At 72.4% G+C, this 56399-nt stretch carries 53 protein-coding genes (2 of these 53 cut by a window edge); 20 read left to right on the forward strand and 33 right to left on the reverse strand.

The genetic code is table 11. From position 1 onward, the window contains the following. The 10 genes from ACQEU8_RS24725 to ACQEU8_RS24770 form a co-directional block, all read right to left on the reverse strand. A protein-coding gene (locus tag ACQEU8_RS24725; RefSeq protein ID WP_433104674.1) for an alpha-mannosidase crosses the window boundary here: on the reverse strand, nt 1–1262 show its 5' portion. The gene continues 1516 nt to the left of window position 1, outside the view; 1262 of the gene's 2778 nt are visible here — the first part of the coding sequence; it begins with the start codon at nt 1260–1262; its stop codon lies beyond the left edge, outside the window. Continuing rightward, the gene (locus ACQEU8_RS24730; RefSeq protein WP_433104676.1) at nt 1259–2440 is read right to left on the reverse strand and encodes a Gfo/Idh/MocA family protein; all 1182 of its coding nucleotides are present in this window, start codon (nt 2438–2440) and stop codon (nt 1259–1261) included. The genes ACQEU8_RS24725 and ACQEU8_RS24730 overlap by 4 nt, the downstream gene beginning before the upstream one ends. 3 nt (nt 2441–2443) lie before the next feature. Further along, complete coding sequence (locus ACQEU8_RS24735) at nt 2444–3352, reverse strand: TIM barrel protein (RefSeq protein ID WP_433104678.1); 909 nt, start codon at nt 3350–3352, stop codon at nt 2444–2446. Between the two features lie 76 nt (nt 3353–3428). Beyond that, nucleotides 3429–4646: a CehA/McbA family metallohydrolase gene (locus ACQEU8_RS24740; RefSeq protein ID WP_433104680.1), complete on the reverse strand. Its 1218-nt coding sequence runs from the start codon at nt 4644–4646 to the stop codon at nt 3429–3431. Next, on the reverse strand, nt 4643–5791 hold the full coding sequence (locus ACQEU8_RS24745; protein WP_433104682.1) for an ABC transporter ATP-binding protein: 1149 nt from the start codon (nt 5789–5791) through the stop codon (nt 4643–4645). The genes ACQEU8_RS24740 and ACQEU8_RS24745 overlap by 4 nt, the downstream gene beginning before the upstream one ends. Then, entirely contained in the window at nt 5791–6627 is an 837-nt protein-coding gene (locus tag ACQEU8_RS24750; RefSeq protein ID WP_433104684.1) for a carbohydrate ABC transporter permease, read from the reverse strand. The genes ACQEU8_RS24745 and ACQEU8_RS24750 overlap by 1 nt, the downstream gene beginning before the upstream one ends. Continuing rightward, complete coding sequence (locus ACQEU8_RS24755) at nt 6624–7658, reverse strand: carbohydrate ABC transporter permease (protein ID WP_433104686.1); 1035 nt, start codon at nt 7656–7658, stop codon at nt 6624–6626. Before ACQEU8_RS24755 ends, ACQEU8_RS24750 begins: the two co-directional genes overlap by 4 nt. Further along, on the reverse strand, nt 7633–9036 hold the full coding sequence (locus ACQEU8_RS24760; protein ID WP_433104688.1) for an extracellular solute-binding protein: 1404 nt from the start codon (nt 9034–9036) through the stop codon (nt 7633–7635). The genes ACQEU8_RS24755 and ACQEU8_RS24760 overlap by 26 nt, the downstream gene beginning before the upstream one ends. A 127-nt stretch (nt 9037–9163) precedes the next feature. Further along, entirely contained in the window at nt 9164–9334 is a 171-nt protein-coding gene (locus ACQEU8_RS24765) for a hypothetical protein (protein WP_433104690.1), read from the reverse strand. 15 nt (nt 9335–9349) lie between these two features. After that, nucleotides 9350–9706, reverse strand: a complete 357-nt coding sequence (locus ACQEU8_RS24770) for a PRC-barrel domain-containing protein (RefSeq protein WP_433104692.1) — start codon at nt 9704–9706, stop codon at nt 9350–9352. 479 nt (nt 9707–10185) lie between these two features. Between ACQEU8_RS24770 and ACQEU8_RS24775 the strand changes: the two genes are divergently transcribed. From ACQEU8_RS24775 to ACQEU8_RS24800, 6 genes are all read left to right on the forward strand, one after another. Next, complete coding sequence (locus tag ACQEU8_RS24775) at nt 10186–11547, forward strand: ABC transporter substrate-binding protein (protein ID WP_433104694.1); 1362 nt, start codon at nt 10186–10188, stop codon at nt 11545–11547. Continuing rightward, nucleotides 11544–12473, forward strand: coding sequence for a carbohydrate ABC transporter permease (locus ACQEU8_RS24780; RefSeq protein WP_433104696.1), 930 nt, complete (start codon nt 11544–11546; stop codon nt 12471–12473). Before ACQEU8_RS24775 ends, ACQEU8_RS24780 begins: the two co-directional genes overlap by 4 nt. Next, nucleotides 12470–13297: a carbohydrate ABC transporter permease gene (locus tag ACQEU8_RS24785; protein WP_433104698.1), complete on the forward strand. Its 828-nt coding sequence runs from the start codon at nt 12470–12472 to the stop codon at nt 13295–13297. The genes ACQEU8_RS24780 and ACQEU8_RS24785 overlap by 4 nt, the downstream gene beginning before the upstream one ends. Before the next feature lie 175 nt (nt 13298–13472). Next, nucleotides 13473–13898, forward strand: a complete 426-nt coding sequence (locus tag ACQEU8_RS24790; RefSeq protein WP_433104700.1) for a hypothetical protein — start codon at nt 13473–13475, stop codon at nt 13896–13898. Between the two features lie 185 nt (nt 13899–14083). Then, nucleotides 14084–14704 carry a carbonic anhydrase gene (locus ACQEU8_RS24795; protein ID WP_433104702.1) on the forward strand — a complete coding sequence of 207 codons (621 nt, stop codon included), beginning with the start codon at nt 14084–14086 and terminating at the stop codon, nt 14702–14704. 11 nt (nt 14705–14715) lie between these two features. Continuing rightward, complete coding sequence (locus tag ACQEU8_RS24800) at nt 14716–16245, forward strand: SulP family inorganic anion transporter (protein ID WP_433104704.1); 1530 nt, start codon at nt 14716–14718, stop codon at nt 16243–16245. Nucleotides 16246–16457: 212 nt separating this feature from the next. Here the strand turns inward: ACQEU8_RS24800 and ACQEU8_RS24805 are convergent, their stop codons facing one another. The 8 genes from ACQEU8_RS24805 to ACQEU8_RS24840 form a co-directional block, all read right to left on the reverse strand. Next, nucleotides 16458–17492 carry a methyltransferase gene (locus tag ACQEU8_RS24805; protein ID WP_433104706.1) on the reverse strand — a complete coding sequence of 345 codons (1035 nt, stop codon included), beginning with the start codon at nt 17490–17492 and terminating at the stop codon, nt 16458–16460. 357 nt (nt 17493–17849) lie between these two features. Beyond that, on the reverse strand, nt 17850–18971 hold the full coding sequence (locus tag ACQEU8_RS24810; protein ID WP_433104708.1) for a lantibiotic dehydratase C-terminal domain-containing protein: 1122 nt from the start codon (nt 18969–18971) through the stop codon (nt 17850–17852). Next, nucleotides 18968–21730, reverse strand: a complete 2763-nt coding sequence (locus ACQEU8_RS24815; RefSeq protein ID WP_433104710.1) for a lantibiotic dehydratase — start codon at nt 21728–21730, stop codon at nt 18968–18970. The genes ACQEU8_RS24810 and ACQEU8_RS24815 overlap by 4 nt, the downstream gene beginning before the upstream one ends. Beyond that, on the reverse strand, nt 21727–23454 hold the full coding sequence (locus tag ACQEU8_RS24820) for a SagB family peptide dehydrogenase (RefSeq protein ID WP_433104712.1): 1728 nt from the start codon (nt 23452–23454) through the stop codon (nt 21727–21729). The genes ACQEU8_RS24815 and ACQEU8_RS24820 overlap by 4 nt, the downstream gene beginning before the upstream one ends. A 9-nt stretch (nt 23455–23463) precedes the next feature. Next, nucleotides 23464–25461 carry a TOMM precursor leader peptide-binding protein gene (locus tag ACQEU8_RS24825; RefSeq protein WP_433104714.1) on the reverse strand — a complete coding sequence of 666 codons (1998 nt, stop codon included), beginning with the start codon at nt 25459–25461 and terminating at the stop codon, nt 23464–23466. Then, nucleotides 25458–27791 (reverse strand): TOMM precursor leader peptide-binding protein, encoded by a 2334-nt coding sequence (locus tag ACQEU8_RS24830; RefSeq protein ID WP_433104716.1) that lies wholly within the window; start codon nt 27789–27791, stop codon nt 25458–25460. Before ACQEU8_RS24830 ends, ACQEU8_RS24825 begins: the two co-directional genes overlap by 4 nt. 163 nt (nt 27792–27954) lie before the next feature. Next, on the reverse strand, nt 27955–29244 hold the full coding sequence (locus tag ACQEU8_RS24835; RefSeq protein WP_433104718.1) for a sensor histidine kinase: 1290 nt from the start codon (nt 29242–29244) through the stop codon (nt 27955–27957). Next, on the reverse strand, nt 29225–29878 hold the full coding sequence (locus tag ACQEU8_RS24840) for a response regulator transcription factor (RefSeq protein WP_433104720.1): 654 nt from the start codon (nt 29876–29878) through the stop codon (nt 29225–29227). Before ACQEU8_RS24840 ends, ACQEU8_RS24835 begins: the two co-directional genes overlap by 20 nt. Nucleotides 29879–29964: 86 nt before the next feature. On the opposite strand from ACQEU8_RS24840, the gene ACQEU8_RS24845 reads away from it, so the two are divergent. From ACQEU8_RS24845 to ACQEU8_RS24860, 4 genes are all read left to right on the forward strand, one after another. Then, the gene (locus tag ACQEU8_RS24845) at nt 29965–30543 is read left to right on the forward strand and encodes a hypothetical protein (protein WP_433104722.1); all 579 of its coding nucleotides are present in this window, start codon (nt 29965–29967) and stop codon (nt 30541–30543) included. Then, nucleotides 30540–32012: a peptidoglycan-binding protein gene (locus tag ACQEU8_RS24850; protein WP_433104724.1), complete on the forward strand. Its 1473-nt coding sequence runs from the start codon at nt 30540–30542 to the stop codon at nt 32010–32012. The genes ACQEU8_RS24845 and ACQEU8_RS24850 overlap by 4 nt, the downstream gene beginning before the upstream one ends. A gap of 68 nt (nt 32013–32080) precedes the next feature. After that, nucleotides 32081–32761, forward strand: coding sequence for an ABC transporter ATP-binding protein (locus ACQEU8_RS24855; protein WP_433108691.1), 681 nt, complete (start codon nt 32081–32083; stop codon nt 32759–32761). Then, complete coding sequence (locus ACQEU8_RS24860) at nt 32758–33972, forward strand: ABC transporter permease (protein ID WP_433104726.1); 1215 nt, start codon at nt 32758–32760, stop codon at nt 33970–33972. Before ACQEU8_RS24855 ends, ACQEU8_RS24860 begins: the two co-directional genes overlap by 4 nt. Before the next feature lie 66 nt (nt 33973–34038). On the opposite strand, the gene ACQEU8_RS24865 is transcribed toward ACQEU8_RS24860, so the two are convergent. Then, on the reverse strand, nt 34039–36687 hold the full coding sequence (locus ACQEU8_RS24865; protein WP_433104728.1) for a PA14 domain-containing protein: 2649 nt from the start codon (nt 36685–36687) through the stop codon (nt 34039–34041). Nucleotides 36688–36931: 244 nt separating this feature from the next. Between ACQEU8_RS24865 and ACQEU8_RS24870 the strand changes: the two genes are divergently transcribed. Further along, the gene (locus ACQEU8_RS24870) at nt 36932–37957 is read left to right on the forward strand and encodes a LacI family DNA-binding transcriptional regulator (protein ID WP_433104731.1); all 1026 of its coding nucleotides are present in this window, start codon (nt 36932–36934) and stop codon (nt 37955–37957) included. 118 nt (nt 37958–38075) lie between these two features. Here ACQEU8_RS24870 and ACQEU8_RS24875 read toward each other — a convergent pair whose 3' ends face one another. Further along, on the reverse strand, nt 38076–39188 hold the full coding sequence (locus tag ACQEU8_RS24875; RefSeq protein WP_433104733.1) for a M23 family metallopeptidase: 1113 nt from the start codon (nt 39186–39188) through the stop codon (nt 38076–38078). A gap of 490 nt (nt 39189–39678) precedes the next feature. Between ACQEU8_RS24875 and ACQEU8_RS24880 the strand changes: the two genes are divergently transcribed. The 3 genes from ACQEU8_RS24880 to ACQEU8_RS24890 are packed head-to-tail and all read left to right on the forward strand — an operon-like array spanning nt 39679 to nt 42778. Further along, nucleotides 39679–40977, forward strand: coding sequence for an ABC transporter substrate-binding protein (locus ACQEU8_RS24880; protein ID WP_433104735.1), 1299 nt, complete (start codon nt 39679–39681; stop codon nt 40975–40977). Next, nucleotides 40977–41933 (forward strand): carbohydrate ABC transporter permease, encoded by a 957-nt coding sequence (locus ACQEU8_RS24885; protein ID WP_433104737.1) that lies wholly within the window; start codon nt 40977–40979, stop codon nt 41931–41933. The genes ACQEU8_RS24880 and ACQEU8_RS24885 overlap by 1 nt, the downstream gene beginning before the upstream one ends. Before the next feature lie 11 nt (nt 41934–41944). Continuing rightward, a complete protein-coding gene (locus ACQEU8_RS24890) occupies nt 41945–42778 on the forward strand; it encodes a carbohydrate ABC transporter permease (protein ID WP_433104739.1) in 834 nt (277 codons plus the stop codon). Nucleotides 42779–42782: 4 nt separating this feature from the next. Here ACQEU8_RS24890 and ACQEU8_RS24895 read toward each other — a convergent pair whose 3' ends face one another. The 11 genes from ACQEU8_RS24895 to ACQEU8_RS24945 all read right to left on the reverse strand — a co-directional run bounded on the left by ACQEU8_RS24895 (nt 42783) and on the right by ACQEU8_RS24945 (nt 48482). Beyond that, a complete protein-coding gene (locus ACQEU8_RS24895; RefSeq protein WP_433104741.1) occupies nt 42783–43157 on the reverse strand; it encodes a DUF6479 family protein in 375 nt (124 codons plus the stop codon). A 108-nt stretch (nt 43158–43265) separates the two neighbouring features. After that, complete coding sequence (locus ACQEU8_RS24900) at nt 43266–43988, reverse strand: MgtC/SapB family protein (RefSeq protein ID WP_433104743.1); 723 nt, start codon at nt 43986–43988, stop codon at nt 43266–43268. Between the two features lie 28 nt (nt 43989–44016). After that, the gene (locus tag ACQEU8_RS24905) at nt 44017–44322 is read right to left on the reverse strand and encodes a gas vesicle protein K (protein ID WP_433104745.1); all 306 of its coding nucleotides are present in this window, start codon (nt 44320–44322) and stop codon (nt 44017–44019) included. Next, nucleotides 44319–44579 carry a gas vesicle protein gene (locus tag ACQEU8_RS24910; RefSeq protein WP_433104747.1) on the reverse strand — a complete coding sequence of 87 codons (261 nt, stop codon included), beginning with the start codon at nt 44577–44579 and terminating at the stop codon, nt 44319–44321. Before ACQEU8_RS24910 ends, ACQEU8_RS24905 begins: the two co-directional genes overlap by 4 nt. Next, a complete protein-coding gene (locus ACQEU8_RS24915; protein ID WP_433104749.1) occupies nt 44560–45393 on the reverse strand; it encodes a GvpL/GvpF family gas vesicle protein in 834 nt (277 codons plus the stop codon). The genes ACQEU8_RS24910 and ACQEU8_RS24915 overlap by 20 nt, the downstream gene beginning before the upstream one ends. Further along, nucleotides 45347–45724 (reverse strand): gas vesicle protein, encoded by a 378-nt coding sequence (locus ACQEU8_RS24920; protein ID WP_433104751.1) that lies wholly within the window; start codon nt 45722–45724, stop codon nt 45347–45349. Before ACQEU8_RS24920 ends, ACQEU8_RS24915 begins: the two co-directional genes overlap by 47 nt. Beyond that, the gene (locus ACQEU8_RS24925; protein WP_433104753.1) at nt 45721–46098 is read right to left on the reverse strand and encodes a hypothetical protein; all 378 of its coding nucleotides are present in this window, start codon (nt 46096–46098) and stop codon (nt 45721–45723) included. Before ACQEU8_RS24925 ends, ACQEU8_RS24920 begins: the two co-directional genes overlap by 4 nt. Further along, nucleotides 46095–46331, reverse strand: coding sequence for a gas vesicle protein GvpG (locus ACQEU8_RS24930; RefSeq protein ID WP_433104755.1), 237 nt, complete (start codon nt 46329–46331; stop codon nt 46095–46097). Before ACQEU8_RS24930 ends, ACQEU8_RS24925 begins: the two co-directional genes overlap by 4 nt. A 55-nt stretch (nt 46332–46386) precedes the next feature. Further along, entirely contained in the window at nt 46387–47160 is a 774-nt protein-coding gene (locus tag ACQEU8_RS24935) for a GvpL/GvpF family gas vesicle protein (RefSeq protein WP_433104757.1), read from the reverse strand. Then, nucleotides 47157–47567 (reverse strand): gas vesicle structural protein GvpA, encoded by a 411-nt coding sequence (locus tag ACQEU8_RS24940; protein WP_433104759.1) that lies wholly within the window; start codon nt 47565–47567, stop codon nt 47157–47159. The genes ACQEU8_RS24935 and ACQEU8_RS24940 overlap by 4 nt, the downstream gene beginning before the upstream one ends. A 462-nt stretch (nt 47568–48029) precedes the next feature. Then, complete coding sequence (locus tag ACQEU8_RS24945; RefSeq protein ID WP_433104761.1) at nt 48030–48482, reverse strand: hemerythrin domain-containing protein; 453 nt, start codon at nt 48480–48482, stop codon at nt 48030–48032. Between the two features lie 140 nt (nt 48483–48622). Between ACQEU8_RS24945 and ACQEU8_RS24950 the strand changes: the two genes are divergently transcribed. Both ACQEU8_RS24950 and gvpO read left to right on the forward strand, forming a co-directional pair. Further along, a complete protein-coding gene (locus tag ACQEU8_RS24950; protein WP_433104763.1) occupies nt 48623–48793 on the forward strand; it encodes a hypothetical protein in 171 nt (56 codons plus the stop codon). Between the two features lie 118 nt (nt 48794–48911). Then, the gene (gene gvpO / locus ACQEU8_RS24955) at nt 48912–49205 is read left to right on the forward strand and encodes a gas vesicle protein GvpO (RefSeq protein WP_433104765.1); all 294 of its coding nucleotides are present in this window, start codon (nt 48912–48914) and stop codon (nt 49203–49205) included. A gap of 32 nt (nt 49206–49237) precedes the next feature. On the opposite strand, the gene ACQEU8_RS24960 is transcribed toward gvpO, so the two are convergent. Beyond that, entirely contained in the window at nt 49238–51073 is a 1836-nt protein-coding gene (locus tag ACQEU8_RS24960; protein ID WP_433104767.1) for a PP2C family protein-serine/threonine phosphatase, read from the reverse strand. Between the two features lie 104 nt (nt 51074–51177). Between ACQEU8_RS24960 and ACQEU8_RS24965 the strand changes: the two genes are divergently transcribed. Continuing rightward, nucleotides 51178–51555, forward strand: a complete 378-nt coding sequence (locus ACQEU8_RS24965; protein WP_433104769.1) for an RNA-binding S4 domain-containing protein — start codon at nt 51178–51180, stop codon at nt 51553–51555. Between the two features lie 103 nt (nt 51556–51658). Here ACQEU8_RS24965 and ACQEU8_RS24970 read toward each other — a convergent pair whose 3' ends face one another. Then, nucleotides 51659–52363 (reverse strand): response regulator, encoded by a 705-nt coding sequence (locus ACQEU8_RS24970; protein ID WP_433104771.1) that lies wholly within the window; start codon nt 52361–52363, stop codon nt 51659–51661. A gap of 375 nt (nt 52364–52738) precedes the next feature. On the opposite strand from ACQEU8_RS24970, the gene ACQEU8_RS24975 reads away from it, so the two are divergent. From ACQEU8_RS24975 to ACQEU8_RS24985, 3 genes are all read left to right on the forward strand, one after another. Further along, entirely contained in the window at nt 52739–54571 is a 1833-nt protein-coding gene (locus ACQEU8_RS24975; RefSeq protein ID WP_433104773.1) for a GAF domain-containing protein, read from the forward strand. A 79-nt stretch (nt 54572–54650) separates the two neighbouring features. Next, a complete protein-coding gene (locus tag ACQEU8_RS24980; protein ID WP_433104775.1) occupies nt 54651–55436 on the forward strand; it encodes an HAD family hydrolase in 786 nt (261 codons plus the stop codon). Then, nucleotides 55433–56399, forward strand: the 5' end (the start) of a protein-coding gene (locus ACQEU8_RS24985) for a glycoside hydrolase family 65 protein (protein WP_433104777.1). Its footprint extends 1385 nt past the window's final position; the window shows 967 of its 2352 coding nt (coding positions 1–967); it begins with the start codon at nt 55433–55435; its stop codon lies beyond the right edge, outside the window. The genes ACQEU8_RS24980 and ACQEU8_RS24985 overlap by 4 nt, the downstream gene beginning before the upstream one ends.

Here is a 56399-nt window from a genome sequence, read left to right on the forward strand (position 1 = left end):
AGGTGCACCGGCCCTTCGCCCGCGACATCCAGCTCCACCAGGTCGGTGCGCGCCGCTGGCGTCGGGTTGAGCAGCAGATACGCATCGTGCGGAACATGCGCGGCGAGCTGTTTGCCGACCATGTCCCGTACGGCGAGGCCGAGTTGTTCGGCCTCGGCGATCCGCGCGGCGACCTGCTGCGCCGTCTCGTCGCAGCCGCAGCCGGTGACCGAGTCGTGGCAGGAGACCTCGATCAGCCGGTGCCAGGCCATGTCCAGGAAGCGCTGGGCCGAGCCGTCGAACCAGAGCGCCGCCAGCGGTTCGGCGTACCGCTCCACGGCGCGTTCGGCGCGGGCCATGGCCTGCTTGAGCGGGGCACGCACCGAGAAGACGCCGGGCAGGATGTTGGCCCGCGCGTGGCTGCGCAGCTCACCGTGTACGGGGCGCAGCCCCGCGACGTCGGTGGGCTGCGCGGCGAAGTACTCGGCCATGGTCGCCAGCCGCAGCCGCACCCCGCCCGCCCCGGCGTGCCGATCGTTGTGGCGCTCCAGCAGATCGGCCAGATCGGCGGCGGGTGACGTGTGGTCGGAGCCGTACATCGCCAGCATCGGGGAGCCGTCCCGGCGCCAGGGGCGCAGCTTGGCCGCGACGGCGCGGGCCCGCTCGGCGATCTGTACGGGGTCGTCGGCGTCGAACAGCCCGGCGGCGCTGCCGTATCCGCCCGCGGCCAGGTACTCGGTGCGGATCGCGGTGCCGTCGGGCGCGGTCCAGGCGAAGGCGTGACTGTCCACGGCGGCCGGCACCCCGCGCCATACGCAGGCGTGTTCGAGACCGGCGCCGCGCAGGATCTGCGGCATCTGCGCGCAGTGCCCGAACATGTCGGGCAGATAGCCGACGGGCAGCGAACCACCCATCTCCTGGCTGCGGCGCAGGCCCAGCTCCAGGTTGCGGACGATGTTCTCGCCGGAGCACAGGAACTCGTCCAGCAGGATCTGCCACGGGCCCACGGCGAGCCGCCCTGCCTTCACCAGCGCGGTCAGCCGCTCCCGCTGCTCGGGCCTGACCTCCAGATAGTCGTCCACCGCGACGGCCTGCCCGTCGAGGGTGAAGCGCTGCCGCGGGTCGTTCTCCATCCGCTCCAGCACCTCGTCCAGCAGCCCGATCAGCTGGAGGCGGAACTGCTGGAAGGGCAGATACCACTCGCGGTCCCAGTGGGTGTGCGGCACGATGACGAGCTCGTCCACGTGCTGCCCGGGGGTGTCCGTGCCGGTCACGGCGCTCATACGGATGCTGCCTCTCCGTCGCAGGGGAGCTGGTGGCGGGCCGCGTACGCCGCGACGGCGCGCTGTGCGGTGATCAGGTCCTCGATGGCGCCGTCGACCCCCGTGCGGGGCGGGGTGCCGGCGGTGACCATGGCGTGGAAGGCGACCAGCTCCTCCTCGAACGCCTCGGTCACCGACCGGTATTCGGCGCGCCGCTCGGCGTGCGGGCCCTGGCCTGGGCCGCTCGACGTCTCGGTGAGCACCGTGGGTGCGTTCATCAAGTACGGGGAGGGGAAGGCCAGCTCCAGGGTGCCGCCCTCGTGGTGGACGGCGAACGTCTCGCGGTAGGCGGCGTGCTGCGGCAGGAAGTGCCAGCGGATCGCGTACCGCGCCCCGCCCGGCAACTGCCCGGACAGCTCGACCGAGCCGGGTCCCTTCGCTGAGGCGCCCCACATGGCGGCCAGCTCGACGCTCTCCGGGGCGCCGACGGCCGTCCGCAGCAGCGACAGGTCGTGGCTGATGGAGCCGGTGACGATGTGGTAGAGGGAGCGCATCGCCTCGGTGGCGCCGCTGCCGAGCGCCGCGTCGGTCAGTGCCTCGTCGTGGGCCTTGAGCGCGGCCAGCGCCCCGGCGTCCAGATCGTCGTAGGGCGCGGGCAGTTGGGCGAAGGCCAGCTGGTCGGGCCCCGTGGGGTGCAGTACGCACACCTCGGCGGACCGGATACGGGAGGGCCCGCCCGCCTCGGTGAGCAGGGTCGCCAGCCGGCGCGTCGCCGGGTCGTACTGCTTCATATAGCCGACCATCAGCCGCGGCCCGCGCTGCTGCGCGCGCTCGGCCTCCGCGATCCGGGCGGCCTCGGCCCGGGTGAAGGCGAGCGGCTTCTCGCACAGCACGGCGTACCCGGCGCGCAGCGTGGCCTCGGCGGCCGGGCCGTGCGAGCCGGACGTCAGCAGCAGTACGGCGTCGAACCCGCCCTGTGCCAGCAGCGCGTCCGTGCTGGTGTGCCGGTGCTGCGGCGGCACACCGTAGCGGTCGCCCAGCTCCGCGAGGGCGCCCGGGGACAGATCGCACAGCGCGGTGATCTCGAACAGTTCGCGGCGCCGCTCCAGCAGCGGCAGATGTGCGGTACGGGCAATGGCCCCGAGCCCGGCGACGGCGACCCGCAGCCGGGCCTCCGGGCGTGTGGGGTTGGCGGTCATGGTCTACAGCCCTTTCTCACGGAGCAGTTCGCGGTTCGCTCGCTGATCGGCGGTGATGCGGTCCAGGTCCGGCGCGGAGGGTGCGGGCGGGGCGTCCTGCTCGACGACGAGCCAGCCGGTGTACTCCACATCGCGGAGAGCCCCCAGCACTGCCGCGAAGTCGATGTCGCCCTCCCCCAGCGCGCGGAAGCCGCCCCCGGCGACCACGTCCCACAGGTCCCCGCCGGCGCGGCGCACCCGCGCATGCGCCGCGCGGTCCGCGTCCTTGAGGTGCACCTGGCGGATGCGGGGCCCGAACTCCGCCACAGCGGCCACCGGGTCACCCCCTGCCAGCCACCAGTGCCCCGTGTCCAGACAGAGGGAGATGTCGGTGAGGGACAGCAGCCGACGGGTCTCCTCCGGGGTTTCGACCGCGGTCCCCAGATGGTGGTGGAAGACAGGCTCCAGCCCGCGCTCCCGGCACCGGTCCGCGGCCCGCTGCACATCGGCGGCGAACGCTTCCCAGTCCCTGTCGGCGAGTTGGCGGCCCGTGTCCACCGGAACGCCCGGCGCCGCGAAGCGCTCCGGGTCCGCGGGGCAGGCGAGGGTGGGGCGTGGGGCGAAGCGCTCGGCGTCCACGGGGACGGAGGTGAAGACATCCAGCGTGTGGTCCAGGGAGCGCAGGTCGGCGGCGAACGCCTCGGGGTCCCCGCCGTAGCGCAGGTCGGCCCAGCCTCCCGCGAGACCGAGCCCGTGCCGGGCCAGTCGCCGGATGAGGGCTTCGCCCTCGCCGAGATAGCCGAGGGGCCCGCTGTCGGTTCCCTGGTAGCCCTGCTCCTGGAAGGTGCCGAGCAGTTCGTCCGGCGGGAGCGACGCTTCCTCGGGGCTGTATATCCCGTACGAGACGGGGGCGTTGGCTATGCGGACGTGCATGCGTTCCTTTCGGTGCGCGGGTGACCGCGGCACGCGGCTGCCGCTTCTCCTGGGGTCGTCGTCGCCACGGCGCGGGTCAGGCGCACAACGCGACCACCTCACAGGTATGGGTCTCCAACCGGTGCATGCCCTCCCGCGCCGGGAGGCGCACGGCGTCGCCCCGCACGACCGTGCGGGCGCCACTGGGCCGCACCAGCACGGTGCCGTCCGCGTCGAGGGCGAGCAGTTCATCGCCGTACCGCAGCAGCACCGGCGCGTCGGGCGCGGCCGACACGGCGGTACGGCCCGCGGCCAGACCGCCCAGGACGTCGCCGTCCGCGCACAGCACCCAGGTGGTGGGCGCGCCGGGTGGTCGGCCCTGCTCGGGCCGGTGGAAGTCGCTGCCGCCCACCGGGATCACATCGTCCCGCCAGGCCAGCGCCCAGGCGAGCGGCGCCCCGTGCCGCCGGTCCTGCCAGGTGTGGTGCCACAGTTCGGCGTGCCGGGGCCGCCGCTCGGCGAAGGGGAGTTGCCAGGCACAGTCGCCGGCCAGCGGGTGGTTGACGGACAGGACACCACCCGCGGCGTCGGCCTGTGCCAGCCATTCCCCGGCCGGGCGCCGGAAGTCGATCCACCCGGTGTCGCCGAAGACGTTGGCGTGGCCGAGGTCGGTGGTGACCTCCTGCCCTGGCAGCAGCCGGATGCCCTGGCGGCTGCCGGCGGCCGCCAGCCGTGGGTGGTGGCTGACGGTGTTGTGGTCGGTGACGGCGAGGAAGTCCAGGCCCTCGGCGGCCGCGGCACGGGCCAGTTCGTCGACGGTCAGTGCGCCGTCGCTGTGCACCGTGTGGGCGTGCAGATCGCCGGCCAGCCACTGCGCTCCGTCCAGCGCCGGCACTGTGCGCCGGGGGCGGCGGTCCGCCTGGGCGAGCGGCCGTGGCGCGGCACTCGACGGCGCGGCGGGCACCTGGCCGTCGAACCGTGCCCGCAGTTCGTACGGCAGCCCCTGTGGCGGGATCCGGTGCAGCCGGACCAGTACCTGCCAGCTGCCGGGGGTGACCGGGCCCGGCAGATAGCCGGGGGTGGCCCAGTCCTCCGTCACGGTGACGGTGTCGCGCGCCCCGCCGGACCAGCCGCGGAACTCCCCGTACGGGCCGAGGAGTCCGAGGTCGAGCACTCCTGCACCGCGCGGGTAGCTGAGGGTGACGGTGAGGGCGCCGGTGCCGCCGGGTACGTCGACGGGGAGCGCCCGCAGCACCTCCTGGGCGCGGTGCTCCATCGTCCACGTACCGCGGTGGGTCTGTTCGCGGGCCGTCACGAGGGCACCGTCTCCGCCGCGTCCGCCGCTCCGTCCGCCGCTCCACCCGCCTCGTCCGCTTCGGCAGGCGCCGCGATGAGGTTGCCGTCGCGGTACAGCAGCGCCCGGTCGTTCCGCGGCAGTGCCCATCCGCGTCCGCCGGGCTGCGGCTCGTGGTCCTCCGGGACGACGATCTGCACGCTCACGTCGCCCTCGCACTCCAGGGTGACCAACTGGGCGCTGCCCAGGTTCTCCACGACCGAGACGGTGCCCGCGACGGCGCCTTCCACGGCCGTGTCGGACCATCTCAGATACTCGGGGCGGATGCCGTAGACGACCTTCTCCCCCGCTGCGGCCAGGGAGGCGGCGGCATCGGGTACCGGCAGCTCGGCGCCGGCCACGCGTACCGCGCCGCCGTCCGAAGTGATCTCGCCGTCCACCAGGTTCATCGGCGTCGATCCGATGAACGAGGCGACGAAGGTGCTGGCGGGGCGGCGGAAGACCTCGGTGGGGGTGCCGACCTGCCGCAGTTCGCCGCCCTCCATGACGGCGAGGCGGTCGGCCATGGCCAGCGCCTCGGCCTGGTCGTGGGTGACGAAGACGGTGGTGACGCCCAGTTCCCGCTGGAGCTTCTTGAGAAAGGTACGGGCCTCCAGCCGCATCCGCGCGTCCAGGTTGGACAGCGGCTCGTCGAAGAGGAAGACCCTCGGGTGGCAGGCCATGGCGCGGGCCAGCGCGGCACGCTGCTGCTGGCCACCGGAGAGCTGGCCCGGCCTGCGCTCCGCCAGGTGCCCGAGGCCGAGTTCCTCGGCGGTCTCCCGGGCCTTGGCGGCGCGTTCCGCCCTGCTCAGCTTCTTGATCTTCAGGGGGTAGGCGATGTTCTCCTCGACCGTCATATGCGGGAAGAGGGCGTAGTCCTGGAAGACCATGGCGATGTCGCGCTCGCCGGGCTGGAGGGCCGTCACATCGCGGTCGCCGATGTGTACGGTGCCGCAGCTGGCGGTCTCCAGGCCCGCGATGGTGCGCAGCAGGGTGGACTTGCCGCAGCCGGAGGGGCCGAGGAGGGCGAAGAACTCGCCGTCGCGGACGGTCAGGTCCAGATCGTGCAGGGCCCGCACACCGCCGGGGTAGACCTTGGCGAGTCGGTTCAGGGTGATGTCTGCCATCAGGCCTTGATCCCTCCGTGGAAGCGGAAGCCGTAGCGGCGGCTGACGAAGAGGAACATCAGCACGACCGGCAAGGAGTAGAGCAGCGAGAAGGTGGAGATGAGCGCCAGGTCGGGCTGGCCGCCCTCGGTGTAGAAGGTGTACATCACCACTGCGGCGGGCGACTTGTCGGGCGAGCGCAGAAGCAGGAACGGAATGAGGAAGTTGCCCCACACCTGGGCGACGGTCCACACGCCGACCGTCGCGAGTCCGGGCCGTACGACGGGGACGACGACGTCCTTCATGACGCGCAGCGGTGAGGCTCCGAAGACCCGCGCCGACTCCTCGTAGGAGCGCGGCGTGGTGTCCATGAAGTCCTTGAGGATGAAGATCGCGGCGGGCAGTAGTCCGCCGGTGAGCACGAGGATGACGCCCAAGTAGGAGTCGACCAGGTTGAGTTCCGCCGCCAGCAGGAAGATCGGCACCATCGCGGCCGTGCCCGTGACGATGGAGGACAGCAGCAGCAGCGCGTACAGCAGCCCGTCCCGGCCCCGGATGCGGACCCGGCTGAGCGCGTAGGCGGCGAGCGCGGAGAGGCCGACGACGAGCACGGCGCTGCCGACGGCCAGGATCAGCGAACTGGCCAGTGAGTTGACGGCGTTGGGGTTGTTCCACAGCCGTTCGAAGTTGGCGAGGGTGAAGTCGGGCAGCGAGGCGGTGATACCCGGATGGCTGTCGAAGGGTGCGCTGGCCAGCCACAGCATGGGCAGCGCGAAGAACGCCAGGGCGAGCGCGACCAGGACGTAGACGCCGACGCCGCGCAGCAGCGCCGGAACAGGGTGCGTATCCCTCTTCACGCCGTCTCCTCCCGCTTGTTCTTCCGTACCGTCCGGAACGTGCCCTTCCGGCCTTTCCTGTTCTTCTGGCCGAGCAGCCGCAGATAGATCACCGCCACCACGAGGTTGATCAGCAGCATCAGGAAGGAGATCGCGGCGCCGTAGCCCAATTCGCCGCTGCCGAGGGCCGTCTTGTAGATGTGGACGGGCAGCGTCTCGGTCTGCCCGTTCGGGCCGCCGGCGGTGATGAGGAACGGTGTGAAGTCGTTGAACGTCCACAGGCTGATCAGCAGCAGGTTCGTCAGGATGTGGCCCCGGATGCGCGGGAAGACCACATCCCGCAGCTGCTGCCAGCCGTTCGCCCCGGCCAGCCGCGCGGTCTCCAGATGGGAGGCGGGCACGTTCCCGAGGGCCGCGCTGTAGAGCATCATCGAGAAGGCACTGCCGCGCCAGATGTTGTAGACGACGATCGACAGCATCGGATGGTCCAGCAGCCAGGCCGCGCCGGGCGTGCGGAGCAGTTCGTTGAGGGTGCCGCCGTCCCGGTCCAGGAAGGCGATCCACAGGAAGGCGACGACCGAGCTGGGCAGGATCCAGGCGAGCATGACCAGCGCTTCGAGTGTGGTCTTCAGCCAGCCCGAGCGCTCCCGCATCCACCAGGCGAGCGCGAAGCCGAGCCCGGCCTGGCCGATGACGGCGGAGCCGAGGACGAAGACGAGAGTGAGCCGCAGCGAGCGCAGGAATCCCTCGTCGCCGAGCGCCTTGGTGATGTTGTCGAACCCGACGAAGCTGGGGTCGATGGCGGGAATGCCGGTCAGCCGGTAGTCGGTGGCGCCCAGATAGAGCGTCCAGACGGCGGGCAGGACGAGGAAGAGGGCGATCAGCACCAGCGCGGGCGCCACGAACGCTGCGGCCCTGCGCCGGCCGAGCCCGGCCGCGTCGTCACGTCCCGCTGCCGCGCCCGCCGCCGCTCCGCCCTGTCCCCGGTCCCCGTCCTGCCCCCGGGGACCCGCAGGCGAGGGGGTCTCAGCCGATGATGTGGTCGCTGCCACCGAGCACCTCCTCCAACTCCTTGCGGTATGCCTGCGCGGCTCTTCGGGGGCTCCGGCCCGCCACCACCTGGGCCGTCGCCTCCTGGAGGGCGATGGAGACGGCGGTGTAGGCGGCGAGCGGGGGCCGGAAGGTGGTGACGGGCAGCGCCTTGTCGGCGCAGAAGCGCAGCATGGGGTCCTTGTCCAGGACCGCGTCGTTGACGTCGTCCCGCTCGGTGATCATCGCGGCGTCGCCGAGCCGGGCCTTCAGCGCGGCCGCCGAGTGCAGCGCGGTCAGCAGTTCGAACGCCTGCTGCGGGTGGCGGGTGTGCGGGTTGAGCACATGGACCGCGCCGCCGGAGAGGCTGACGTGGTCCAGGCCGCCGGTCCCCTCGCGGCGGGCACGGGCCGGGATCAGCGCAAAACCGACATCGTTGTCACGATGCTTCATGGGCGCGGTGCCCGTCTCGGGGGAGATCACATCCCGCCAGAAGTAGTCGCCCTCGGCGAGGATGCCGAGCCTGCCCTCCGCGAACCGCTCGAAGGACTTGTCCCGGCCCTTGGCCTCCTGCTGGAGCTTCGGATCGCCCAGACCGTGCCGGTAGACATCGCGGTAGAAGCCGAGCACGGCGCGGAGTTCGGGGGTGTCGCCATACCAGCGGTCCCCCTTGGCGATCCGTCCGCCCGCGCCCGCCAGCAGCGGCAGCACCCCCTGCATGGTGGTGGCCTCGCCCATCGCGGTGCCCGCGTTGATCTGGAGCGGGGTGACGCCCTCCAGGCGCTTCAGCTTGCGGGCGGCGTCGAGGATCTCCTGCCAGCTGCGCGGCTGCCAGTCGGCGGGGAGCCCGGCCTTGCGGAAGAGCGGCTTGTGGAAGTAGAGGACGCGTGCGTCGGTGCCTGCCGGAATGCCGTAGAGCTCGCCCTCGAAGCGGGCGAGGGAGCGCACCTTGGCGCTGATTTGCCGCCAGCCCTCCCAGTCGGCCATGCCGGGCCCGGCGACCTGGCGCAACGGCCTGATGTACTCGGCCTGCGCGAACTCGCCGACCCAGATGCCGTCCAACGACATGATGTCGGGGCCCGCATGAGCCTTGAGGTCGAGGGCGAGCTTGGTCTTGTACTGCTCGTCGTCGACGCCGCTGGGCAGGAATCTGACCCGTACATCCACACCCTTGGCCCGCTGCCGGCGGACGAAACGGGGTATGACCCACTGCATGATCCAGTCGGCTTCGTCGGCGTTCTTGCCGCCCGGGACGGCGTTGGTGGCGATGGTGAGCGCCTTCTCCCCGTCCCCTCCCCCGCCCCCGCGTGGATCGAGCGGGCTCCCGCACCCTGCGAGCGCCGCCGAGCCCGCCCCGAGGACGGCGGCGGTCAGCGCGGTTCGCCGCGCGATGACTCCCATCCGGGCCCCCTCCTTGCGCCAGAGATCGTCCCGGAAGGTTGGCACGGTGCCCGGATGACGTAAAGAGCTGTTGTCCTTACATTTACATCACGGACACAATCTTGTGCGGGCCCGTCATGGGGCCCGTTCAGCGCGGATGGCGCCGGTTGGTGCGGGACGTGATCCGGTAGGCCGCGTAGAGAAAGGCGATCAGCGCCACGAAGATGCCGACGACCAGCAGGTAGAACAGCCCTTCGAGGACAGAGCCGAAGATCCCCAGCAGGATCGCCACCAGGACCAGGAACAGGAACAGCGCCATCTCGGCCTCCCCGTCTCAGCGGCGCGCGAGGCGACGCTCGCCACCCGCGCCGGGTGTGTACTCGATCTCGTAGTGCGCGAAGACGGATGGCTCGTCCGTGGCCGGGAGAACATCGTCGGTACCGATGGACGGGGCGTCCCGAACCAGGCTCTTCGGGTACCGGACCTTCAGATATCCGGGCCCCACGGTGGCTCCCGCCAGCGGGACGAAGACGAGCCGGTGCCGGGTCGGCAGGCCGACGGTCACGGTGGCGAACGAGGGCTGATCGGTGCCGGTGTCCACGTACACCGACTCCAGCGATCCGATCTTGCTCCCGGCCGCGTCCACCACAGCGTGCCCGCGCCACTCCCGGATATCGTCCGGCTCGAACATCTTTTCCTCCGCATTTGTGGCCTTTATCCATAGTGGCACCAAAACCGCCACGCGCGCCCGAAGGGGCGCGGGGAACTGCGCGAGCGACCACAGGGCACCGGCGGACGGGCGATCCGCGAAGCTGCCCACGGCGGGCGACCGCCGGAACGACACGCTGGACGGAGGAAAGGGGGACGCGCCCCGAAGGGGCGCGGGGAACTGCGCGAGCAACCACAACGCACCGGCGGACGGGCAATCCGCGAAGCTGCCCACGGCGGGCGACCGCCGGAACGACACCGCTGGACGGAGGAAAGGGGGACGCGCCCCGAAGGGGCGCGGGGAACTGCGCGAGCAACCACAACGCACCGGCGGACGGGCAATCCGCGAAGCCCCCACGGCGGGCGACCGCGGAAATGGGGGCCCAGTGGCAAATAGTGCGCCCCCAAAGAGGCGTTGTGCGCCCTCGCAATGGGAAGAGAGTGCTCCGAGAGGGGGCAAGCATGGGGAGACGCCGCACCACAACGCGCCGCACCACCACTCACGCGGCAATGCTGGGCGCAGCCCTCCTCACGGTGCTGGTCACAGCATGTGGCGCCCTGACTCCGGGCAGCGCCGCGGATCCGGACCGGCCGAGGACGGTGCCCTCGTCCACGGCGGTGCCCGAGGGCGAGGGCGACATCACGCTGAGGCTCACCTTCGCCGACGCCCCCGCCATGGTGGACGCCCTGGTCGCGGCGTTCCACAAGAAGCTCCCCCGCATCACCATCGAACCGCGGTACACCCAGTTCGCCGACTACGTGAAGAGCATCAAGCTCACGATGGCCTCGGACTCCGCACCCGACCTGGCACAGTTCGCCGTCGGCATGGACGACATCGCGGCGCGCGGCGACATCCTGGATCTGGCCCCGTACCGGGACGCGTACGGCTGGCGGAAGAAGTTCCCGGCCGCCAATCTGGACCAGCTCACCGGCTCCGGCCGGCGCGCCGCTTCGGGACGGCATCTGTACGGGGTGCCCGCCGGGCTGTCGATGACGGGGATCTACTACAACAAGGAGCTGGCCCGGAAGGCGGGCGTCACCCGTCCGCCGCGCACCCTGGCCGAGTTCGAGCGGCAGCTGGCCGCCGTCAAGAAGGCCGGGATGACGCCGCTGGGCGTCGGCGCGCTCGACTCGGGCGGCCTCCATCTGTGGGCGGCGCTGGTCAACAACGCGATGCCGCCCAAGGATTACCGGAACTGGGTCAAGGGCACCGCCGGGGCCACCGTCAAGACGCGGCAGACGCTGGAGGCCACCCGGAAGCTGCGGGAGTGGAGCCGCAAGGGGTACTTCAACGAGTCGGCCAACGGCACCACCCAGACCGACACCACGGCCCAGTTCACCCGGGGCGAGAGCGTCTTCCTCATCAATGGCAACTGGGCGGCGGGGCAGTTGGCCGAGGCGATGGGGAAGAAGGCGGGTTTCTTCCTGATGCCCGGCGAGCGCCCGGGCGCACGCGCCGTCTCCTCCGGGTTCAGCGTCTCGTACGCGGTCTCCTCCCGCACCGAGCATCCGCAGGCCGCCGGGGCCTTCCTCGATTTCCTCGGCTCCCCGGAGGCCGCGAAGATCGTCAGCGACAACGGTTTCCTGCCGCCTGACGAGAATGCCGTGCCGGCGCCCAAGGGCGTGCTCGGCGAGGTGGCGCGGGCCCATCGGCGGGTCACCGCGGACGACGGTATGAACCACTTCCCCGACTTCACCGCGCCCAACATGCTCGACCCGCTGCGTGCCGGGGTGCAGAAACTGATCGCGGGCCGCACCACACCCGAAGCGTATCTCGACTCCCTCCAGAAGGTGTGGCAGGACCGCTACGGGGGCGGCAAATGACGGGGCTCGCGCGCCGCGAGGCCCGTACGGCGCCGCGCCGCGCGCGCTCATGGCGCCGCTACCGCGGCTACCTCTATGTGCTGCCGGCCCTCCTTGTCTACCTCACCTTCGCCGTGCTCCCCGCGCTGCACACCGCCTATCTGTCGCTGTTCGAGTGGGACGGGGTGACGCTGGGCAGCTGGGTGGGGCTGGACAACTACCGCGAGGTGTTCGCTGATCCGGCGCTGCGCGGCTCGGTGGTCAACGCGCTGGTCCTCGTCGTCTTCTTCGCGTTCCTGCCCATCCTGGCGGGACTGGCGATGACGGGGCTGCTCGGACGGCACCGCCGCCGCGGAATGGGCGTCTACCGGCTGCTGTTCATGCTGCCGCAGGTGGTTCCGCTGGTCGCGGTGGGTGTGACCTGGCGCTGGCTGTACGGGGACGACGGGCTGATCAACGAGACGCTGGGCGGTATCGGGCTCGGCGGCTGGACGCGGGCGTGGCTGGGGGACTTCGACTGGGCGCTGGTCGCCGTCGGCCTGGTGGGCACCTGGGTGCTCAGCGGGCTGTGCATGATGCTCTTCCTGAGCGGGGTGCAGAAGATCGACCCCCAGCTGTACGAGGCGGCGCGGCTGGACGGCGCGGGCCCTGTACGGGAGTTCGTCTCGGTCACCCTCCCCCAGCTGCGCGGCGAGCTGGCCGTCGCGCTGACGGTCACCACAGTGGCGGCGCTGGCCAGTTTCGACATCGTCTACGTCACCACCGGCGGCGGGCCCGGCGAGGAGACGACCGTTCCCGGGCTGCTGGTCTACCGGCTGGCCTTCTCCGACGGAAAGGTGGGCCTGGCCTCGGCGCTGGGGGTGCTGCTGAGCCTGCTGATCCTGGTGATCGTCTACATCGTCAACCGGCTCTCGAGGTCGGAGCGGCCGGGGAGGGCGCAGTCATGAACACGGCGTCCCGCGGGGAGCGTTGGACGGGTCAGGCGCTGCTGGCGGTCATGGCGATCGCGGTGGTCATCCCGTTCCTCAGCGTCTTCCTCGCCTCCATGCAGCCCTCGGGTGAACCGGTGGTGGGTATGGCCTGGCCGGAGCGGTGGAGCCTGGACAACTACCGGCAGGCGTGGACGGTCGCGGGCTTCTCCGAGCTGATGCGCTCCAGCCTGCTGATCGCCGTCGGGGTGGTGCCGGCCTCGCTGGTGCTGGCGGGGCTGGCCGGGTACGCGCTGGGCACTATGCGGCTGCCGGGCGGTGACGGGGTGGCGGCGCTGTTCGTCGCGGGGCTGACGATCCCGGTCGAACTGATCGTGGTGCCGCTCTACTTCGATCTGCGGGGGGTCGGACTCACGGACTCCTACCTGGGTGTCATCCTGGTGGAGATCGCGCTGTTCATGCCGTTCAGTGTCTTCTGGATGCGGACCCACTTCCGTACGACGCCGGCCTCGCTGGTGGAGGCGGCGCGGATCGACGGCGCCTCGTCGTGGACGATCCTCACCAGGGTGCTGCTGCCGCTGGCCCGGCCGTCGTTGACGACGCTGGGGGTGCTGGTGTTCATGTGGTCGTGGAATCAGTTCCTGTTGGTGCTGGTGTTGATGCAGGACGCGGCCAAGCGGACGGCGCCGGCGGGGCTCGGGTTCTTCGTGGGACAGAACAACACAGATGTGCCCATGCTCGCCGCCGGCACCATTCTTGTCATGTTGCCGATCACAATCGTGTACCTGCTATTTCAACGCAGCTTTGTTTCCGGCATGTTGCAGGGTGCCTTCAAAGGCTGACAGCCCGGGTCAGAGGCGTCGGAGTTCGAATATCGGTCATGCGACCGAACCCCGTCAGCGATCAATTCTCGCCGTTGCGGCCGAAAACTAGAGGGTCTGAGCGAAAACCCCCGCATCTCCCAAGGTAGTTCACCTCTTGTTCACCTTCGCCGTGCGGGTTCGTCACACCCTGTGGGTGACGATGGAATCCGCCCAGTTCGGAGCCGTGGACGAAGGGAGGACGATGCGACGCTGCGTGACCGCCATCCGGGCGTGCGTCTCCGCCCTCGTCCTGCTGCTCTCCGTTCTGCTGGCCACCGAGGCCGCCGGTGCCCTCCCGGCGCCGGTGGGCGAACCGTCGGCCGCCGCGACCGCCGTGGAGGCCTCGCCTCCCGTGGCCGAGGAGGCCGAGCACGGTGCCGCCGACTGCAATCCGCGCCGCGCGGTACGCCACCACGTCGCGCCATCGGCCCCGGGCGAGCGCCCGCTGTACGCGGGCTGCCGGCAGACCCACTCGCTGGCCGCCGCCCATCCCACCGCGCTACCGGGGAACGGCAGCGCGGGCATGCCATGGCGCAGATCCGTCGAGGTTCCCGTACTGCACCAGGTGCTGCGGCACTGATACCGACCGCGGCAGCCGCGTACCGGCGCGCCTGTCCGTGACCAGCCGGTACCGGCCCATGCTGCCGTGTATCCGACTTCTCGCCGACTTACGTACACGGGTCCTGGAAGCCGACCGGCCGACTGGATCCCGTACGCCGACTCCGTACGCAGATTCCGTACGCACCTGAACGCAAGGTAACTCTTATGCGCTCACTCATTCCCCACGCACGCGCCTTTTCCGCGCGGATCAGCGACCGTAACGACGAACGTGAGAGCTACCGCAGGCTGGCCCAGGGCCAGTCGCCCGAAGCGCTCTTCATCACCTGCTCCGACTCGCGGGTCCAGCCCGCGGTCTTCACCGGCGCCCGCCCCGGGCAGCTGTTCGAACTGCGCACCGCGGGCAACGCGGTGCCGCCCTACGGCACGACGGACCGTCCCAGCGGCGAGTCCGCCACCATCGAGTACGCGGTCCGGGTACTGGAAGTACCCGAGATCGTGGTGTGCGGGCACTCGCACTGCGGCGCGGTCGGCGCCCGCGTCCGCGACGAGGACCTGGCGGCCGTGCCCGCCGTGCACAGCTGGCTGACCAGCCAACTGCCGCCCTCCGCCGAACTGGCGCCCGACGACACCGAACGCGAGCAGCCCGATGTGGCCGCCGCCGTGCAGCGCCATGTGCGGGTGCAGCTCGCGCGGCTGCGGGACTACCCGTGCGTCGCGGAACGCGAGGCAGCCGGAGAACTGGAGCTGCGCGGCTGGTTCTACACCATCGACACCGGCCAGGTGCTCGAACTCGATACGCGTTCCGACGCGTTCCTCCCACTGTGAGAGGTGGCGTCATGACGTACTCCAAGAGCTTTCTGCGAGCGGACTTCACCGCCTCCCTCGTCGTCTTCCTCGTCGCCGTGCCGCTGTGCGTGGGCGTCGCCGTCGCCTCCGGTGTACCGGCCGAACTCGGGCTGGTCACCGGGATCGTGGGCGGGCTGATCACCGGGTTCCTGCCCGGCAGCAGCCTCCAGGTCAGCGGCCCCGCCGCCGGTCTGACGGTGCTGGTGTACGAGGCCGTGCAGACCTACGGCCTCAGCGCGCTGGGCGTTCTGGTACTGGCTGCCGGGCTGCTGCAGCTGCTGATGGGCGTACTGCGGCTGGGCCGCTGGTTCCGGGCGATCTCCGTCGCCGTCGTCCAGGGCATGCTCGCCGGTATCGGCCTGGTGCTGATCGCCGGTCAGCTGTACTCGCTCGCCGACGCCAAGGCCCCCAGCAGCGGCCCGGAGAAGATCCTGGGCCTGGGCCGGCTCGTGCTGGACACCGTGGGCGACAGCAAGGGGCTGACCGCCTTCGCGGTGGGCGCCGGCACGGTGGCGGTGCTACTGCTGTGGCCGAAGTGGCGGGCCGGAGCGCGGGTGCTGCCCGCGCCGCTGGCCGCCGTCCTGCTGGCGACGACCGCGACCGTCGCCCTCGACCTGCCCATCGCACGCGTCGAGGTGCAGGGCCTGCTGGAGGCCGTACAGCCGCCCGGGCTCGGCGACTTCGGCGGTCTCGCCTCGATCGGCATGCTGAGCACGGTGCTCGCCTTCACGCTGATCGCCTCGGCCGAGTCGCTGTTCAGCGCCGCGGCCGTCGACCAACTGCACGACGGGGCGCGTACCGACTACGACAAGGAGCTGATCGCCCAGGGCGCCGGGAACACCGTCTGCGGGGCGCTGGGGGCGCTGCCGATGACGGCGGTCATCGTGCGCAGCTCGGCCAATGTGTCGGCCGGTGCGAAGACGAAGGTCTCCCGGATTCTGCATGGTGTGTGGCTGCTGGTGTTCACCGTCGCGCTCCCCGGCGCGCTGGGCATGATCCCGCTCGCGGCACTGGCGGGCATCCTCGTCCACGCGGGCTGGAAGCTGATTCCGCTCCGCGAGCTGGGCCCCATGTGGCGGGAGCACCGCGCCGAGGCCGTGGTACTCGCGGTCACCGCGCTGGCGATCGTCCTCACCAACATGTTCGAGGGCGTGCTGCTGGGCCTGCTGATGGCGGTGGTCAAGACCGCCTGGGAGACCTCGCACATCCACGTGGAGACCGAGGACCCGGGCGAGGATCTGCCGCTCCGCGTCATGGTGCTGGGGAACGCCACGTTCCTGCGGCTGCCCAAGCTCCAGGACCAGTTGGAGGCGCTGCCCACCGACCGCCGCGTCGAACTGCGCCTGGAGAAGCTCCGGCACATGGACCACGCCTGCGGCCTCGCCCTGTCCACCTGGGAGGAACAGCACAACAAGACGGCGAAGCGCATCGCGGCCGAACGGGACGCTGCGGAACCCGCAACCGCCGAGCACACCGCGGCCGAGCGAGACGAGGAGGGCACGTCCAGCGTGATCGGATGACCCGATTCGACCGTACGGGGCGCCGGTGACCGGCGCCCGGGCAGGGTACCGGCGCGGCCGTCGCACGCCGCCTCGCCGCTGAGAGCGCACGGGTCCCGGTCATGGACCGGGACCCGGAGCGCGTGCGGCGGGTGGCCGCGGGCATCCACGACAGCGGCGGCCGCGTCTGAGTTCCCGGGCTGCGACGTGCCGGGCCGGGGGACGGGTCTCGGTCAGCGGGCGATGAGTTCGACCAGGGAGCGGTAGTAGCTGAGCTTGCGCACCACGCCGAGGTCGAAGCCGGCGCGGTCGCCGAGCGCGGCGAGCTGGTCGCGGGTGCGCTCCTGGCCGGAGAAGTAGGTGAGCATCCGCAGATCCATCTGGGACCGGACGCGTGCTCCCTGTGGATCGTCCCGCAGCCCCTCGATCAGCAGCACCCGGCTGCCGGGGCGGGCGGCGTGGGCGCAGTGTTCCAGGATGCGCAGCGCGTGGGCGTCGTCCCAGTCGTGCAGCACCACGGAGAGCAGATAGCCGCCCGCGCCGTGGGCCTCTTCGGGCAGCGGGTCCAGAAAACTCGACTCCAGTACGGCGCACCGCTCGTCCAGCCCCTGTTCGGCGAGCCTGGCGCGGGCCGCAGCAGCCGGTCCTGCCAGCTCCACCAGCGTGCCGCGGAGTTCGGGATGGGCGGTGAGCAGCGCTGAGAGGAGCGTCGCGTCGCCGCCTCCCACATCGACGAGGTGGCCGAGCGAACCCCAGTCGTAGCCGTCGGCGGCGGCCTTCGTCTCGCCCGGTACGAGCAGCGAAGCGAGCAAGGTGTCGAAGGAGTCGGAGAGTTCGGGCCCGGCCTCCAGGTCCGCCCAGAAGGAGCGGCCGTAGGCGGTGTCGTATCCGGGCCTGCCGGTACGGATGCTCTCCAGCAGATGGACCAGCGCGAGGTCGCCGCGGCCGAAGGCGCTGCCGGCGTCCAGCCAGTCGCGGGGGCAGCCGGGGTGACCGGTACGCAGCTGGGCGCCCAGCTCGGCGAGGCCGTAGACGTGCGGCTCCGGCTGGGTGAACACCTCGGCGTTGACGAGGTGGTTGAGCAGCCTCTCGAGCAGCTGTGCGGGGGTGCCGGAGCGCTCGGCGAGGTGGTCGAGGGGGGCGGTGCCCTCTCCGATGTGGTCGGCGAGGCGCAGCGTTGCGGCGACGCGGATCGCCATGGGGGTGACCAGGTCGGCGGCCTCCCAGATGTCGCTCGTGCCGCGGGGCCGGTTGTTCTCCTGGGTCACCGTCTTCTCCGGTCGTGTGGTGGGGGCGCGTCCTGACGGCCGGTGGCCGGGACGGTCTGTTTTCGGTCGCCTGTGGCCGCTCACCGCCGGGCGCTGTCCGAGCCGTACGGCTGATATGGACAGTGCCCGGCGGCGGCTGCCGCACGGCTCAGTGGCAGAGCGGTCCCGAGGCCGTCGTGCTGGCGATGACCTGCGGCGGCTCCTCGATCTCCTCGATCTCGAAGGTCTCGGCTTCCAGGGCCTCCAGCTCGTCTACGAGCATGTTGCCAACTCCCTTGTTGAATAAGCGACTTACACGGACCCCGCCATTGTGGAGATCGGTTTTCGCCATGGTCAATACTTCGCGGGGTGCAGTCGTCACCGATCCGCCGGCAGCCCCTGCACCCGTTCCCTGAGCGCGCGTCGCAGCAGGTAGGCGAGGTAGTCCTCGTTACCGACGGTCACTCCGAGCCGGTTGCACCCCATGTGGGTGAGTCCGGCGAGCAGCGCGGTACGCGCGGTCTCCGCGTCCACGGGCACGGGTGTCCCCGTACCGTCGCCGGAGGGGAACACCAGCGCGCCACGCGCGGCCTCCTCGTCGATGCGCGTACGCAGTTCGGTGCCGTGCTCGGCCCAGCGGCGCAGAAATCCGGTGAGCAGTTCCGGCTGCCCGCCGAGGACGCCCGTGTGCAGCGCCTCGACCTTGTCGCCCATCGGGCCCGCCATACGTTGGTAGGCGGCGGCGTAGGTGTCGTAGCGGTCCTTGAACAGGGGCTCCCAGTCGGCCATGCGCCGGGTGAAGAAGGCGACGGTGCGCTCGGTGTCGTCCAGCACCGTCAGCGCGAGGGTCGCCGTCAGCTGCGCGGCGAGACCCAGCCGGACGCTGCCGACCTGGGTGTTCGCGGAGGACAGCAGGCTCGCGACGAGGCTGCTGGAGCGGTCGGCGTGCCATTCGGCCAGCGCCACTCCGATCGGGCCGCCGTAGCGCTCCAGCTCCGGCTCGTATCCCAGGTAGGCGAGCGAGTCGTTGGGGCGACGCGGCATCCGCACGGTGCCGGGGCCGTAGCGGGCCTCCCACTGCGCGTCGGAGAACTCCAGCCGGAAGCGCTCCCGGTACTGCTCGTCGCTGAGGTCGATCGCGGGGTCGTAGACCGAGGGGTGGCTGCGCAGAAAGCCGCCGACGGCCTCCTCGACGGCTGCGGTGAGGGCCGGGATCGCGTCCGTGCTCGTGGGCCGCATCCGCAGCCGCACGTGCGGGCCCTCCAGCCAGTGGCGGAGGAAGTAGCAGCAGTCGGCGAGCCCTTCGCCGCGCAGCCGCTCGAACAGCGGGCCGGCGCACTCCCCCAGCAGCGGGTCGCGGTCCCCGGCGTAGTAGACGTGCGCGGACAGCCATTCGCCGGGGCGCAGCTCGGCGGGTGGGCGGTCGTCGGCGTTGAGGGGCGCAGCGGGCCCGGGGCGGCGCTGTACGGGCGCGGGCCGCGTCCGGTCGGTGTCGGTCACTGGGGGTTCGTCCTTCCGGTGTGCTGAGTCTGCTCGGCGGGGGCGGGCGGCGCGTCCAGCTCCACGCACACCTCCGACACATAGGCGGAGCCGCCCGTGCTGAGGGCCGGTTCGGTGACGTCGGGCAGCAGCTCGGTGAAGACCGCCTCGCCCGCGCCGCGCAGCCGGTGGTCGAGCAGCGAGAGGGACAGCGGGCTGTCGGCGTCCACGGGGTGCGGCTTGTGGTCCGTGTCCGTACGGACCATCACCCGCTCCGGCAGTCCCGTGCCGCGCCACCAGCGGCGGCGGGCGAGAAAGCCGTGCGCGGTGTCGGCGGCCGGCTCCGGTCCTGGCAGTTCAGCGCCCGCGAACCGCCGGGCGCGCCGCGCCAGTACCAGTGAGCCGTGTCGTATCCGCGGGCGGTGCGGCGGCCCGCCGCCTTCCAGGCACCCCCACAGGTCCGCGACGAGCGGCATGGCGGCCGGGGAGAGCGCCAGCAGGGTGCGCTGGACGCGGGGCAGCGCCATGGGGACGAGGCCGCCGAGCCACAGCGGGACGACCCGCTTGCCCAGCCGCCGGGAGACCAGCCGCAGTTCACCGCTCTCCTCGTCGTCGGCCAGCCGCAGGTCCTCGACCGGGAGCCGGCGCTCGGCGGGCCCGTGCGGGGCCTCGGCGGGTCCGGTCAGCCGGTAGGGGGCGAGGGCGGGCCGCAGCGCCAGATTGGAGGTGTCGTAGCCGCCGCTCAGATCGGCGGCGACCGCGTCGGGCGGCACCAGCCGCGCGTGCCGGGCCCGGATGCCCGCCGTCAGCTCCCGTTCGGCGTCCGGCCCGAAGGAGCCGGCGAACCGGGCGAGTGGCTGGCCGAGCCCTGAGTAGGCCCAGTTGAGGACGGCGAGCGGCGGCCCGCCCCCGGCGGCGGGCCCGGTCAGCTGGAGGTAACAGGACCAGCTGCGCGGCATACCGGGGCTGTCGGGCGGCAGCAGAGCGGCGGCCCGGTCCAACGCCTCGGCGGGGAGCGTGAGTTCAGCGGCTTCGGGCGGCGCGTCGGAGGGCAGCGCGTCGAGCGCGGTGCGCAGCGCGCGGGTGAACTCCTCGTGGGCGGCGCTCAAGGCCGCGACCCCCGGATCGTCGTAGGGGTTGGCGCGCGGCACATACGTACCGTCCGCCGCGAGGGTGCCGAGCCGGGTGCCGGTGCCCGACAGCCAGGTGCCGCACGACTGGTGGAGCTCGTGCGCAAACCCCGGCACGTCGTCGCAGACCCCGCCGGGTCCGTACCGGGAGCGGAAGTGGGCGCGCACCAGCAGCCTGTCGAGCAGCATCAGGTCGAACGCGGGCAGCAGCCGGGCGAAGCGGCGCAGCGCGGGCAGCGGGCCGTCCTCCCAGGCCGCGCTGGAGGCGGTGGCGGGCGCGGCCAGCACGGCGTCCTCGTAGACGGCGGTCCTGGGCACGACCGGCGGCGTGCGGCCGAACGCCCGCTGTGCCTCGGCCACTTCGGTACGGAGCGCGGCAGTACGCCGGGCGCGCTCCTCGGTCGGTGCGATGGGGAAGCCGTCGGCGTACTCCCTCATCCGGTCGAACCGGTCGGCGAGGGACAGTATCGGGCCGTGGGACGGCGGCCCGTACGCACGCAGCCGGGCGGCCAGCTCCGCCAGCGGGTCGGGGTGGTGGATGTCCAGGGTGAACGCGGGCGTGGTGAGCAGGCCAAGGTCAACCAGCTTGCCGAGGTAGCCGTCCAGCCGCTCCCTGGGCCTGCCCTCGGGGTCGGCGCGGTGCAGCGCGTCGGCGAGCCGCGGCAGGGTGAGCCCGGCGTCCCCCGCCGCGTCCAGGAGCCGCAGTGCCTCGTCGAGGACGGGACCGGCGGGGAGTTGGAACGGCTCCTCCTCCAGCACCCCCGGGGTGGCGAGGGCGACGCCGGAATCGACGGGCCGGTAGCGACGGCGCACGTAGTGGATGCGTCCGCCGGTACGGCGCCACCCGCCGGCCGCGTGGAACGGGAGCGCCGCCCTGGTGGCCGGATCGCCGAGCGCCGCGACGGCGATCTCATGGACGGCGGTCAGGTTGGGGCGGGCACGCGGCAGCGGCCGGAGCGGGCCGCTGTCGGCGCGGACGAGGCCCAGCGGAGGGCCGGAGTCGTGGAAGCGTCCGCGCGCCAGGGTGGTGAGGGTGCTGAAGGGGCTCGTCTTGAGCGCGGCCCGGTACACGTACGACAACAGTGCCCGTTCCGCCTTCCGGCTCCGCTTGCCGCTCGGCGGCGCGTCACCGGCCGCGATATACGCGGGGAGGGCGGCGTCCAGGGTGGCGGAGGCCGCCTGGACGCCGGCGCGGAAGGCGGGGTCATGGGCGAGGTGGCGCAGCCGGCGGCGAGCGTCGACGAGTTCGGCGGCCAGCGTGGACTCGGCGGCGGCCAGCTGCTCGTCGTACCGCTGCCGCAGGACGAGCCAGTCGGCGGCGGGCGAGGGGACATCCGCCCCGGTGGCCCGCAGGGTGGCGCGGGACGGCGTGCGGGCGTTGTGCACGTCGCGGCGGAGGGCGAGCAGGGCACGGCGGGTCCCGGGCTGCTCGGTGTGGGCGACGGCCTCGGCGAGGGCGTCCTCGGCCGCGGGTGCCGACGCGGCCATGCTGTCCTCCAGTTCCAGTGCGCTGCGCGCCCACGCGGTGGTGCCGGGAGCCCGGAGGGGGGTGAGGGCGGCGAGGGGGAGCCCGGCGACCCGGAGGATGAAGTCGGGGGCGAGCGCGAGCGGTGCGGGGAGCCGGCGGGAGGGGGTGTCGGTGTCGGTCATGGGAGGTCGGTCCGGTCCGTGCGGGGGCTGGGGGCAAGGGGGGCGTCGAAACGGGGGCGGTCCGGGCGCTCGTGGCCCGTCATGAGGAGCAGCAGCGGCCAGGTGTCCTGGCCGGCGGCAGGTGCGAGGGCCGCGTGCAGGGCCTCGTAGTCGAAGCCGAGCGCCGCACCGCACCCGGTGCCGAGGTCAGCGGCAGCCAGATAGGCCGCCTGCGCGACGGCGCCCACCTCGGCGTTGAGCAGCCGGTAGCCGCGCGGCCCCGCCGCCGCTACGACGGCGTGCGGGCGGGCCAGTACGAGCAGGACGGCGGCGGCCTGTTCGAGGTTGTAGTTGTTGAGCGTGTAGGCCCGCTGGAGGAACGGGTGCGGCGCGGGACCGGACAGCGGGACGAGGGCGTGCGCCGCGGAGTCGTAGAGGTGGAGTCCGGCACGCAGCCCGGCCACGTGCTGCACGGAGACGGCCAGCCGGGTGAGCGGGGGCGGGGCTGACCCGCCGGGCTCCGCGCCGGTGTGCAGCTGCCGCCCGGCCGCGGCCGCCTCCAGCAGTGCGGACAAGTCCTCGGCGGCGAGCGGTCGATGCGCGGAGAACCGGCCGAAGCTGCTGCGCCGGGCGGTGAGCGCTTCGGTGACGCCGCCGGTGAGCGGGGAGGGCGCGGGCAGCGGGACGGCGGCGGTCGCGGATGGCGCCGGTGGGGCGGGCGGGGCGGGCTTCTCGGCCGCGGCTTCGGCGAGTGCCCCGGGCGCTGGGCACGGTCCCGTGTCGTACGCCGCCGCCAGATGGGCCGCCTCGGCGGCGGGGAAGCGCAGGACAGTGCGGGAGCGTTCGGCGAGGGGCGGGGCGATGGGCGGGGTGAAGCCCTCGGCGGTTCCGCGCCGCCCGTCGCCCTGTTCGGCGGTGGCGGCCTTCCCCCGGGTTTCGTCCGTGGGGCGCTCCCAGGGCAGCGGCACCACGGCCAGCACGCTCTCGGTGGCGGGGTCGAGGCCCAGCAGCCGGTCCAGCTCCGGCTCGTCGAACCACAGACGGGGCACCAGCTCGATGCCGCAGGCCGCCGCCCAGGTCTGCCAGGTGCGCAGCAGACAGCCGAGATCCATGGTGACGCAGTGGTAGCTGAACTCCCCGTACTTGAAGGCGTTCTGCCAGAACCGGACGGTGACGAGGAGGAACTGGCGCCCCGTCGGCGCGGGCTGAAGGGCCTCGCGTACGCGGGGTGAGACGTCGCCCGTGGCGAGGCGGCGGAGGGCGTGCGCGGGCTGGTCGTAGTGGTACAGGCCCGGCAGGGGGCCCGCGCCCGGGCCGCACGCCCAGTACAGCTCGCACGGGTACAGGCCACCGCCCGCCGCGCTGCCGCGGGCCCACGCGGCGTGAGCGTACGCCTCCCGGCCGCCCTGGCCCGGGTCGGCTGTGACCTGGAGCCGGCGGGAGAGCCAGCCGTAGGAGTACCGGAGCAGACCGGCGAGCAGCGGCACGGTGAAGCCCGCCCCCGGGTCCCGTGGCGGGGCGAGCAGGGCCTCCCTCAGCGGTGCCGGAGCACGCGGCGCGGAGTCGGGGAGCGGGAAGCCGAGGGCTTCGCGGTAGCTCTTGTGGCTCCGGGGCTGGTCCGCCCAGTCCGGCTCGAACGGCTCGGCCTCCATCGGCACCGAGGCACGCCGCAGCACGGCGTCCAGATAGCGGGTGACGGGCAGGACACGGTGGTCCGGCCCGCCCGGCTCATCGCTGTAGGGCACCTCTCCCCCTCACATGAACGGGTGCGGGGCCGGGTTGAGCTCCGCCGCCGTCAGATCGTCCGCACGCAGCCCAGCGCTCCGAAGCGCGGTGCGGGCCCGGGCCATACCGGGCGCGCGGTGCCGCCGTGCGCCGAAGTCGATCGGCAGCAGACCGGGCACCAGCACCCGCACCACGCTCGTCCCGACCGCCCGCTGTTCCGGTCCCGTCTGGTCGACGACGACCGTGTCGAAGCCGCGCGCGGCGAGCAGGTCACGGCAGTGGCGTACGGCTGCGGACAGATCACCGGCATGCGGTACGGCTGCGCCCCGCGCGTCCGTTCCGCGGTCTTCGTCGAACCGCTCGTCGTCACGGAAGGCCGACGGCTGTTCCCCGTCCTGCGGGCCGAGGAGGAACGCGGCGTGCGGCGTCATCTCGGGGAGGCCGTACAGGGCGGCGTGGTCGGCGAGTTCGCGCACCAGGGTGAAGTCCCGCGCCATGGCACGCAGCCGGTCGAGGTCCCGTTCCGTGCGTTCGGGGAAGCCGGACAGATAGCTGGCGACCTCCCGTACGGCCGACTCGGCGGCGCGCTCCGGGTCGAGCGCTGCGGCGGAGGACAGGCACAGCGCCCCCGGCCCGCTGTCCTCCCGGGTCGCCACGGCGGTCACAACCGGCACCGGCAAATCGATGCGGTTGTCCAGGAGCCGCAGCCGGTAGCCGCCGCGCCGAATCCGCTCGGCGAGGTGCGGGAGCGTACGGGACCGGCAGCCCGCCACCGCGAGCTGCGGCAGCCGGGCCCGCCCGAGCCAGGCCACCAGGAACGCGTCCCGCTCCACCACCTCCAGCAGGCCGTGCAGCACCGCCTCCTCCACACATGAGCCGCCCGCGCATCCGCTGGAGGTCTCGGCCGCGAAGAACGGGCCAGGACCTGCCAGCCGGTAGTGGACCAGCTGCTCGGGAACCAGCACCGGCCGCTCGTCCCGCAGCGACCAGCCCCACACCCACGGCAGGACCAGCTCCTCGTCGTACGGCACGAAGCGCGGCGGCGCGTCCTCGAAGAACGCCTGGTCCGGGAGCCCGCACTCGCGCGGGTCGACGGACGGGTGGCGCAGCTCGGAACGGGCGGCCCGGATCGTCCCGCGGCCGCCCTCGCGCAGCCCCGCCAGCCGTTCCAGCCCCTCGCACAGGGCCAGGGCCGCGCTGTCCCGGTAGGTGTCCGCGTGCCCGCTCCAGTGCACGTCCATCAGCTGGGGTGTGCCGCGTACCGCGAACCGGCCGCCAGCGGGTGCGGTGTTGGCCGCCTCCCGGTCGGGCCTGACACCCGTGCCGAGTGCCCCGCAGACGGGGTTGGCGAGGGCGTCGGCGGCCCACTCCGGCACGGCCTCGACGGGGCTCAGCAGCCGGGCCGAGCCGGGGCGTGGCACGAGGCCGGGCCGCAGCCGGACAGCACCCCTGCCGGCGGGCGCCGCGGAAGCGGTCTGCCGCTCACCGCAGAGGGGACACGCGGGGTCGGCCAGCAGCCGGGCATGCTCCACGCGGAGGGTGTCGAGCGCGAGTTGGTGCACGGTGCCGGTACGGGGCGCGGTCGGCGGCTCCCGGCGCGCCGTGTCGAGCGCGGCCGACGCCAGGTGGGCGAGCATGTCGAGGGCGAACGGGGTCAGATACGGGTTCGGCGCTGCCGCGTGGACGGGAGCGCCCGGCCCGCACTCCAGGACGTCGCGCTCGACGGCGGGGCGGAGGGCCTGCCAGCGGGTCGCCACACAGTGGAAGCACGGGCGGCCCGGGAGCGGCTGCCGCGGGCCCAGGGGACCCAGCAGGGCGTATCTGCCGCGCAGATGAACCGGGACGAGTGTGGTACCGGGCGCGGCGTCGGGCGGCTGCTCAGCGGTGGCGTACGCGTCCTCCATGCCCAGCAGTCGTACGTGCACGGACAACGGCTCCACGGGGCCGACGCCGCGCAGCCGGCGCGTCAACTCCCGTTCGACGCGGAGCCGGTCCTCCGCCGACGGCCCCTCGGTCGTGGCCCTCACGCCGGTTCCTCCCGTGGCCTGCGCAGCAGTACCCGAACGGTCTCCACGCCGCCCGCGCGCAGGTCCGGCGGTGTCGTCACCACAACGAGCGCCGCCCTGCCGGATGTCACCGACGCCGTCGGCCCCTGACCGGCCGGCGGGGCAGGCCGCGCGGGGTCCTGGACCGTCGCCGCCAGCGCCTGCGCGCCGAGCCCGTACACCAGGGGATCGCCGAGGTCGACGGGGCGGCCGGCCTGCGCCAGTTGGAGCGTGCCGACCAGGTCGCGGAGGGCGTGGACGGTGGCCTCGGTACGGGTGGTGCCGTAGCCCAGCGCGTGGGTGACGCCGGTGGAGACGGCGTCGCCGGCCAGCGCGGCCACGGCGTGCGCCGGTGCGGCGCCGGGGAGTTCGAGGAGGGTGACCTGCCGGTCGAAGTGCGCCACGGAACGGAGCAGAAACCCGCAGTCCTCGTCGGCAGCCGTGTCCACGGTCAGCGGCCGCGCGGCAACCTCCCCGCGCAGCGCGGCCACGACGCCCTCGTACGCGAGAGCGGACAGCAGCCCGGCCCGCGCGGCGGCGGCGACGGTGGCGCCCGCTCCGGCACCGGCGCTCCCCGGTTCGAAGCGGCGGTCACGGTTGACGGCGCCGCCGGGGTGGACGGCTGCCGCCGGGACGGCGACCGTCCGGCCCCGCGCGGAGAACCCGGCCGACGCGGGCTCCGGGGAATCCCACACCCACGCGCGCAGCCATGGCGCTTCTGCTGCGGAGCCGTCGGGTTCGGCCGACTCGCCTGTGCCACCTGTGCCGCTCCAGTTGGTCAACTCGGCGCCGGGTACGCGCTCTTCGGACCCGTGCGCGATGTACGGTGCGGCGCTGCGGGGCAGACCGTGCGTGTGCAGCAGCGCCTCGTAGACCAGCGCGGCCGAGGTGCGGGCTGCGGCTCTGGCCTCGGTGTGGGTGTCGAGGGCGAAGGCGGTGACGGTCCGGGGAGACACGGCGGACGGGCCGGGCGCCGTGACCTCGACGCAGGCGGCGCGGAGGGGGGACTGCGGGAGCGCGTCGTCGGCGTAGCGCCGGAAAACTCCCGCGTACGTACCGAACAGCGTCTCCTCTCCCGCCGGGCCGGGCCCACTCGGTGTCTCCCCCGCCTCGCGCGCGCCGTGCTCGCTCACCGCGCCCGGCACATGGGGAACTTCCGCGCCCGGCACATGGGGCACTTCGCCGCACGCCGCGCAGTCGGGGTGGGCGAGCAGGGGCTCCCGCGAGGTCGCCAAGGTCGCACAGTCCTGGGTGACGAGCGCGCCCGCGGTTTCCGCGTGCAGGGCGCCCGTGCGGTGCCGGAAGACGTCGAAGGCGAGCGTCGTGCCGAGCATCCGCCCCAACTGCGCGTCCGGCCCGGCGGCCGGCCGCTCCGTGTGCACGGCACGCAGCAGCGCCGCGGCAGCCGTCGGCTCCAGGTTGGCGGCGAGCCGCAGCACAGCACACTGCCAGCAGCCCGCCACCTGCTCGCCACCACCGGTGCCGCCACTGTCGCCGCTGCCGCCGTCGTCGTGTCGGCCCCCGTGCACCAGCGGCCCGAGCACGGCGGTTCCGTCCAGTACGGTCAGCGGCAGCAGCGCGGGGCCGCCGGCGAGTGCCGCGCGGTTGTGGCGGGCGAGTTCGCGGTGGTCCGTACCGCACGCCACCACGAGGTCCACGCCTGCCCTCTCGTCACCGTCCGGGTCACCGCCTGTTGCGGTTCGTTCGGTGCCGCCGTGCTCCCCCGGCGGGCGCACTGTCACGTGCGCGTCGCATCCGTCGCCGCGCAAGCTGTCGCGCTCCCGTAGGAGTTGGGACGGTGGCTCCTCGTACGGCCCGGAGAGGGTGACCGTGCGCAGTCCATTGCGCAGCAGGGTCACGGCGCAGCTCTCGGCGGCCTCGCCGCTGCCCGCGATCAGCACGCGGGTGGCGCGGAAGCGGGCGAAGGCGGAGTCGGCGTCGGCGCCGCCGAGCTGGTGGTCGAGGTAGGCGAGTTGGTCCCGGAAACGGACGCGGACGGCCTCGGGGAGCAGGGAACTCCCGCTGTGTGCTGCGGAGTCGTCGCCGCGTACGTCACGCACCACGCCGCTCCGCAGCAGCGTGCGCACCATTGCGGTGACGGTGGCCCTGCGCTCCTCGGACAGCCCGTGGCACAGTTCGGCGAGCGTGTGGGCGCCGGTCAGATGCGGTGCGAGACGGCACATCCACTGGTAGGCCGTACGTCCCTTGAGCACGAACTGGCCCTCGGGGTACTGGAGGAGGACCCCGTCGTCGGTCGCCGTGAACAGCGCGTCCGCCCGCAGTCTGGGGCGTACATCGTGGGTGGGGTCCACGTGGCGGCCTCCCGCGCACCGTGCATGCGGGGCCGGCTCGGCCCCGTGCGCACGTTGATCGAACGGATGGTGAGCTCGGACGCTACCCCGTCCTCCGGCGCGGTGTCAGCAAAGATCGAAAAGCGGGCCGGTGCATGCGGCTCCGCCGTGTGCCGCTAGAGCTTCATGTGGTGCGGCTGCCCGCCGTGGGGGTTGGATGACGGAGTCCGGGTGCGGGTGGGTCGTGGCTGAGCGCGCCGTTCCCCGCGCCCCTTCGGAGCGCGTTGAAGGTGACCGTCACGGCCAGGCCGCCAGCGGGGCCTGGGAGCGTGGTGAGGCGGGCGTCGTGGGCGTGGGCGATGGCGGCGACGATGGACAGGCCCAGGCCGTGGCCCTCTTCGGTTCCGCGGGGGGCGAGGCGTTGGAAGGGCTGGTAGAGGGTGGGGATACGGCTGCGCGGGATCGGCTCGCCGCTGTTGGCCACGTGCAGCCAGGGGCGGCCCGCGCTGGTTCCGGTGGCGACGTGGATCCAGCCGTCGCCGGGGGTGTAACGGCGGGCGTTCTCCACGAGGTTGGCCGCCAGCCGCTCCAGGAGTGCCGCGTCGCCGTGTGCCGGCGCGGGGCGCAGGGTGACGGTCATCCGCGTGTCCTCCCGTTCGCTCACCACCGTCTCCAGTACGGCCGCGAGATCGGTGGGGCCGCTGCGTGCGGGGTCGAGCCCGCGTTCGCTGCTCGCCAGCGTCAGCAGCGCCTCGATCAGCCGCTCCTGGCTCTCCCCGGCCCGCAGCACCCGCTCGCACACCTGCCGCAGCGTCGCCACGTCGGCGTCCGGCTCGGCGAGGGCGACCTCGACAGTGGCGCGCTGGAGGGTGAGCGGGGTGCGCAGCTCGTGCGAGGCGTTCGCGACGAAGCGCCGCTGCGCCGCGAAGGCGGCGTCCAGCCGGGCCAGCAGCCCGTCGAAGGTGTCGCCCAGTTCCTTCAGTTCGTCGGTGGGTCCGGGCACGGCTAGCCGCTCGTGCAGATTGCGCTCGGAGATCCGCCGTGCCCGGTCGGCCATGACCCGCACCGGGCGCAGCACCCGGCCCGCCATCACCCAGCCCAGCGCCACCGACACGCCCGTCATTCCGGCCAGTGCGATCCCCGACTCGGTCAGCAGGGTGCGCAGTTCGGCGGAGCGGCGCTCGCTGACGATGTCCTCCAGCTTGGTGCGCATCCGGTCGCTCTCGCCGTCAGGGCCCGCGATTCCCCAGGCCGTGACCCGGGTGTTCTTGCTGACGGGGCTCTGGGCCACCAGCAGATAAGTGCTGCCGAGCAGCGCCGCCCCCGAGACGAGGAAGAGCGCGCCGTACATCAGCGTCAGCCGCAGCCGTGCCGACCAGCGGATGCCGCCGCGTGCCGTCCGTACAGGTGCGGGCCGCGCGGGCCCGGCCGGTCCGTACGCCGCGCGGCCGGGCTCAGATGCGGTAGCCGGCATGCGGCACCGTCTCGATCAGGGGCGGGTCGCCCAGTTTGCGGCGGAGCCGGCTGACGGTGACCTTCACGGTGTTGGTGAACGGGTCGGCCGACCGGTCCCAGGCGCGCTCCAGCAGCTCCTCGGCGGAGACGACAGCACCGCGCGCGGCCAGCAGCAGCTCCAGTACGGCCAGTTCCTTGGGTGACAGATCCAGCCTGCGCCCGCCCCTGCGAGCCAGCCGCTCGGCCGGGGTGACGGTGAGGTCGCCGTGCACGAGGACCGGTGGTACGGCCGGCTGGGCGCGGCGGGCCAGCGCCCGGATGCGGGCGACGAGTTCGGCGAAGGCGAACGGTTTGGCGAGGTAGTCGTCCGCACCGAGGTCGAGCCCCTCGACCCGGTCCTCCAGGGTGGACGCCGCGGTCAGCATCAGCAGCCGGGCGCGGGAGCCGTCGCGGCTCAGGGCGCGGCACACCTCGTCGCCGTGCAGCCGGGGCAGATCGCGGTCGAGCACGATCACGTCGTAGTCGTGCACGGTCGCCTGCTCCAGCGCCTCCTCCCCGTCGAAGGCCAGGTCGATGGCCATACCGTCGCGGCGCAGCCCGGTGGCCACGGTCTGCGCCAACTCCCGGTGGTCTTCCACGATCAGCACGCGCATGACGCAAGGATGCGGCAGTGGGCATAACACCGGCGTAACAGCCGCCGTTCCCGCCGTGTAACCGGCCCGGGCGTAGAACTCACCGCATGTTCATCACTCGGAACCGATCCCTGATACGTACCCTTCCCGCGGCGGCCGTGCTGCTGACCGGCGTGCTGCTCACCGGCTGCGGCGGCGACTCCGACGGCGGCGGCAAGGACGACGCGACCCCGCAGGCCGCAGGCGACGACGGCGCCCGGGGCGGCGCGGGCAAGCAGTTCGACAAGGCGCTGGAGTACGCGCAGTGCATGCGCGACAACGGCGTGAAGGACTTCCCCGACCCCAAACAGGAAGGCGGTGGCATCCGGCTCGGCGGCCCGGGCGTCGACCGCGACTCCGCGGCGTTCAAGGACGCGGAGGAGGCGTGCCGCGACAAGGCACCGCAGATGGACGGCGGCGGAGGCAAGCCGCTGGATTCGGCGAAGGTCGCCGCCTGGGCGAAATGCATCCGCGAGAACGGGCTCGCCGACTTCCCCGACCCCGTGGTCAACGGCAGCGCCATGCAGATCGACCTGGCGGGCACCGGCATCGAGCCCGGCGGCAAGGCGTTCCAGGACGCCCAGAAGGCGTGCCGCAGCAAGTACCCGGGCGGCGGCCTGCAGATGAAGGGCGGCGGCGGGCAGTGAACGCTCACGACGAGCCGTCCGCCGGAATGCGCGCCCCGGAACGGGAACCGGCGGCATCCGGGCCGCCCACCGGGAGCGACCCGGAACCGGCCACGGCCGCCGCCGCGACAGCCGCCGACGCGGCGAAGCGCGTGGCGCCCGGCGCGACGGCACGCGAGGCGTCCGACGCGGCGCCGGAGGAGGCCGCGTCCGCCGTGGTCCACGACGGCGGGGACAGCACCGGCGAAGGCAACATGGGCGAGGACGGAGCCGATAAGCCGGGGCCGGGGCGGGGCACGCGGCGGGCGTTGCGGGTCTCGCTGCTGGTGCTCGCCGCCGCGACGGCGGTGGGGGCTGCCGGGGTGGCGGCGACCGGTGCCTTCGGCGGGGACGGGGAGAGTTCCGGGGCGCCCCGTGACACGGGCCCGCGCAAGACGGCGCCGGTGGAGCGCACCACACTCACCCGTACCGAGACCGTGGACGGCACGCTCGGCTTCGGCACCCCCACCACGGTCCAGCAGGCGGCCACCGAAGGCGAACAGAACAGCGGTACGGGCTCCGGACAGCAGCCGGGCGCGGGAGCCGGGGGCTCCTCCGACGGGGGCGGCAGCGGCGAGGAGGCGGGGATCGTCACCTGGCTCCCGGAGGAGGGCGCCACCCTCTCCCGCGGTGACACCGTCTACAGCGTGGACGAGCACAAGGTGCCGCTGCTGTACGGCTCCAAGCCCTTCTACCGCACGATGCGCGCCGGTACCGAGGGGGACGACGTCAAGACGCTGGAGCGGAACCTCGCCAAGCTCGGCTACAGCGGCTTCACCGTCGACGACACCTTCACGAGCGGTACGGCCGGAGCCGTCCGCGACTGGCAGGACGACATGCACCGTGCGGAGACGGGCGAGGTCGCGCCCGGTGACGCCGTGGTGGCGTCCGGGGCGCGCCGGGTCGCCGAGCAGAAGACCTCTCCGGGGGCGCTGGCCGGTGGCGAGGCGCTGACCTGGACGGGGACCGACCGGATCGTGGAGGTCGAGCTGGAGGCGGGGCTGGAGAGCCTGGTGAAGAAGGGCACCAAGGCGACGATCCGGCTGCCGGACGGCGGCACCGCCCAGGCCGAGGTGACCGACGTCGGCACCCCCTCCGGTGCTCAGGACGGGGCCGGCGACGGGCAGGGCGCCGAAGGGGGCGGCGAGGGGGACGGCTCCGAGGAGGCGACGCTGCCCGTCGAGCTGGAAGTCGGCTCACAGCAGAAGCTGGGCCGCTATCAGGCGGCTTCGGTGGATGTGGTCCTCAAGGCGCAGACCCGCGAGAACGTGCTCGCGGTGCCGGTCAACGCGCTGCTCGCCGAGCCGGGTGGCGGCTACGCCGTCGAGGCCAGGGGCGCGGACGAGCGGTCCCGCCGGATTCCGGTGGAGCTGGGGATGTTCGCGGACGGCAAGGTGGAGGTGTCCGGTAAGGGCGTCAATGAGGGGCTCGACGTGGGGGTGCCCCGATGACGTCCACCCGGCTCCGCTCCGCGCCCCCGCCGCGGCCCGCACCCCCGGCCCCGAAGTCCCGCCGCACGCTGGTGGAGCTGGCCGGCGTCGAGCAGCGGTACGGCGACGTGGTGGCGCTCGGCGGTGCCGACCTGACCGTGGCGAGGGGCGAACTGCTCGCCGTCGTCGGCCCGTCGGGCTCCGGCAAGTCGACGCTGCTCAACATCATGGGCACCCTCAGCCGGCCGTCTCGGGGCACGGTCCGCATCGACGGGCACGACGTGGCGGGGCTGTCCGACCGCCGGCTGTCCGCGCTGCGTGCCAGGACGATCGGCTTCGTCTTCCAGCAGTTCCATCTCTCCCCCGGCGTACCGGCGTTGGACAGCGTCGCCGACGGGCTGCTCTACAGCGGCGCCCCGCGCGGCGAGCGGCGGCGGGCCGCCGAAGCGGCGCTGCGCAGGGTCGGGCTGGGGCACCGGCTGTTCCACCGGCCGCACGAGCTGTCCGGCGGGGAGAAGCAGCGGGTGGCGATCGCCCGCGCGGTGCTGGGCGAGCCGCCGCTGCTGCTGGCGGACGAGCCGACGGGTGCGCTGGATTCGCGGTCGGGCGCCGCCGTACTGGAGTTGCTGCACGAGCTGCACCGCGCTGGCACCGCGGTGGTCGTCATCACGCACGACCGGGACATCGCCGCCTCGTTGCCGCGCGAGGTGCGGCTGCGGGACGGCCGGATCGAGCACGACTCGGCGGCGGGGGCGGGGGTCGCCCGATGACGGACCGTACGACCGGAACCGCGCCGCGCGCCGCGCGGATGAGCCTCGCCGACGTGCTGCGGGTGGGCGGCTCGGGGCTGCGCTCGCGGCCGATGCGGGTGTTCCTCTCGGCGCTGGGCATCGCCATCGGTATCGCCGCCATGGTGGGGGTGGTGGGGATCTCCACCTCCAGCCGGGAGGATCTGAACCGGAAGCTGGACGCGCTGGGCACCAATCTGCTCACCGTCACACCGGGGCAGTCCTTCTCCGGGGAGGAGGCCCGGCTGCCGAAGAGCGCGGTGCAGATGATCGGCCGGATGCCGCAGGTGGAGTCGGTGTCCGCGGTGGGGAAGACGGACGCCAAGGTCTTCCGCAGCGACCGGATGCCCGAGGAGGAGACCGGCGGCATCTCCGTCGTCGCGGCGCGTACCGATCTGCCCCGTACGGTCGGTGCCCGGCTGACGGCGGGCCGCTGGCTGAACGCGGCCAACTCCCGCTATCCGGCGGTGGTGCTGGGCCCGAAGGCGGCCGACCAGCTGGGCATCCACACCCCGACCCGGGACACCCAGGTGTGGCTGGGTGGGCGGTGGTTCACCGTCGTGGGCATCCTGGCACCCAACGAACTCGCCCCTGATCTGGACGCCGGCGCGCTGGTGGGCTGGGAAGCGGCGGCGCGGTACCTGGACTTCGACGGCTATCCGACGACCGTGCACACCCGCGCTGAGGAGTCGGCGGTCGGCCGGGTGCAGGAGCTGCTGGGGCCGACGGCCAACCCGGAGAGCCCCAACGAGGTGACGGTCTCCCGGCCCTCGGACGCGCTGGCCGCCAAGGAGGCGTCCGACGACACGCTCAGCGGGCTGCTGCTGGGGCTGGGCGCCGTGGCGCTGCTCGTCGGCGGCGTCGGGGTCGCCAACACCATGGTGATCTCCGTACTGGAGCGGCGCTCCGAGATCGGGCTGCGGCGGGCGCTGGGTGCCACCCGGGGGCAGATCCGCGGCCAGTTCCTGTGCGAGTCCCAGCTGCTGTCGGCGCTCGGCGGCCTGGGCGGGGTGCTGCTGGGCATCGGCGTCACCACGGGGTACGCGGCCTACCAAGGCTGGCCGTCCGTGGTGCCCGTCTGGGCAATGGCGGGCGGTGTGGGTGCCACGCTGGTGATCGGTGGGCTGGCGGGGTTCTATCCCGCGGTGCGGGCTGCGCGGCTGCCGCCGACGGAAGCATTGGCCGCCAGCTGACCGGTGCGCGAGCGGGGAGAGGGGGCACCCTCTCCCCGCTCGCGCAGTTCCTCGCGCCCCTTCGGGTTACCGGTCGCAGGAAAGGGTGCCGTCGGCCGCGCCCTCGATCAGCGCCCGGTGGGCGGCTTTCAGCCGGGCCACGTCCGGTTTGACGACTTCCCTGTCGTAGGTCAGCAGACCGTTCAACTCGCCCTCCAGATCGGTGATCTGGGTGTAGACGGCGCCGCTGCTGCCGTCGCAGGCGGCGAAGCGTTCGACCTCCTTCAGCTTGGCCAGGTACTCGTCCGTGTACTTCCCTTTCTCGACGCCCACGTAGGTGTGCCGGACGGGCCAGGCGTGCCCGGGTACGGCCAGCCCGAGTCCGCCGTACTCGCCGCTCACCAGCGCCCGCTTCCCGTCGGGCGCGGGCAGCTTCGCGCTCGGGTAGCCGTGTGCGTCGGACACATCGCCGTTGCCGCCGTCGACGGCGCCGCAGCAGTTGTGGCCGCTCATGTTGTTCACGAGCCGCGCGGGGTCGAGGCGCTTGGCGTAGTCGGCGATCCGTGCCTGGTCGTACTGGCCCCAGCCCTCGTTGAAGGTGACCCACATGATCACCGAGGGGTGGCTGTCGTGCTGCTGGATCATCTGCTTCAGCTCGTGCTCGTACTGCGCCCGCGCCGCGCTGTCCGGTGTGCGGTCGGACCGCATGGAGGGCATGTCCTGCCACACCAGCAGGCCCAGCCGGTCCGCGTGGTAGAACCAGCGGTCGGGTTCGACCTTGATGTGTTTGCGGACCGAGTTGAAGCCCATCTCCTTGTGCCGGCGCAGATCGAAGGCGAGTGCCTCGTCCGTCGGCGCCGTGTAGAGGCCGTCGGGCCAGAAGCCCTGGTCGAGGGTGGCCATCGAGAAGACGGGCTTGCCGTTGAGCACCATGCGCTGTTTGCCGTCGACGGTTTTGACGGCGATCTCGCGCATGCCGAAGTAGCTCTTGACGGTGTCGGCCGACCGGCCGTCGCCCACCCTCACCTTGAGGGTGTAGAGGTGCGGATCGTCGGGCGACCACAGGTGCGGATCAGGCACCGGCACCCGGAACGGCTCGCTGCCGCTGCCCGTCGCCCGGCCCACCTCCCGGCCGCCGTCGTAGGCGACCGCCGTGACGGGCACACCGTCCCGTACACCGCGCGCCGTGACGGATACCTGCTCACCCGCGAGATCAGGGGCGGTCTTGACGTGTGTGGTGTGGTCGGCGGCCACCGGTTCCATCCAGACCGTCTGCCAGATCCCGGACGAGGGCGTGTACCAGATCCCTTCGGGGCTGAGACGTTGTTTGCCGACGGGCGGGTTGGGGCCGTCCGGGGAGTCGGTGGGGTCGTGGACGCCGACGAGAAGTTCCTGCCGGCCTCCGGGCCGCAGCGCGTCCGTCACATCGACGCTGAAGCGGTCGTAGCCGCCCTTGTGCGCGGCGACACGCTTGCCGTTGACGTAGACGGTGGCCTGCCAGTCGACGGCGTCGAAGTGCAGTTTCAGCCGCTTGGCGGCACCGCGCGCACCGACCTGCCAGCTCTTCGGCACGGTGAACGACCGCTTGTACCACATCCGTTCCTCGTGCCGCCCAACACCCGAGAGCTGGGACTCGACCGGGTACGGGACGAGGATCTTCTCGGCCAGCCGCTTGTCCCGGCCGACGGGCGGCTGCTCGCCGGCCTCGGCCGGGGCGAACTGCCAGCTGCCGTTGAGGTTCTGCCACTGCTCGCGCTCCAGTTGCGGACGCGGGTAGTCGGGCAGCGCGTTGCCTGGGCCGACGTCCTTCGCCCACCTGGTCTTGAGCTGGTACTCCGACCTGTTGTCACCGGAGGTCCAGAAGGCGCTGACCGGCCGGCCGTCGGCCGCGGTCAGCCCGCCCTCGCCGTCGTAGCGGACATCCGCGGTGCCGCCTTGGCCCACGACCGGTTCCGGGAGCGCGAGCAGCAGCGTACGGGGATCGTCCGGGTCGAGGCGGAGCTCCCCCAGTGGCCAGTCGGCGCCGCCGATGACGGCCTTGAGGTGGTCGCGGACGCGGGCGGGCGGCGCCGCGAGGGGCTGGGCGAAGCCGAGTTCCAGGGTGCGGCCCGACGGGCGTACGTGCACCTCGGCGGGGCCGTCGTAGTCGAAGCCGTCCGGGAGGGTGAAGGCCGACTGCGGCACGGCCGTCTTGGCGTTGCCGGGCGGGGTCCAGCGCAGATGGAGGTTGGAGCCGCCCTCCTCCTCGAAGTGCTCGACCTTGAGGTCGTACGCCTTGCCCGCCGTCAGCTCGACGGGCTCGGAGTTCTGCTCCTTGTCCCAGTCGGGGACCCAGTGGTCGATGACGAGCCGGCCGTCGAGCCACATGCGGAAGCCGTTGTCACCGGTGATGTGGAAGGTGTGGCTGCCCGACCGCTCGGGGGTGAGCTTGCCGGTCCAGCGCTCGCTGGTGTGGTCGCTGCGGCCGGTGCGTTCCTTGAGCCTCGGTTCGAGGTCGTCGAAGTCGAGGGAGGGGTCGAAGGCGGTGGCCTTGAGGGTGCCGAAGTCATAGGCGCCGGGGGCCGATTGGGTCCAGTACTCGCCCTTGAGGCCGTGCACAGCGGGCGGGTCCTGGGCGGCGGGTGCCGCGGCCGACGCCGTGGGCGAGCCGCCCGGCGCGGCGCTGAGCAGGGCGAGGAGAGTGAGCAGGGACAAGGCGGCGGTGACAGCCGCTGACCAGGGGTGTGCGCGTCTCACGGTGCCTCCGGTGAGGTGTGCCACATGTGGTGCGAACTGTGCCCGGTGAAAACTCTGGTGCGGCCCCCGTGAAGGCCCCTGCCGTGCTTGTACAACGTTGGAATCAGGGGCAGTTGGCATGACAGCACGCATGTCGCACCCTGTCCAGGTAGCCGACGACGGAAGCGGAACCGGGCGTACATCGGGCGGGCAACGAGCAGAAGACGGGCAGAAAACGGGCACGAGAGAGGCGGGGTTGGGCCGGGTGAGGGTGAGTCTCAAGGAAGTGGCCGAGCACGCGGGCGTCTCGGTCAAGACCGTCTCCAACGTGGTGAACGACTACCAGCACGTCACCCCGGCCACCCGGCTCAAGGTGCAGCAGTCCATCGACGCGCTCGGCTACCGCCCCAACCCCACGGCCCGCCATCTGCGCAGGGGACGCACCGGCATCATCGCCCTCGCCGTGCCCGAACTGGGCAACCCCTACTTCGCGGAGCTGGCCGGTGCCGTGGTGGACGCCGCCGCCGAGCACGACTACACGGTACTGCTCGACCACACCCAGGGCCGCCGCGAACGCGAACTGCTCGTCGCCCAGGGGTTCCGCACCCGGGTCATCGACGGCCTCATCCTCAACCCGCTGGAGCTGGAGGCGGAGGACCTGGCAGCGCGCGACGACGATGTGCCGCTCGTACTGATCGGCGAGCGGCGCTACGACCTGCCGTACGACCACATCGCGATCGACAACATCGCGGCGGCCCGTGCCGCGGTGCGGCATCTGCTGGACCTCGGGCGGCGCCGTATCGCCTTCCTGGGCGCCCGCCGCGACCGGCCCAGCAGGCCCGCGCATCTGCGGCTGCTGGGCTGGCAGGCGGAGCTGGCGGCGTCCGGCCTCGCGGCGGACGAGACGCTGGTAGCGCGGGTGGAGGGCTGGGACCGGGAGGACGGCGCCACGGCGATGGCCGCGCTGCTGGACGCCGGGCAGCGGCCGGACGCGGTGTTCGCCTACAACGACCTGGTCGCCATCGGGGCGATGCGGGTGATGGCCGAACGCGGGTTACGCGTGCCGGAGGACATCGCGGTGGTGGGGTTCGACGATCTGACGGAGGGCCGGTACGGGATGGTGACGCTCACCACGGTGGCGCCGGACAAGCGGGCGATAGCCCGGCTGGCGGTGGAGTCGGTGGTGCGCCGTCTGTCGAGCGGGGCCGACGCCCCGGCGGGCCCCCGCCAACTGCGGCCGGGTTTCCGGCTGCTGGAGCGGGAGAGCACGCGGGGCCGCCCGGACCGATGAGCGGCCGGCTTGGGGCGGGGGCCTCCCCGTGTCCGCCTTCGCCGAGCACGGCTTTCCAACGTTGGAAAGCCCGGCAGGCCCCCGCACCGACCGTCGCCGGCGCCTCGTCGGTACGTCGTCAGACGTCCACCCCGCGGTTGCGCAGCCACGGCACCGGGTCGATGCCCGAGCCGTCCTCGGGGGTGACGCGCACCTCGAAGTGCAGATGCGGGCCCGTCGAGTTGCCCGTGTTGCCGGAGAGGCCGATCCGCTCCCCCGCCCGCACCTGGTCGCCCGGCTTGATGTGGATCCGGGACAGATGCGCGTACTGGGTGTAGTAGCCGTTGGGGTGCTTGAGGACGATCTGGTTGCCGAACGGCCCGCCGCACTCCGTCTTGACGACGGTGCCGTCGCCGACAGCCCGTACCGGGGTGCCGACGCCGACCGCGAAGTCCTGACCCGTGTGGTTGTTCGCCCAGCGCTTGCCCGCCGAGGCGAAGCCCGCCGACAGCGTGTAGTCCTTGACCGGCGCCACCCACGTCTCACCGCTGGCCGCCCGGCGCCCGTGCGGCGGGCTGTACGCGCAGCTGCCCGAACTCGGCTCGGCGCCCAGAGCCGCCCGGGAGATCGGCCCTGCGGCCCGCGCGGCACGCTCCTCCCTGGCTTCCCGCAGCCGCTCCCTGGCCTGCGCCAGCCGCCGCTCGACGGCACGCTTGGCACGCCGCTGCCGCTCGACGTCCGCCTTCAGCCTGTCCAGCTGCGTGCGCTCCTCCGCCCGGTCCCGTACGAGGTTCCGCTGGGTGACCCGGGTGGTGTGCAGCAGCCGCCGGAAGGCGTGGTCGCCCTGGCGCTGCGAGCGGAGCTTGTCGAGCAGGGTGTCCGGGGAGCTCGTCATCAGCAGTCGGCTGGTGGGCGCCCAACTGCCCTGCTGGTACTGGCTGCGGGCCACGGCGCCCAGTTGCCGGTGCAGCCGCCGCAGCCGGCGCTCTCCTTCGGTGACGGCCCGTGCCGCGCGGGCGAGGGCCGCGCGCTGTGCTGTCGCCTTGCGGTGGGCGGCCTCGTAGCGCGCGGAGGCAGCAGCGGCCTCCCGGTAGAGCGAGGCGATCCTGGCGGGCAGCGGCTGCGCGGCCTCGGCGGCGCCCTGCGCGGGGGCGGTTCCCACAGCCTGCGGGGCGCCACCGGTGAGCACCACCGCACACACCAGCGCGGCCACTGGAGCCGCCGCCCGTCTCTTTCGTGCGACCTGAGTCATGGCACGATCGTGCGTCCGCGCGCCGCGTGGGAGCGGCCGCGCGGGCGCGGCACGCGGGCGGCTTGGGCCGTTCGACGCAGCGGGGTGTCCCCAGGACGGGTGCATTTTCCGCTGGTCGCGGGAGGGACCGCGGATGTACGGGAGGGGCCGCGGATGTACGGGAGGGTGGCCCGCCGCGCGGCGCCCTCTCTCGGCACGTGCCGCTCCTACGGCGATGAGGGGGTGCCCCTGCCTGGCTACCGCAGGCTGCGGGTACGTTGTGGCTTGTCGCGCAGTTCCCCGCGCCCCTTACGGGGCGCGTCCCCCACCCGTGGCCGCAGCAGCAGAACCCAGGCACCGGCTTGGGCAACCGGTGCGCACAACTGGACTTGTGCGCACGTGTCTTGACCGTGACCGGCTTGCGCGAGATCAATTGATCTGTCCGCATCAATCTCGCGCGTCCTGGCCGAGACGCCGGGAAGACGGACCGCGCGCCTCGCCGGGAGGGCCCATGACGCACACCGGAACACGCACGGCCGCCGTGACGCTGGCGGCAGCGGCCGTCCTCAGCTCACTGACGGGATGCGGCGCGGACGGCGGTGACGGCAAGAGCCTGACGTACTGGTCCATGTGGACCGAGAACGAGCCGCAGGCCGCGGTCCTCAAGTCGGCCATCAAGGGCTTCACCGAGGACACCGGCATCAAGGTGACCGTGCAGTGGCAGGGCCGCACCGTGCTGGAGAAGCTCGCACCCACGCTGACCACCGGCAAGGTGCCCGATCTGGTGGACCAGTCGGACGACAAGCTCTACCCGACGCTGGTGCAGCCCGGCCGCGCCAAGGATCTGTCCGCCGTCTTCGACCGGCCCGCGACGGGCGAGAAGAAGCCGCTGTCCAAGGCGTTGAAGATGAGCTATCTGAGCTATCTGCGCAAGCTGCCCGACGGCGGCGGCAACAGATGGCTCGTCCCCTACGAGGTCACCTCGGTCAACCTCTGGTACAACGCGGCCGACAAGGACGTACAGGCTCCACAGACCTGGGACGAACTGCTCGACATCTGCGCCAAGCTCAAGGCCAAGGGCCGCGCCTGCATCTCGGCGGACGGCGACCAGCCCGTCTACATCCTCTGGTGGCTGGACTATCTGGCCGACCGGATCGGCGGCGACGGGGTCATGAAGAAGGCCATCACCGACCCCTCCGGCAAAGGCTGGGACGATCCGGCGGTCGAGCAGGCGGCGGAGAAGATCCACGAACTGGTCGAGTCGGGCTATCTGCTCAAGGGGTACGACGCGAGCAAGTACCCCGAGCAGCAGAACCGCTGGGCGCAGGGCAAGGCGGCGTTCAATCTGAACGGGAGCTGGCTGCCCACCGAGACCCGGGAGTTCGCCGGGAAGGACTTCGACTTCCGGTCGGCGCCCTTCCCCTCCGCCGTGGACTCCACGGCCGGCAAGCGGAACGCCACCGATGTGCGGGTGTTCGGCTTCGCCGTGCCCGAGCAGGCCAAGAACTCCGCGGCGGCCGAGAAGTTCATCTCGTACTTCCTGGCGAAGAAGCGGCTGCGCGGCATCGCCGAGAAGGCCGACAACATCACCCCGCGCCCCGACATCCCGGCGCCGCCCGTACTGCGGGACGTCAAGGAGCAGATGGAGTCCACGCCCTCCCGCGAGCAGCTGCCCGGCTCGGTGACCTCCTACACCGACAAGGCCCTCTACCCGGCGTACAAGAAGCTGTTCTCCGGCGAGGCCGACGCCCGGCAGTTCATCACCGAGCTGAAGAAGCTCCACGTCTCGTATGCGAAGGCGCACCGCTGATGTCGGTGCTGACCGCCGGCCGCAAACCGGGGCAGGCGCGGGCGCCGGGTGCGCCGGGGCGGGACACGCCGCTGGCGCTCCGACGGCGGAGGCTGTTCTGGCCGTTCGTGCTCCCGGCGCTGGCGTTCCTGGCGGTGTGCCATCTGGTTCCGCTGCTGTTCGGGCTGTGGACCAGTTTCCACAGCTGGGACGGCTACTCCGCGATGGAGTGGAACGGCCTGGGCAGCTACCGGGCGCTGGTGGACGATCCGTTCTTCCGTACCTCGATGGTGAACACCTTCAAGATCCTGGTGTTCGTCGGGCTGACCGTCTTCGTGCTCGCGTTCGCGCTGACGATGGTGCTGCGGGAGATGGCGGGCAGGCGGTTCGTACGGGCCGTCCTCTTCTTCCCGCACATCGTCAACGCGATGGTCTTCGGCGTGCTGGCGGGCTTCCTCTTCAACCCGGGCGGGCTGGTCAACTCGGCGCTGGCCGGGCTGGGGGTGGACGAGCCGCCCAAGTGGCTGGGCAGCGACAACGTCTTCCTTCTGATCATGGCGACGATGGTGTGCACCTCCACCGGCTTCTACGTCGCCATCCTGATGGCCGCCGTCGACAACATCCCCGGGTATCTGTACGAGGACGCGGAGCTGGCCGGCGCCGGCGCGTTCCGTAAGTTCTGGCACATCACGCTGCCGCTGAGCTGGGACGTGGTGACCGTGTGCGCCGTGCTGTGGACGATCAGCTCGGTGAAGGTCTTCGAGCTGGTGCTGGTGTTCGGCGGCACGTTCACCACCAGCGCCCCGCCCATCGAGACCTGGACCAGCGCCCTGTACATCTACCGCAACGCGTTCACCGGCTCGGACATCCCGCAGTTCGGCACGGTCTGCGCGGCCGGGATCACCAGCCTGCTGCTGGTCGCCGTCTTCACCGCGCTGCTGCGCCGGCTGATGCGCCGCGACCCCGTCGAGTACTGAGAGGTGCGGCGATGACCACGCGTGCGCGCACGGGGCGGGCCGTCGGCCTGGGCATGATCTGGCTCTGCGTCGCGGCCGGGCTGCTGCTGCTCGGCTGGATGGCGCTGACCTCGCTGCGGGACTCCCGGGCGATCTTCGACCGGCCATGGGCGCTGCCCGACCCATGGCAGCTGTCCAACTACCGCACGGCGTTCGACTCCGGCTTCGGCCGGGCCGCCGTCAACAGTGTGCTGGTCAGCGGCTCGGCGGCGGTGGCGGCCGTGGCACTGGCGGCGCCGGCCGCCTATGCGCTCAGCCGCCGGCTGAACGCCCTCGCCGAGCCGCTGACCATGCTGTTCGTGCTGGGACTCGGCGTGCCGGGGCAGGTGCTGCTGATCCCGGTGTTCTTCATGCTCACCGAGGTGAACATGGTGGACACGCTGCCCGGACTTTTCCTGGTGTACGTGGGGCTCGCGATGCCGTTCACGGTCTTCCTGCTGACCGGGTTCTTCCGCTCGCTGCCCGGTGAACTGGAGGAGGCGGCCGCCCTGGACGGGGCCTCGCCCGCCCGCACCTTCTGGCAGATCGTGCTGCCGCTGGCCCGGTCCGGGCTGATCACCGCGTTCCTCCTCCAGCTCATCAACAACTGGAACGAGACGCTGTTCGCGCTCTCGCTCATGCAGAGCAACGACAACTTCACGCTGCCCCTGGTGCTGGCCCGGTTCATCGGCGAGCAGCAGTACCGGGGCGCCGACTGGGGCGGGATGTTCGCCGGGCTGTGTCTGATCGTGGCTCCCATGCTGCTGCTGTACGGCTGGCTCTCCCGCCGCATCATCACGGGCATGACGCTGGGCCTCGGCAAGTGAGGGATCAGCCGGGGCCGCCGCTGCCGAAGGATCCGCTCTTGCCGGGCTCCCACTTCTTGCGCGTCGGCGGCTCGCCGGGGTGGTGCTCGCGGTCGCCGTAGTCGTGCACGCCGCTGTGCGGCAACCGGCGGATACCGTCACGGGGCATCTCGTCCGGCTCGCGGTTCTCCGTGACCTCCTCGGTCGGACCGGTGTCCGGCATATGCGGCTGCTCGTCGGGGTCCGGCGGTTCGGGCTCACGGTTCTTGATCCGGATGCCGAGCCAGACGGCGCCGATCAGCGCGGCCACGATCAGCAGCCCGATGAGCCCCGGCACCAGGCCCACCAGGTGGTCACGGGCCGCGAGATCCATGGCCGTCAGCGTGACGTCCGCGTTCATGTGCTCAGCCCCCTTCGGCTCGCGGTGTCACCACCCGGGGTTTCCGTGGCGGACGAAAGGAAACCTGGCCCCAGCCCCGGGGCGAACGGGTGAGCGACCCCGGGGCGCTCAGTCGCCGTCCTGCGCACCCGTGACCGCGCGGCGGCCGTTGACCGTGAGCACCCCGGGGACCGTCATCAGCTCGCCCACCAGCTCCGGCACCGAGCCGGAGCCGGAAACCGCCAGGGTGAGCTTGGTGAGCTCCGGACGCGGCTCACCCACCTGCTCGATGTTCGTCTCGGTCACCACGAAACCGCGCTCCGTACACATCGCCAGCGTGTTGCGCAGCACGCCCCGCCCCTCCTCGTAGGTGAGCCGCAGATGACCTGGCTCCACACCCGGCAGCCGGTCGCTGATCTTGGTGAAGCCCCACACGGTGAGGAAGTGCATGGCCACCGTCGCGACGGCCAGCAGCGGCAGCCCCGCGCCGCAGGCCATACCGACCGCGGCCGATACCCAGACGATCGCCGCCGTCGTCAGCCCGCGCACCACGTCACGGCGCAGGAAGATGACGCCACCGCCGAGGAACCCGACACCGGAGACCACCTGGGCCGCGACCCGGGACGGGTCGATGGAGATGTCCTCCATGCCCATCAGATCGGCGAAGCCGTACTTGCTGACCAGCATGAAGAGCGCGGCGCCGAGCCCCACCAGCGCATGGGTGCGCAGCCCAGCGCTCTTGTGCTTGGCCCGCCGTTCCAGGCCGATCAGCGAGGTCAGAACGAAGGCCAGGGCAAGGTCGGCCACCTGGGGCCAGCCCTGGCCGAGGGAAGAGTAGAACGCGTCGTTCATATGCGAGGTCTAACAGCTTCGGGCGATTTCAGTCGGTAGGCAGCAGGGGACCGAGCGGGCCGAGGTCCAAGTTCAGCTCCTCGGGCGTCAGCCCGAACCGCTCCCGCAACAGCTCCATACGGTCCTCCAGCAGCATGAGCGTCATCCCGATCCGCTCCTCCTGGTCCTCGTCCAGGTCACCGACCTCCACCCGGCGCAGGGCCTGCCGCTCCACCAGCTGCCGCAGCAGCTCGACGATGGTCAGCACCAGCGCGGCGAGGTCGCGCTCCACGGTGTCGGGGTCGAAATCCAGCCGACGGGCCGCGGAGCCCGGTGTCTCAGGCGCGCGTGTCACAGCGGCTGCCCTCCCTCCCAGGGCGAGGGGACGCGTGCGTTGACCGAACTGATCAGGGCCCGCAGATCGATCCGTACCAGGTCCACATCGGCGATACCCAGCGTGAGCGACCCGGTGAGGACCGCTCCGGTACCCAGCAGCCGGTCCAGCAGATCGACCAGGGCGACCTGCCGCCGGGCCAGCGGCTGCTGGGAGTCGACGGCGACCGGGCCGCGCACCGCGGAGGGCCCGTACGGCTCAGGAGACGGCGCCGTCATGGCTGCCCTCCCGGTGCCGGTCCGACGCGTCCGGTGCCGCGAAGGAGTACGGCGCCCACGGGCCGGTCAGCTCGACCCGGACGGCGGGGTCATGTGCGCCGAGCCGCTCCACGCGGGTGACGAACTCCTCCGACCGCTCGCGGGGCACCAGATAGGCCGCGTTGAGCAGGTTCTGCCCGGGGACCCGGGACAGCTGCGGGTTCTGCGCGGGGTACACCCGCACGTCCTCGGCCTGCGCCGCGAGCGCCGCGTGGAGCGTACGGCCCAGCTCCTCGGCCTCCCCCAGCGCGTTCTCCCGCGAGGTGACCTCCTGCCTGCGCCGGCGCAGGAACTCCCGCCCGTTGGCCGGGGCGGGTGCCGCGGCGGCGGGCTGGGGCGGCTGCTGTGCGTAGACCTTCACGCCCCACTCGACGCGCCCGGCCAGCCGGTCGAGGGTGGCCAGGAACTCCTCCCTGCCGTCCGCCAGGGCGCGCCGGACCCCGTCGTCGTCGCGGTAGACGGTCGCCAGCCGCAGCGGAAGGGGACAGGTGAGACCGGTGAGCGCGTCCACCACCGTCTGATGGGCCCTGGCGGTCTCCTCCAGCCACCCGAGGTCCTCGAGGTGGGCGCGCAGCGGCTCCTCGGCGAAGTCCGCCTCGGGGACCCGGCCGACGACGGCCTGCAGTCCGGCGTGGTGGACGGTGTACGGGGCGGAGCCGCTCACGCCCCGCACACCGTCGGGCAGGGGCGCCTCGAGGGGCGCGGTCACCGCGTAGACGTACCGCAGCTCACCGTTCATGACGCTGTCCGCGTTCATGACGCTCTCCGCGTGCATCGCGCTCTCCCTCCAGGCGGTCGGGTGCACGCTGCTCCAGCTCGGCTATGCGCCGGCGCAACCTGTCGTTCTCCTCGGACAGTTCGCCCCGCCGGGCGTTCGAGCTGAGCGCGGGATCGGTCTCCCACCAGTCGATGCCCATCTCCTTGGCCTTGTCGACGGAGGCGACGATCAGCCGGAGCTTGATGGTCAGCAGCTCGATGTCGAGCAGGTTGATCCGGATGTCACCCGCGATCACCACGCCCTTGTCGAGGACCCGTTCGAGGATGTCGGCGAGATTCGCGCTGCTGCCGCCCTCGTAGCGTTCCGGCAGCCTGCTCGGCGTCGTCACGAGCGCTCACCCGCCGCCGCGTACGCGTCCTCGGGCGCGGACTCGTCCTCGGGCGCGGGCTCGTCCTCGGACCTGGGCTCGTCGTCGGGCCCGGACTCGCCCTCGGGGCCGGGGTCTTCCTCGTCTCCGGGCTCTTCCTCGTACGCCGCTTCCGGAACGTTCCCGGCGACGCTGTCGAGCCGGCCTGCGGCCTGCCCCAGTTTGCGGGCCACTGTCACGAGCAGTCGCTCCGCGGCCTGCGGGTTCCTGGCGAGCTGTACGAGCAGGGCGCCGGCCGAGACCAGTGTGACGGCGACGGCGAACTTCGCCTTCCTCGTCCGGCCCAGGAGGTAACCTCCCGCGACGGCGAGCGCCATCGTCAGTCTGTCGTTCATGTCCACGGGTTCCTGTTCTCCAGCCGCGCGAGGAGCTCGTCCTCGCGGCGGTCGAACTCGTCTTCGTCGATCTCGCCGGCGAGCAGCTGCCGCTCCGCTTCGGCGAGTTCGCGCTGGACCGTGGCGGGGTCGCGGTACTGGCGCTCCGCCTCGGCCTCCACCTGGCGCAGCACCCAGACGGTGCCACGCAGCGGGGCGGCGGGCAGCAGCAGCAGTTCGCTGATCAGGCCCATGTCGACCTCCCTGGGCTGCGTCGGCCCACCGGCCCCTCGCGGCCCGTCGGCACCGTCAGCCGGTCGCCGGTACGGTCCGCGCTGTGGCGGTCGCGTCGGCCGACGCGTCGGTCTTCTCGACGAAGCTGTAGGGCGGCAGCGGACCGTTCACCTTCAGATCCAGCTGCGGCGCGGAGGTGCCCAGCTCCTCGATCGCGGACAGCAGTGCGTCGCCCGCTTCGCGTTCGACCAGGACGGAGAGGTTCGCCAGCCAGCCCGTGCTCTGCGGGCCCTCGCTCACCTCTGTCGCCAGCGGCTCCACCGCACGGCGCAGCAGGGCCGCGTCGACGGGCTCCCTGGCCTGCACGGCGCGGGCGACCTTCTCGCCGAGCGCCAGCTTCTGCTCGCGGCTGCCGCCGCCCGCCGCGCGGTTGGCCTCGCTCTCCGCGCGCAGTTCGGGGTGCTCCGCCATGACGATGTGCAGCACCGCCTCCTGGTTGTGGCTGGCCTTGATGTTGTACTCGGCCTTGCCCTCCAGCGTGTCGAGGCGTTCCAGGAAGTGTTCGGCCCGCTCGACGAGCACCTGGCCGACGGTGGTGTCGTCCTCCGAGACGCTGCCGAAGCGCATCGGCAGCACCACGCGCTCGGCGTTCACCTGCGCGAGCACCTGCTGGTGCGCGAGCAGCTCACGGCGCTTGGGCCGCAGGTCGTCGGGGGCGTCGCTGACCACCGCCACCAGGCCGTCCCGCTCCAGCACCCGTACCGGGCGGGGCGGGTCGCCCACGCCGGTCAGGCCGTCGCGCAGGGGTGGGGCCGGGGTGCGGGTGATGCCGTAGACGTAGGTGCTCACTCCCGCTCCTCCTTCTTGCGGGTGGTGGTACGCCGCCGCGTGCTGCCCTCCTGGGACTCGTCACGCGCCTGCTGGAACGCATCGGACACGGTCTGCGCCGCGCCGCTGAGCGCGCCCTTGGTCTTGCCCTGAGCCCCGGACTCGGTGACCTGCCCCACCACATCGGGCAGGCCGGGGCTCTTGTTGCGGCCCGACTCCAGGTCGAGGCGGTTGCACGCCTCGGCGAACTTCAGATACGTGTCCACGCTCGCGACCACGACCCGGACGTCGATCTTGAGGATCTCGATGCCGACGAGGGACACCCGTACGAACGCGTCGATGACCAGTCCGCGGTCGAGGACGAGTTCCAGTACGTCGTAGAGATTGCCGGTTCCGCCGCCTTGTTGCTGTGCCGGAGCGACAGTCATGAGGCAGAGCCTCCTTCGCTTCTTGGCGCCGCTTGCTGGCTTGGCTCCACGGGATGGGAACTCCCGTGCGGCCACGGACGGGTAGCCGCGCCGCGGATGCCGAAACTCCCGCGTCTCCGGGCTCCCTCTCCCGCGCTGAGGGCCAGCCCCCTCTTCCCGCCGCGTGCCCTCCTCGCCGGGGGGGCAGGGGGCCGGGAGGTCCCCTGTTCCGCCGCATGCCCTCCTCGCCGGGGACAGGGGGTCGGCGGATCCCCTGTTCCGCCGCAGCGGTGCTCAGCCACCGCGAAGGTGACCGGCGGTGCCGAACCCACCGGCTGGGGCAGGTCGGCACCGCCGGACTCGTGCGTTTCGCGTCGCGCCGTTGCGGCGGGAAGAGGGTGCTGCGGCAGGAAGAGGGTGCTGCGGCGGCCAGGCGACCCGGCGGGGGCTGCGGCGAAGAGAGGGCTACGGCGACAGAGGTGCTCACCCCGCGTAAGTGGCCCGCAAGCAGCGGGCGGCGGTGGCGCCGAGCTCGCGGCGCTCCCTGCGGCGCAGCCGCACCCGCAGTGCGGGGAAGACCTCGCCCTCCTCACGGGCGGCATGCTCGCGGAGCTGCCCGAGAAGAGCGTCCAGCCGACGCTCGGCGGCCACCGAGCACGGCTCGGCGGCCGACAGCTCCTGGGCGGTCGCCGAGGCGACCGCCCAACGCCGGCGGGCCGCAGCGACGAGCCGGTCCCCGTCGGGCAGCACCCGGCGGACGACGGGGTGCAGCGCACGGCCTTCCGCGAGGGCGTGCCGCTCCAGACCGGCGACCAGCTCCTGGGCGAGGGCGGCGCGGCGCTCCGGGTCCCGGGTCGCCTCGTACGCCGCAGCGAGACGCTCGGCCTCGGCGTGCGCGTCCGTGAGCAATTCGAGTACGTCCGGACGGTGCGGCATCGCCTCTCCTCGGTCCCGTTCCTCGGTCCCGTTCCAGCCTGGTCCCGTTCCGTCCTCGATGACCGTTTCCTCCCGGTCACCGTTTCACGCGGTGGTGTGTGGGGACCCGCCACCGTGAGCCGATCTGGAGGTGATCTCACGTGCAGCAGAACCAGACGACCACCCGTGACGAGAACGCCCGGCCGACCCGCCGCCCGACGGTGAACGTCTCGCGGACGGCGCGGCGCGCGGACGGACCCATGGGCTACGGTCCGCACGCCACGTCCGGCGATCGGGACCCGGAGTCGCACATCTTCCGCGGCGAGGACTGACCGGACAGCCGCCGGCCCCTCTCCGGTACCCGGCTCCGCCCGGTTCACTCCGCGCACAGCGGGCACCCGCCCGTTCACCGACGCTCCCCCGCACGGACGGGGAGGGAGGAGGACCGGGATGAGCGAGAAGAAGCCGGCCGTCGAGGCGAAGGCCCCCGGCACCGCGCAGGTCCTGCGGTCGGCGCGGGAGGCCATCGAGGAGCTGACCGGCCTGGAGTCCGAGTCGGTCTCCTCCGTCGTCAGAGGTGACGACGGGAGCTGGACGCTCCAGATCGAAGTCGTCGAGCTGCGCCGGATCCCGGACAGCGTCAGCATGCTCGGCTCGTACGAGATGACGCTGGACCCGGACGGCGAGCTGACCGGCTATCGCAGGCTCCGCCGCTACGAGCGGGGCAGGGCCGACCCCCGCTGAGCCCGGCCGGGCACCATGAGGATAAGGCCAGGTCAGGACAGGTACAGAGCGAGGATCGTCGCGTCGTCCTCCGCCTCCCGGCCCAGCAGGGTGGAGACCAGACAGTCCGTGGCCGCAGCGGCCGACTCGCTGCGTGCCGCGCACTCCCGTACCGCGGCCAGCAGGGCACCGATCCCCTCGTCCAGGTCCATGCCGCGGCGTTCGATGACGCCGTCCGTGTAGCAGAGCAGCAGGTCACCGGCTTGCAGCTGGGTGGTGTTCATGGGGTATGTCATATGCGGTGTGACGCCCAGCATCAGCCCGTGCTCCGCCTCCAGCAGCTGCGGTACGCCATCCCGTACGAGGACCGGCGCCGGATGCCCGGCGCTGGCCCAGTGGAGGACGCGGGTGTCGGGATGCAGGTGCCCCACCACGCAGGTCGCGGTGGTGTCCAGGCCCCCGTAGTAGACGACCTCGCCCAGCGCCATGGTCAGCTCGGCCGCGTTCTCGTCCGTGTAGGCGAGCCCCGCCAGCGCGGAGCGCTGCTGCACCGCCCGGCTGGCCGCGTCCACCCCGTGCCCCGAGGCGTCGCCGACGGCCAGCAGCACCCGGCCGTCCGGCAGCTCGCGGCACTTGTACCAGTCGCCGCCGACGCCCGAGTCGGAGGGCACATAGGCGGCGCTGACGGAGAGCCACGGCGGGGTGAGCGCACCCAGCGGCGGGGTGAGCGCCCTGCGGAAGGTGTCGGAGACGCGGTGCTCGGCGGCGGCCTCCTGGCGCAGCCGCTCGGTCTCGCTCAGCGCGCGGCTCAGCATCTCCTCCTGCCCGGTGACGTTCCGCGCGGCGAACAGCAGGGATTCCGGCACCTCGGCGCCCTCGGGCTGGGCGTGGCCGAGCCAGCGGATCCGCCGCGCCTCGTCCCCCACGTGGACGGTCAGCTCCCGGTCGGGTACCTCGCCGCCGGCCAGTAGCGTCCGCATGTCGTCGACGAACGCGGGGATGTCCGCCGCGTCGATCTTCTGCCCCACGGTGAACAGGTCCGCCGAGATGTCCTTGGCGGAGGTCACCGAGCGGGCGGCGCCCTCCAGGTCGTGGTTCGCCTCCGCGGAGACCCCCTCCGGCAGTGGCACGGTCAGGCCCAGCAGCTCTCGCATCCCCTGTGACCAGCGCATTCTGCCGGTGACCAGATCCCACTCGGCCCACCCCATCCGGCCCCGTTCCTGGATACGGCGGCTCAGTCTGGCCTCGCCCACCGGCTCCCAGTTGGTCAGCAGCAGCCCCTCGTCCGGCAGCAGGGTCACGGTGCCGCGCAGCCGGGAACGCTGGAGGACGCCGTCGATGATGTCGACGTAGTCGATGGTGTCGCTGGAGACGGGGGTGCCGCTGTCCAGCGCCGCACGGTAGACGTCGTACATCCCGCTGGTACGGATGCCGGGGCGGGTCTCGGACAGCCGCTTGCCGAGGAAGTCGAAGGAGCCGCGCTCCACACCGCTCAGCTCGAAGTGGTTCGCGCCGACGACGATGAAGTCACGGACCGTGCCGTCCGCGGCGTACTCCGGGCGCAGCACCGTCGAGCTGCCCCGCAGCACACCCAGCACGGCGGGCAGCCAGGACGGCAGCCCGGGGAGTACCGCCACATCGCTGGGCGGTGCGCTCTCGGCGCCGTCGTATGCGAACGGCCCGGTCGTCGGCCGGCCCGGCGCGTCCCCGTCGCCGCCGGAGTGGACCGAGTGGCCGGGGTGCGCCGGGCTCGCCTCGGCGATCCGGACGCGCGCGTTGTGCCGGGCACGCGCGACCGTGCGCAGCGCCACCTGGTTGAGCTCCTGGAGCGCGCTTTCCGGAGTACCCGCGGGGGCTCCGGGCGAGGCATCCACAGATGAGGCTTCCATATGTCGCCATTGTCGGCCTTGTCGCGCTTCTTCGCCGGGCGGCATGGCCCGCGCCGGACCGCGCGGGGCCACCCGGGCGGCCGTGCTCCCCTAAAGTCGGGAGCATGACGGCAGACGAGGGGTCGGTACGGGTCGACAGCTGGATCTGGTCCGTACGGCTGACGAAGACCCGCTCCCAGGCGGCGACCGCGGCCCGTGGCGGTCACGTCAAGGTCAACGGTGTGCGGGTGAAGGCGGCGCATGCCCTCCGGGTGGGCGACGAGGTACGGGTGCGGCAGGCGGGGCGCGAGCGGATCGTGATCGTCAAGCGGCTGATCAAGAAACGGGTGGGGGCGCCAATCGCTGTCGCGTGTTACCAGGACAACAGTCCGCCGCCGCCCACGCCGGTGGAGGTCCCGGTCATCGCCCGCCGCGAGCGGGGCGCGGGGCGCCCCACCAAGCGCGACCGCCGAGAGCTGGACCGTCTCCGCGGATCCGCTTGAGCGTGCCTCACCGCTGATGAGGGGGTGCCCCTTCCCGGCCGTCGCAGGCTGCCGGGTGCTTCGTGGCTTGGCGCGCAGTTCCCCGCGCCCCTGACGGGGCGCGTTACGGCTCCCTCAGGCGCTCCGCGATGACGGCTGCCTGGACGCGGCGGCCCACGCCGAGTTTGCCGAGGATGGCGGAGATCCGGTTCTTCACCGTCTTCTCCGCCAGGAACAACCGCTCGCCGATCTGGCGGTTGGTCAACCCCTCGCCGATCAGCGCGAGCACCTCCCGCTCGCGCGGGGTGAGCCGGTCCAGTTCCGGCGGGGCCGTGCGGTTCTCCCGGGCGCGGACCCGGGCCATCACGCGCCCGCTCGCCTCCGGGTCGAGCAACTGCGTGCCGTCGGCCACCGTCCGGATCGCGCTGACCAGGTCGGCGCCCTTGATCTGCTTGAGCACATAGCCCGCCGCGCCGGCCATGACCGCGTCCATCAGGGCCTCGTCGTCGTCGAAGGAGGTGAGGATCAGGCAGGCCAGTTCCGGCATCCGGGCGCGCAGTTCGCGGCAGACCTCGATGCCCGCGTGGTCGCCGTCCTCCTCGGCGCTGCCCAGCCGTACATCCAGCACCGCGACGTCTGGGCGCACCGCGGGGACGCGGGCGAGCGCCTCCTCGGCGTACGACGCCTCGCCGACGACCTCCAGATCCGGTTCCGCCTCCAGCAGATCGCGCAGCCCCCGCCGGACCACCTCGTGATCGTCGAGCAGAAAGACACGGACAGGGGTGGCGGGGCGGGCGGACTCGCCGCCCGGGCTTTCGGAACCCGGCACTGGACCTCCTCGGGTGGGCTCTCACAGCCTGCGGTACGAGAAGCCCGATGAGTAGGGGCCGTTCGGTACCCGCTCGAACGCCCGGTATTACCTGCCACTTGAGGTTCCGGTACGACCGAGAACCCGATACCGGGGAAACTCGACGAACCTTGACCGGGTTGCGACCGGAGTGGCGCGGAATGGACCGATCGAGGCCGTCCCGCCGGCGGGGCGGGAACAGTAGGCCGGGCGACGAGGGTGCGAACTCCGGTCCTGGCGACGGGAGTACCGAGGTGGAGCCGGAAACGACCGGCGACCTGACGTCGGTTCGGCCGTAGACTGCCGGTTCCGGGGTCGTGCGGGGGCCCGGTTGTCGTACGGCGTACGGAGGTGCGCATGTCGGAGGCTGCCAGAGCGGGGCAGCACCGTCCGGACCGGGACGAAGACCGGGGCGGGGAGGAGTACCGCGAGGAGCTGCCCCACTTCCGGCTGGACGAGTTGCTGGACGAGCTCCAGACCCGGCTGGACGCCGCTCGCCTCACCCAGGACCGGATGCACAGCCTCCTGGAGGCCGTGCTCAGCGTCGGGCGGGAGCTGGAACTGTCCCAGGTGCTGCGGCGCATCGTGGAGGCGGCGCTGGCGCTGACCAACGCGGAGTACGGCGCGCTGGGCGTCATCGGGGACGGGCAGCGGCTGTCGACGTTCCTGCCCGTGGGCGTCTCACCGGAGCAGGCCGCGCGCATCGGCCCGCTGCCGTCCGGACACGGTGTGCTCGGTGAACTGATCCGCGAACCACGGCCGTTACGGCTCACCGATCTGGCCGCGCACCCGGCCAGCCAGGGCTTCCCCGAACACCATCCGCCGATGCGGACGTTCCTCGGCGTACCCGTACGGGTACGGGACGAGGTCTTCGGCAACCTCTATCTGACGCAGAAGCGCGGCGGCGCGGACTTCGACGCGGACGACGAGGCGGTCGTCACCACGCTGGCCGTCGCCGCCGGGGTCGCCGTCGACAACGCGCGGCTGTACGCGGAGAGCCGGCGCCGCGAGCAGTGGCTGGAGGCGCTGGGCGAGATCACCCGGCTGCTGCTGAGCGGAGCCACCACGAACGAGGTGCTGCGGCTGATCGCGCAACGGGCGCTGGAGGTGGCCCAGTCCGACACGTCGTGCGTACTGCTACCGGACACCGAGGGCGGCGCGGACGCGCTGCGCGTCGTGGTGGCGGTCGGTGACCTCGCCAAGGAGCAGACGGGGGTGATCGTGCCCTACGACGACACCCTCTCGGGTCTCGCGGCCCGCACCGGGGAGTCGGCGGTGACGGCGGACATCTCCAACGATCCGCGTACGCACGCCTTTCCGGACGGGGAGGTCGAGCACGGCCCTGTGGTCGCCGTACCGCTGCTGGCGCAGCAGGACGCGCCGGGTGCGCTGCGGCTGAGCCGGCTCAAGGGGCGTCCGCCGTTCGACGAGACGGAGGTGGAGCTGCTGAAGGACTTCGCGGCGCAGGCGGCCCTCGCGCTGGAGATGGCGCAGCACCGCGCCGAGTCCGAGCAAATCGCGCTGCTGCACGACCGCGACCGCATCGCCCGCGACCTGCACGATCTGGCCATCCAGCGGCTGTTCGCCACCGGGATGACGTTGCAGAGCGCGGGGCGGCTCATCGACAGGCCCGAGGCGGCGGAGCGGGTGAACCGGGCCGTGGACGACCTCGACGAGACCATCAAGATCATCCGGGCCACCATCTTCGCGCTGCGCACCTCCGGGGACGGGCCGGCGGATCCGGAGACCAGCCTGCGCAGGACCATGGCGAAGGCCGTCAGCGACGCGGCCGAGCGGCTCGGTTTCCTGCCCTCCCTGCGGATGGAAGGGCCCGTCGACACCAATGTCCCGGTGGAGGCGGCCGAACAGGTGAGCGCGGTGCTGGCCGAGGCGCTGAGCAACATCGTGCGGCACGCGCGGGCGCGCCGGGCCGATGTGACGCTGCACGTCGACGACATGATCACGCTGACCGTCGTCGACGACGGCGTGGGGCTGGACGGCAGCAGGCGGCGCGAGGACAGCCAGCACAGCGGAGGGCTCGCCAATATGCGGTCACGGGCCGAGCTGCTCGGCGGCACGCTGACCATGACGGAAGGTCAGGGCGCCGATCCGGCGTCCGGGACGGGCCCCGGCACCCGCATCGTCTGGGAGGTCCCCCTGCACGGCGGCGGTGCGCCGGCCGGCGAGTAAGCCGCCTGCCCGGCGCCCAGCCGGGCGGCAAAGCCCTGAGGCAGGCATGGCGACCCTGCGGCCAGGGGACCCGGCACGCATGACGAACCTCGGTCTGCCGGACCGCATCCGCGCGTGTCTGTTCGATCTCGACGGCGTCCTCACCAAAACGGCCGTCGTACACGCCGCCGCCTGGAAGGAGATGTTCGACGCCTATCTGCGCGACCGCGAAGGGCCCGGCTTCCGGCCCTTCGACCCGGTCGCGGAGTACGACGCGTATGTGGACGGGCGGCCGCGTGCCGACGGCGTACGCACCTTCCTCGCCTCGCGCGGCATCCAGCTGCCGGAGGGCACCGACGACGACCCGCCCGGCCGGGAGACCGTGCACGGGCTGGGCAACCGAAAGAACGAGCTGCTGCTGGAGAAGATCCGCAAGGACGGCGTCGAGGCGTACGACGGTTCGCTGCGCTATCTGGACGCCGTACGCGCCGCGGGGCTGCGGACGGCCGTGGTGTCCTCCAGCGCCAACTGCCGCGACGTGCTCGCCTCGGTCGGTATCGAGGACCGGTTCGATGTGACGATCGACGGGATCGTGGCCAGGGAGCGCCGGCTGCCCGGCAAGCCGCGCCCCGACACCTTCCTCGCCGCCGCCCGCGAACTGGGCGTCGCGGCGGCCGCGGCGGCGGTCTTCGAGGACGCGCTGGCCGGGATGGACGCCGGCCGCTCCGGCCACTTCGGGTACGTCGTGGGCGTCGACCGTACGGGACAGGCCGACGCGCTGCGCGCCCACGGTGCCGACATCGTCGTCCAGGACCTGCAACAGCTGCTGAGGGCCCGCGACCTGCGGCGCGACCTCCAGCACACGCCCGGGAAGGAGCGCTCGTGATCAGCCACTCGTGCTACGCCGTCCAGCCGTGGTCCCTGCGGGAGAGCGAGCTGCATCTGGACGTCCTCCCGCAGAGCGAGTCCGTCTTCGCCCTCTCCAACGGGCACATCGGCTGGCGCGGCAACCTCGACGAGGGCGAGCCGCACGGGCTGCCCGGCACCTACCTCAACGGGGTGCACGAGCTGCATCCGCTGCCGTACGCGGAGGCGGGCTACGGCTACCCCGAGTCCGGGCAGACGGTCATCAACGTCACCAACGGCAAGATCATGCGGCTGCTCGTCGACGACGAGCCGTTCGACGTCCGCTACGGCAAGCTGCGCTTCCACGAGCGCGTACTGGATCTGCGGACGGGGCTGCTGCGCCGAGTCTGCGAATGGAGTTCTCCGGCCGGCTGCACCGTACGGGTGACCTCGACCCGGCTGGTCTCCTTCAGCCAGCGCGCCGTCGCCGCCGTCGCCTACGAGGTGGAGCCGCTGGACTCCGACGTCCGGATCGTCGTGCAGTCCGAACTGGTCGCCAACGAGCAGCTGCCGCAGAAGACCGGCGGGGACCCGCGGGTCGCCGCCGCGCTGGAGGATGTGCTGCTGCCGGAGGAGAACTTCGCCCACGAGATGCGGCTGCGCCTGGTGCACCGCACCGATCGCAGCGGACTGCGCGTCGGCGCGGCCGCCGACCACGCCGTGCACGGACCGGCGTCGACCAGCACCTCCAGCGAGAGCGGTGAGAACGTCGCCCGGCTCACCGTCACCGCCGAGTTGCGGCCCGGCGAACCGCTGCGGGTGGAGAAGCTGGTCGCCTACGGCTGGTCCGGCGCCCGCTCGCTGCCCGCCGTACGCGACCAGGTCGACGCTGCGTTGGCCGGCGCGCACAGCAAGGGCTGGCGGGGACTGGTGCAGCAGCAGCGGGAGTATCTGGACAGCTTCTGGGCGCGCGCCGATGTGGAGGTCGACGGCGACGCCGAGA

The sequence above is a fragment of the Streptomyces sp. CA-250714 genome (assembly GCF_050936705.1).
In the GTDB taxonomy this organism is placed as follows: domain Bacteria; phylum Actinomycetota; class Actinomycetes; order Streptomycetales; family Streptomycetaceae; genus Streptomyces.

Bases quoted from the DNA above. Each gene is read 5' to 3' on its own strand.
- gvpO (WP_433104765.1), top strand. From the start codon at position 48,912: ATGAGCGAGAAGAAGCCGGCCGTCGAGGCGAAGGCCCCCGGCACCGCG.
- ACQEU8_RS24930 (WP_433104755.1), bottom strand. From the start codon at position 46,331: ATGGGCCTGATCAGCGAACTGCTGCTGCTGCCCGCCGCCCCGCTGCGT.
- ACQEU8_RS24940 (WP_433104759.1), bottom strand. From the start codon at position 47,567: ATGACTGTCGCTCCGGCACAGCAACAAGGCGGCGGAACCGGCAATCTC.
- ACQEU8_RS24800 (WP_433104704.1), top strand. From the start codon at position 14,716: ATGACGTACTCCAAGAGCTTTCTGCGAGCGGACTTCACCGCCTCCCTC.
- ACQEU8_RS24765 (WP_433104690.1), bottom strand. From the start codon at position 9,334: ATGGCGCTGTTCCTGTTCCTGGTCCTGGTGGCGATCCTGCTGGGGATC.
- ACQEU8_RS24760 (WP_433104688.1), bottom strand. From the start codon at position 9,036: ATGGGAGTCATCGCGCGGCGAACCGCGCTGACCGCCGCCGTCCTCGGG.
- ACQEU8_RS24775 (WP_433104694.1), top strand. From the start codon at position 10,186: ATGGGGAGACGCCGCACCACAACGCGCCGCACCACCACTCACGCGGCA.
- ACQEU8_RS24965 (WP_433104769.1), top strand. From the start codon at position 51,178: ATGACGGCAGACGAGGGGTCGGTACGGGTCGACAGCTGGATCTGGTCC.
- ACQEU8_RS24875 (WP_433104733.1), bottom strand. From the start codon at position 39,188: ATGACTCAGGTCGCACGAAAGAGACGGGCGGCGGCTCCAGTGGCCGCG.
- ACQEU8_RS24975 (WP_433104773.1), top strand. From the start codon at position 52,739: ATGTCGGAGGCTGCCAGAGCGGGGCAGCACCGTCCGGACCGGGACGAA.
- ACQEU8_RS24845 (WP_433104722.1), top strand. From the start codon at position 29,965: ATGTTCATCACTCGGAACCGATCCCTGATACGTACCCTTCCCGCGGCG.
- ACQEU8_RS24840 (WP_433104720.1), bottom strand. From the start codon at position 29,878: ATGCGCGTGCTGATCGTGGAAGACCACCGGGAGTTGGCGCAGACCGTG.
- ACQEU8_RS24980 (WP_433104775.1), top strand. From the start codon at position 54,651: ATGACGAACCTCGGTCTGCCGGACCGCATCCGCGCGTGTCTGTTCGAT.
- ACQEU8_RS24880 (WP_433104735.1), top strand. From the start codon at position 39,679: ATGACGCACACCGGAACACGCACGGCCGCCGTGACGCTGGCGGCAGCG.
- ACQEU8_RS24885 (WP_433104737.1), top strand. From the start codon at position 40,977: ATGTCGGTGCTGACCGCCGGCCGCAAACCGGGGCAGGCGCGGGCGCCG.
- ACQEU8_RS24895 (WP_433104741.1), bottom strand. From the start codon at position 43,157: ATGAACGCGGACGTCACGCTGACGGCCATGGATCTCGCGGCCCGTGAC.
- ACQEU8_RS24780 (WP_433104696.1), top strand. From the start codon at position 11,544: ATGACGGGGCTCGCGCGCCGCGAGGCCCGTACGGCGCCGCGCCGCGCG.
- ACQEU8_RS24910 (WP_433104747.1), bottom strand. From the start codon at position 44,579: ATGACGGCGCCGTCTCCTGAGCCGTACGGGCCCTCCGCGGTGCGCGGC.
- ACQEU8_RS24770 (WP_433104692.1), bottom strand. From the start codon at position 9,706: ATGTTCGAGCCGGACGATATCCGGGAGTGGCGCGGGCACGCTGTGGTG.
- ACQEU8_RS24815 (WP_433104710.1), bottom strand. From the start codon at position 21,730: ATGACCGACACCGACACCCCCTCCCGCCGGCTCCCCGCACCGCTCGCG.
- ACQEU8_RS24785 (WP_433104698.1), top strand. From the start codon at position 12,470: ATGAACACGGCGTCCCGCGGGGAGCGTTGGACGGGTCAGGCGCTGCTG.
- ACQEU8_RS24860 (WP_433104726.1), top strand. From the start codon at position 32,758: ATGACGGACCGTACGACCGGAACCGCGCCGCGCGCCGCGCGGATGAGC.
- ACQEU8_RS24735 (WP_433104678.1), bottom strand. From the start codon at position 3,352: ATGCACGTCCGCATAGCCAACGCCCCCGTCTCGTACGGGATATACAGC.
- ACQEU8_RS24730 (WP_433104676.1), bottom strand. From the start codon at position 2,440: ATGACCGCCAACCCCACACGCCCGGAGGCCCGGCTGCGGGTCGCCGTC.
- ACQEU8_RS24900 (WP_433104743.1), bottom strand. From the start codon at position 43,988: ATGAACGACGCGTTCTACTCTTCCCTCGGCCAGGGCTGGCCCCAGGTG.
- ACQEU8_RS24795 (WP_433104702.1), top strand. From the start codon at position 14,084: ATGCGCTCACTCATTCCCCACGCACGCGCCTTTTCCGCGCGGATCAGC.
- ACQEU8_RS24960 (WP_433104767.1), bottom strand. From the start codon at position 51,073: ATGGAAGCCTCATCTGTGGATGCCTCGCCCGGAGCCCCCGCGGGTACT.
- ACQEU8_RS24945 (WP_433104761.1), bottom strand. From the start codon at position 48,482: ATGCCGCACCGTCCGGACGTACTCGAATTGCTCACGGACGCGCACGCC.
- ACQEU8_RS24745 (WP_433104682.1), bottom strand. From the start codon at position 5,791: ATGGCAGACATCACCCTGAACCGACTCGCCAAGGTCTACCCCGGCGGT.
- ACQEU8_RS24915 (WP_433104749.1), bottom strand. From the start codon at position 45,393: ATGCACGCGGAGAGCGTCATGAACGCGGACAGCGTCATGAACGGTGAG.
- ACQEU8_RS24890 (WP_433104739.1), top strand. From the start codon at position 41,945: ATGACCACGCGTGCGCGCACGGGGCGGGCCGTCGGCCTGGGCATGATC.
- ACQEU8_RS24835 (WP_433104718.1), bottom strand. From the start codon at position 29,244: ATGCCGGCTACCGCATCTGAGCCCGGCCGCGCGGCGTACGGACCGGCC.
- ACQEU8_RS24925 (WP_433104753.1), bottom strand. From the start codon at position 46,098: ATGAACGACAGACTGACGATGGCGCTCGCCGTCGCGGGAGGTTACCTC.